Origin of the sequence: Streptomyces sp. 184, assembly GCF_045781775.1 — a bacterium.
In the GTDB taxonomy this organism is placed as follows: domain Bacteria; phylum Actinomycetota; class Actinomycetes; order Streptomycetales; family Streptomycetaceae; genus Streptomyces.
Genome location: NZ_CP123230.1, coordinates 6873609 through 6931279, shown reverse-complemented (window position 1 = coordinate 6931279; position 57671 = coordinate 6873609). Strand labels below are relative to the sequence as shown.

Below are 57671 nucleotides of genomic sequence, written 5' to 3'. Positions count from 1 at the left end.
AGCGGCAGCGAGGCCACGACGGCCGTGAACTCCGCGGAGTGGCGGGCCGCCCTGGTGGAGCAGCTCATGGGCAGCGGGCAGGGCGTGGTGTCCGTACTCGTGGTGAGCTCCAGCGTGAACAACGAGGCCACCGGCTCCTCCGACAACCCGCGCGGCTCGCTCGTCTCGGACGACACGTCGGTGGACAGCATCCCCGCCGATCTGCGGGAGAAGGTCGACCGCGGCGGCGGCTCCGGGATCTACGAGCAGTACGCGCGCGTCTGGAAGCGCGGCTCGGACGAGAGCGAGCCGTCGCTGATCATCGGCAAGCGGCTCAACGACCCGAACAACAACCCTTATCAGCTCTACTTCGTGTTCCCCTTCACGCAGGAGGACAAGACGCTGAGCCTGGTGAAGGGCACGCTGGCGACGGCGGGCGTGTTCGTGGTGGTGCTGCTCGGCGCCATCGCCTGGCTCGTCGTACGGCAGGTCGTCACGCCCGTGCGGATGGCCGCCGGGATTGCCGAGCGGCTGGCGGCGGGGCGGCTCCAGGAGCGGATGAAGGTCAGCGGCGAGGACGACATCGCCCGGCTGGGCCAGTCGTTCAACAAGATGGCGCAGAACCTCCAGGTGAAGATCCAGCAGCTTGAGGCGCTGTCGCGGATGCAGCGCCGCTTCGTCTCCGACGTGTCGCACGAGCTGCGCACCCCGCTGACGACGGTGCGGATGGCCGCGGACGTGATCCACGAGGCGCGCGAGGACTTCGATCCGGTGACCGCCCGCTCCGCGGAGCTGCTGCTCGACCAGTTGGACCGGTTCGAGTCGCTGCTGTCCGACCTGCTGGAGATCAGCCGTTTCGACGCGGGGGCCGCGGCGCTGGACGCCGAGCCCGTGGACCTGCGGGAGATCGTGCGGCGCGTCGTCGGCGGGGCACAGATGCTGTCGGACGCCAAGGGCGGGCGGCTGCTCGTACGGGGTGACGACCGGCCGGTGATCGCGGAGGTCGACGCGCGGCGCGTGGAGCGCGTGCTGCGCAACCTGGTCGTCAACGCCGTGGAGCACGGCGAGGGCCGCGACGTCGTCGTACGCCTCGGTGCGTCGGAGAGCGCGGTGGCGGTGGCGGTGCGCGACTACGGCGTGGGGCTGAAGCCCGGCGAGGCGACGCGGGTGTTCAACCGCTTCTGGCGCGCGGATCCGGCCCGTGCCCGTACGACCGGAGGCACCGGCCTGGGGCTGTCGATCTCCCTGGAGGACGCCCGGCTGCACGGCGGCTGGCTCCAGGCGTGGGGCGAGCCGGGCGGCGGGTCGCAGTTCCGGCTGACGCTGCCGCGGACGGGCGGGGAGCCGCTGCACGGTTCGCCGGTGCCGCTGGAGCCGGAGGACTCGCGGGCCCGGCGGGCGGCGCGGGCGGTGCTGGAGCCGGACGCGGTGAGTGTGACGCCGGTCGGCGGGTCGGCGGGCGGTGAGCTGCTGGGGACCGTGCCGGCGCAGGGCGGGCGCGGGAGCGCCGCTGCCGCGCGGGCGGCGGCGCCGCGGCCCGCGGCGCGGGCTGAGGCGGATCCGACGGCGCTGCCGGGCAGCGGGCGGCGGGTCAGCGGGTACGCGGGAGCCGCGGACGAGGCGACGGCGCCGGGCGGCGGCGAGGACGTGCCCGGGAGCGGGCCGGTGTCCGAGAGGGGCGAGGGCGGCGGTGAGGTCCCCAGGGAGGTCCCCAGCGAGGTCGGCAGTGAGGGGGAGCGCGGTGGCCGCGGCTAGCCGTACGGGAGTGGCGACGGCGGTACGCGGGGCCGCCCGTGCCCCCGGGGCGTATCGGCGCCGGCCTCCGGCCCGTACGCGCCGCTACGTGACCGTCGCGCTGCTCGGCGGCTTCCTGCTGCTCACCGGCTGCGCCTCGATGCCCGACAGCGGGGGCGTGCACCAGGTGCCGCTGTCGGAGCAGCGTGAGGATCCACGCGCGCGTACGTACGCGGAGCGGCCGGAGCCCGGGGCGAGCCCGCAGCGCATCGTGTCCGACTTCATGGAGGCCCTGCGCAGCGACGACTACGCGACCGTCGCCAAGGCGTATCTGACGAAGAAGGCGCGCCAGTGGACTCCCGGCGAGACGACGGTGCTCGCCGAGGCGCCCACGGTGACGGAGCGGCCGATGGCCGGGCCGAAGCCGGTGAACGGCGACAGGATGACCACCGCCGTCGTCCAACTGCGCGGCGACAAGGTCGCGTGGCTCAACGACGCGGGCACGTACACGCCGGACGAGCGCCCGTACAGCCTGAACGTGGAGCTGTCGAAGGAGTCGAAGTCGGGGCAGTGGCGGATCGTGGATCCGCCGCGGGGGCTGGTGATCAGCCGGGCGGACTTCGAGCGGACCTTCCAGTCGGCCAGCACGTACCACTTCACGGCGCGCAGCAAGGACACGCTGGTGGCCGACCCCGTGTACGTACGGCGGCGGATCGATCCCGTGACGGACGCGGTGGGCACGCTGCTCGACGGGCCGGGCGGGCTGATCGGCACGGTGACGGAGACGACGTTCCCGGAGCGCACCGTGCTGGCGAAGAACCAGCGGCTGACGGTCGACGAGGAGGGCACGCTGCGGGTGCGGCTCGCGCTGCGGACGAAGCCGGGGCTGCACACGTGCGAGCGGATGGCGGCGCAGGTGCTGCACACCGCGCAGAGCCAGGAGGGCGTGCGTGTCGACAACGTGGAGCTGCTGACGGCCCGGGAGACCAAGCTGTGCGACCTGAGCGCGGCGGCGGGGGAGCGGTACGCGCCCGACCGGCTGGCGCGCCAGCCCTCGTCGCTGTACTTCATCGACGCCAAGCACCGGCTGGTACGGACCTCCTCGGGGCCGGACACGGGGCAGGCCGGGCCGGCGACGGTGATCAGCCCGCTGGGTGACGGCAAGCCGGCGATCGGCTCGGCGGCGGTGGCCCGTTCGGAGAAGAAGGCGGCCGGTGTCACGGCCACGGGGCGGGCGCTGTACGTGTCGTCGCTGGACGAGTCGTCGGCGCTGGGGGAGCCGCTGCTGACCAGCGGCGCCACCGAGGCGCAGGCCGAGCGCGGCGACGGGCTGACGGCGCCGAGCTGGGACGGGCTCGGCGACCTGTGGGTGGCGGACCGGGCCGGCGGGGAGTCGCGGCTGTACTGGATGGCGGGTGGCGCCGGTGACCCGGTGCGCGTCGACGTCACGGGGCTGGACGGGCGGATCGAGGCGCTGCGGATGTCGGCGGAGGGGGCGCGGATCGCGCTGGTCGTCAGCAAGGGGTCGGAGAGCCGGCTGGTGCTGGGCGCGGTGTCGCTGAAGGACGGTGTGCCGGTGGTGGCGCAGTTGCGCGACACGGGAGGGCTGGAGGAGGTGCGGGCCGTGTCGTGGGCGGGCGAGAGCCGGCTGCTGGTCGTGGGCCGCGAGTCCGAGGGCGTGCAGCAGATGCGGCTGGTGTCGACGGACGGGTCGGTGCCGCCGGCGGCGGAGCTGGGGCAGGGGCTGACCGGGGTGACGGCGGTGGCGGCGTCGGAGGACGGTACGAAGCCGCTGGTGGCGGCGTCGGAGGACGGGCTCGTGCGGCTGCCGCAGAACGCGTACTGGAAGGCGGTGTCGGGCGGGGAGGGGGGCACGGCGCCGGTGTATCCGGGGTAGGGCGGCCGGGTCCCTCGGGCCCTGATGGCGGGGCCCGCGACGTGCGGTCCCGGTGCGCCCGGTTGTCCACATGCGGGGGGTTGTCCACAGGGGGGCGCCGGCTGTCGGCGGGGGCGGGCATGGTGGACGCATGCGGGGGACAGGGCGGGAACTGGCGGGGTTGATGCTGTCGGCCGGCTGCGCGGGATGCGGGGCCGGGCGGGGCGCGGGGGCGCTGTGCGCCGAGTGTGCGGCGGAGCTGACGGCGGGTGCGGTGCGGCGCGTGGTGCCCCGGCCGCGGCCGGCGGGGCTGCCCGCGGTGCATGCGGCGGTGGCGTACGCGGGCGCGGCGCGGGCGGTGCTGCTGGCGCACAAGGAACGGGGTGCGCTGCGTCTGGCCCGCCCGCTGGGCACGGCCCTGGCGGCGGGCGTACGGGCCAGCCATCCCCGGGCTCCGGCGGCGGGGCGGGCGGGGCGAGCGGCGCTGCGCGGTGGGGTGCGGGTGTGCGGGACCGGTGGCGAGCGGGTGTTCCTCGTGCCTGTGCCGTCGGCACGGGGTGCCGTGGTGCGGCGGGGGCACGATCCGGTGCGGCGTATCGCGCTCGTGGCCGCGGAGCGGCTGCGCCGGGGCGGGATACGGGCGGAGCTGCTGCCCGTGCTGCGGCAGCGGCGGGCGGTGGCGGACCAGGCGGGCCTGAGCGCCGTGGCGCGCCGGCGGAACGTCTCGGGGGCGCTGGAGGTGGTCCGGGGCGGTGCGCTGCGGTTGCGTGCGCCGGGGTGCCGGGTCGTGCTCGTCGATGACGTGCTGACCACCGGTGCGTCGCTGGCGGAGGCGGCGCGGGCCGTGCGCGCGGCATGCGGCCATGGCCCGCTCGCGGCGGCCGTGGTGGCAGCGCCGCGCGACGCGTTCGAAGCTGGTCGCGCGCCTGCGCACCCTTGACTGCAATCTTACGTTTCCGCAGGTAGAAAGGAGGTATAAGCACCTGATCGGACCACAGTCGCCCCAGGGGGTGCCGCGGCATCTCAGGCGAGCTATGTTCGATTGTGAGGAGGCTTTAGGACCGGCGGAAGGGCCGAATCCGCCGGATCCGATGGGGTGTCGATCTTGTCGGTGGGGGAGGAGGAGGTGAAGGCCGGTCCTTCCGCGGGGAGGGTCCGGCGGCAGAGAACCCCGAGGCTCCGGCACCCACCGGGGCCCGAGCGCACCAAGGGACCGGCTTCGCCCGTCAGCTCAGCGGTACGCGGAGCCGCTCCAGAACGGAGTTCTGCGTGGACATCGTCGTCAAGGGCCGCAAGACCGAGGTTCCCGAGCGGTTTCGTCGGCACGTGGCCGAGAAGCTGAAGCTGGACAAGATCCAGAAGTTCGACGGCAAGGTGATCAGCCTGGACGTCGAGGTGTCCAAGGAGCACAACCCGCGGCTGGCCGACCGCTGCGACCGGGTGGAGATCACTGTTCACTCCCGGGGGCCCGTGGTGCGCGCCGAAGCCGCCGCGGCAGACCCGTACGCAGCCCTTGACCTGGCGACGGCCAAGCTGGAGGCAAGGCTGCGCAAGCAGCACGACAAGCGCAAGACCAGGCGGCCGGGCAAGGACCGCCGCACCGCCGCGGAGGTGGGCGAGGTCGTCGCGCACGCGGCGCAGCTCACCGACGACGGGGAGCTGACGACCCCGTCCATGGAGCGGGCGGAGGTCAACGAGCCGCGGCAGAACGGCTCTCGGCCTCTTCGCCGGGGCCCGCTGGAGGTGGAGGGCGACGGCCCGCTGGTGATGCGGGAGAAAACCCACGCCGCCCCGCCGATGACGCTGGACCAGGCGCTGTACGAGATGGAACTCGTCGGGCACGACTTCTATCTCTTCGTCGACTCCGACAAGAAACTGCCCAGCGTTGTCTATCGCAGGCACGCATATGACTATGGCGTGATCCACCTCGACCCGTATCCGATCGAGGAGTCGCTGCCCGACGGTGCCGGGGGCGCCCTGGGCGGCTGAAAGGCGACGGTAGGCGGGCGGCGGGGGCGTCCCCCCGCCGCCCGGTCGTGAAATCATGTGCGCGCACGGCGGAGTCGGTGCCTGGGGGCGAGCGTGGCGGAGTTCGAGCTGAGCGGAGCTGGTGAGCCGAAGGCGACGGTCGGTCCCCGGGAGGAGCCGATCCGAGTCCTCGTCGTGGACGACCATGAGCTTTTCCGCCGCGGCTTGGAGATCGTCCTCGCGCAGGAGGAGGACATCCAGGTCGTCGGCGAGGCGGGCGACGGCGCCGAGGCCGTGGACAAGGCGGCCGACCTCCTTCCGGACATCGTGCTGATGGACATCCGTATGCCGCGGCGCAGCGGCATCGAGGCGTGCACCGCCATCAAGGAAGTCGCCCCCAGCGCGAAGATCATCATGCTGACGATCAGCGACGAGGAAGCCGACCTCTACGACGCGATCAAGGCGGGCGCGACCGGCTATCTGCTCAAGGAGATCTCCACCGACGAGGTCTCCGCCGCGATCCGCGCCGTGGCCGACGGGCAGTCGCAGATCAGCCCGTCGATGGCGTCGAAGCTGCTGACCGAGTTCAAGTCGATGATCCAGCGCACCGACGAGCGGAGGCTCGTGCCGGCGCCGCGGCTCACCGACCGGGAGCTGGAAGTGCTCAAGCTCGTGGCCACCGGCATGAACAACCGCGACATCGCCAAAGAGCTGTTCATCAGCGAGAACACGGTGAAGAACCACGTGCGCAACATCCTGGAGAAGCTTCAGCTCCACTCCCGGATGGAGGCCGTCGTCTACGCGATGCGCGAGAAGATCCTCGAAATCCGCTGACGCCTCCCGGGCGCCGCGGGCGTACCCGAGGCCCCCGCGGCGGGGGTGCGGCGCCCGGTCGTTCAGCCCGCGGCCACGGCCTTCTCCGCCGCCCGGGCGAGGGGTGTGTGCAGCTCCGGCGGGCTGACCCGCTCCACCCGCACCGTCCGCGCCCCGACCCAGCTCGCCGCCTCCGCGAGCGCCGCCGCCGTCGGCTCCACGGCCTTCGCCGGCGGGACGCCGTTCGGCCGGTCGGCACCCAGCGTCACCTGGCGGGCGACGAGCGTGCTCCCCTCGCGCCCCGGATCGACCCGGCCGACGAGCTTGCCGCCGGCGAGCACCGGCATGGCGAAATACCCGTGTATCCGCTTGGGCTTCGGCACGTACGCCTCCAGCCGGTGCGTGAGTCCGAAGATCCGCTCGGTGCGCGGGCGGTCCCAGACCAGGGAGTCGAAGGGGGAGAGCAGCGTCGTCCGGTGCCGGCCCCGCGGGGCCTCTGCCAGCGCCTCCGGGTCGGCCCACGCCGGCTTGCCCCAGCCCTCGACCTCCACCTCGACCAGGTCCGTGTCACCCACGACGGCGGCGACCTGCTCGCCCTTGAGACGGTGATAATCAGCCAGGTCCGCGCGCGTGGCCACGCCGAGGGCCCGGCCCGCCTGGGCGACGAGGCGGCGCAGGCACTCCTCGTCCGGCAGATCGTCGTGGAACAGGGCGTCGGGCACGGCGCGCTCCGCGAGGTCGTACACCCGCCTCCAGCCGCGCCGGGCCGTGACGATCACCTCGCCCGCGTCCAGCAGCGTCTCCACCGCGATCTTCGTCTCCGACCAGTCCCACCACGGGCCGCCGTTCTTCGCCCCGCCCAGGTCCGTGGAGGTCAGCGGGCCGTCCGCGCGCAGCCGGTCCACGACGGCGGCGCGGGATCCGGCCGGGTCCTGCAACCGGTGCCAGCGGTAGCCGCGCGCCCGGCGCTCCCTGCGGCGGAAGGCGAACAGCGGCCACTCCTCGATGGGCAGGATGCAGGCGGCATGCGACCAGTACTCGAAGGCGGCCGTCCCCGACCAGTACGCCTCCTCCACCGCCTCGCGGCCGATCGCGCCCAGGCGCGCGTACGGCACGAGTTCGTGCGAGCGGGCGAGCACCGAGATCGTGTCCAACTGCACCGCGCCCAGCCGCCGCAGCACACCGCGCGCCCCGGCGCGGCGGTCGGGCGCGCCCAGCAGCCCCTGGGCGCGCAGGGCGATACGGCGGGCGTCGTCGGCGGAAAGAGACACGTTCGTGGTCATGCCGGCGAGCGTAGAGCCTGCCTCTGACATCTTCAGCGCGCAGCCCGCCCCGCCCGCCGCGGGACGGCGTCGGACCGCCGTCAGGTCGCCGTGCCCGCGCCCCGGGCGGTGCGCGTCCCGTACGGCACCCGCGAGGTCAGGCCCACGTCCGAGGGCAGCAGCGACGCCACCCAGGCGTCGTGCCGCACCCCCCGGTGGATGATCCGGGAGCGCAGCACGCCCTCCATCGTGAAGCCGGCCTTGCGCGCCACCGACCGCGAGCCCTCGTTGCCCACCTGCGCGAGCCACTCCAGCCGGTCCGCGCCCAGGTCCGTGAACGCCCACCGCGCCAGCGCCGCCACCGCCTCGCCCGCGTACCCCTGCCCGCGGTGCTTGGGGGCGGTCCAGAAGCCGATCGAGCAAACGCGCTCCTCGGGCCCGGCCGTACGGCCCACGCCCGCCGAGCCCACCAGCGCCCCGCTCTCCAGATCGGTCAGGACCAGGTCGTACTGCCTGTCCTCGCGCCAGCCCGCCGGGATGATCTTCAGGACGTACTCCTCGGCGTGCTCCCGCCCGTACGGCGACGGGACCGGCAGCCAGCGCTGGATGCCGGGGTCCTGGCAGGCGGCCTGGACGGCGTCGACGTCACCGGACTCCGCGGGGCGGAGCAGCAGGCGCTCGGTGACCAGGGTGATCGGGTCCATGGGGAAGATTCTCCGCCCCGCGGGCGGGCCGCGCCAGCAGTGCAGTTGGACACCCCGTGCGCTTTCGGACACTCACCGCGACGGTCCGGGCAGGTACGGCATCCGCGACTCCAGCCCCACGTCCGAGGGCAGCAGCGACGCGACCCAGGCGTCGCGCCGCGTGCCGTGGTTGACGAACCAGGAGCGCAGCGTGCCCTCCATCGTGAACCCCGCCCGCAAGGCCACCGCCCGCGAAGGCTCGTTGCCCACCTCGGCGAACCACTCGACCCGGTCGATGCCCACCTCCGTGAACGCCCACCGCACCACGGCGGCCACCGCCTCCGCGGTGTACCCGCGCCGCCGCTGCTCAGGCGCCGTCCAGAACCCCAGCTCCGCGACGCGCTCCGCGTGCCGCGACGGCGTGAAGCCGACGAGACCCATCGAGCCCACCAGGGCGCCGCCGTCGCGGGTGAAGACGCCGAAGTTGTACAGGGTGTCCTCGCGCCAGCCCGTCGGGCCGACCTTGAGGACGAAGTCCTCGGCGTGCGCACGCTCGTACGGCGACGGTACGCGCGTCCAGCGCTGCACGTCGGGGTCCTGGCAGGCGGCCAGGACGGCGTCGATGTCGCCGGCTTCCATGGGGCGCAGCAGCAGCCGGTCGGTGTCCAGGGTGACGGGATCCATCCACGGATTCTCCGCCTGCCGCCCTCGCCCCGCCACGGCTTTTCCGGCTCTCCGCCCCCGCCCGCGCACCCCCGCCACAGCGGCCCGTCGCGCCCTTTGCGGCACTTTCCGCGGGGTTCCGGCGTTGACACGTACGGTGACGGCACCTAACGTCCCTGGGCTGGACCTCCCGGGGTGCCCGCGTCCTCGCATACGATGGCCGGTGCGGCCGTGGGCTCCGCGAGGCCCGAGAGGAGCCCCAGAGGACAGGGGCCGCACCAGCGCACCCGACCGTGCCAGGCCCGACCGGCAAGGAGCCAGCCCAAAGTGTCCGTCTTCGGAAAGATCATGCGCGCAGGTGAAGGGAAGATCCTGCGCAAGCTCAACCGCATCGCGGACCAGGTCAACTCCATCGAAGAGGACTTCGTCGACCTCTCCGATGCCGAGCTGCGCGCACTGACCGAGGAGTACAAGCAGCGCTACGAGGACGGCGAGTCCCTCGACGACATCATGCCCGAGGCGTTCGCCACCGTGCGCGAGGCGGCCCACCGCATCCTCGGCGAGCGGCACTACGACGTCCAGATCATGGGCGGCGCCGCGCTGCACGAGGGCTATGTGGCCGAGATGAAGACCGGCGAGGGCAAGACCCTGGTCGGCACCCTGCCCGCGTATCTCAACGCGATCTCCGGCAAGGGCGTGCACATCGTCACGGTCAACGACTACCTCGCCCAGCGCGACTCCGAGTGGATGGGGCGCGTACACCGCTTCCTCGGCCTGTCGGTCGGCTGCATCCTCGCCAACATGCCGCCGGCGCAGCGCCGCGAGCAGTACAAGTGCGACATCACCTACGGGACGAACAACGAGTTCGGCTTCGACTACCTGCGCGACAACATGGCGTGGTCGAAGGACGAGCTGGTGCAGCGCGGCCACTACTTCGCGATCGTCGACGAGGTCGACTCCATCCTCATCGACGAGGCCCGTACCCCGCTGATCATCTCCGGCCCCGCCGACCAGGCCACCAAGTGGTACGCGGACTTCGCCAAGCTCGTTACCCGGCTGTCGAAGGGCGAGGCGGGCGACCCGCGCCTGGGCAAGGCGGAGACCGGCGACTACGACGTGGACGAGAAGAAGCGGACCGTCGCCATCCACGAGGCGGGCGTCGCCAAGGTGGAGAACTACCTGGGCATCGACAACCTCTACGAGTCCGTGAACACCCCGCTGGTCGGCTATCTGAACAACGCCATCAAGGCCAAGGAGCTGTTCAAGAAGGACAAGGACTACGTCGTCATGAACGGCGAAGTCATGATCGTCGACGAGCACACGGGCCGTATCCTCGCCGGCCGCCGCTACAACGAGGGCATGCACCAGGCGATCGAGGCCAAAGAGGGCGTCGACATCAAGGACGAGAACCAGACGCTCGCCACGATCACCCTCCAGAACTTCTTCCGGCTCTACGACAAGCTCGGCGGCATGACCGGTACGGCCATGACCGAGGCCGCGGAGTTCCAGCAGATCTACAAGCTGGGCGTGGTGCCCATCCCGACCAACCGCCCGCTCGCGCGCATGGACCAGGCCGACCTGATCTACCGCACGGAGGAGGCGAAGTTCTCCGCCGTCGTCGACGACATCTCGGAGAAGTACGAGAAGGGCCAGCCGGTGCTGGTCGGCACGACGTCGGTGGAGAAGTCCGAGTACCTCTCGCAGCAGCTCAGCAAGCGCGGCGTGCCGCACGAGGTGCTCAACGCCAAGCAGCACGACCGCGAGGCCGTGATCGTCGCGCAGGCCGGCCGCCGCGGTGCGATCACCGTCGCCACGAACATGGCCGGCCGCGGCACCGACATCAAGCTCGGCGGCAACCCCGACGACCTCGCCGAGGCCGACCTGCGCCAGCAGGGCCTGGACCCCGTCGAGCACGCCGAGCAGTGGGCCGCGGCCCTGCCGGCCGCGCTGGAGAAGGCGGAAGAGGCCGTCAAGACCGAGTACAACGAGGTCAAGGACCTCGGCGGGCTGTACGTGCTGGGCACCGAGCGGCACGAGTCGCGGCGCATCGACAACCAGCTCCGCGGTCGCTCCGGCCGCCAGGGCGACCCGGGCGAGTCCCGCTTCTACCTCTCCCTCGGCGACGACCTGATGCGGCTGTTCAAGGCGCAGTTGGTCGAGCGGGTCATGTCGATGGCCAACGTGCCCGACGACGTGCCGATCGAGAACAAGATGGTCACGCGCGCCATCGCCTCCGCCCAGTCGCAGGTCGAGCAGCAGAACTTCGAGACACGCAAGAACGTCCTGAAGTACGACGAGGTCATGAACCGCCAGCGCGAGGTCATCTACGGCGAGCGCAAGCGGGTGCTGGAGGGCGAGGACCTGCACGAGCAGGTGCGCCACTTCATGGACGACACCATCGACGCCTACATCCAGGCGGAGACCGTCGAGGGCTTCGCCGAGGAGTGGGACCTGGAGCGGCTGTGGCGGGCCTTCAAGCAGCTCTACCCCGTCGCCGTGACGGTCGAGGAGCTGGAGGAGGCCGCGGGCGACCGCGCGGGCGTCACGCCCGAGTTCATCGAGGACATGGTCAAGGAGGACGTCCACGCGCAGTACGACAAGCGCGAGGAGCAGCTCGGCTCGGAGATCATGCGGGAGCTGGAGCGCCGGGTCGTGCTGTCGGTGCTGGACCGCAAGTGGCGTGAGCACCTCTACGAGATGGACTACCTCCAGGAGGGCATCCAACTGCGCGCGATGGCGCAGAAGGACCCGCTGGTGGAGTTCCAGCGCGAGGGCTTCGACATGTTCAACGCCATGATGGACGGCATCAAGGAGGAGTCCGTCGGCTACCTGTTCAACCTGGAGGTCCAGGTCGAGCAGCAGGTCGAGGAGGTGCCGGTGCAGGACGCGGCGCCCGCCGACGGCGCGGCTCCCCAGGACGCGGCCCCGGCCCCGGCGATCCTCGCCAAGGGCCTCGACCAGCCGCAGCGCCCCGACCGCCTGCACTTCTCCGCGCCCACCGCCGAAGGCGGCGTCGAGGAAGGCGAGCTGGCCACCGACGGCGCCAAGGCCGCCGCGGCCGGCGGCTCGGGTGACGGCCGCACCCGTGCGGAGCGCCGCCGGGCCCAGAAGGGCGGCTCGAAGGGCAAGCGGCGCAAGAAGTGATGCCGTAGTACGTCGCCGTGCGGCGGGGCCGGTCCTGCGGGACCGGCCCCGCCGTCGTCGTACGCGGCGCCGGCGCCGGCGCCGGCGCTCTGCGGGTCGGGGACTCATGCGGGGTCGCGCTGAGGGCTCGGGTCCATCTCGACCGCGGCGCAGCGCCAGCGGCGGTCGGGGCCCAGCTCCAGGCGGAAGGCCAGGGCCCGCAGCCGGTCGCCCACGGCGACGCGGGCGAACGCCTCGATGACGTCGGGCGCCGGGCGGCCGTAGCCGCACGCCCGCAGCTCCGGGCGGGGGCCGCCGCGGAGCGGCAGTTCGTCGGCGAACGCGGCGAGTTGGTCGTACGCGCGGCCGGCGGTGTGGCCGAGCAGCCAGTGCATCGGACGCTGTCCGCTGAGCGCGAGCACCAGCCGTTCGGCGAACCACTCGTGCGGGCGCAGCTCCCCGGGCGGGCGGCGCGCGGGCAGGTGCCCGGGGCGGCGGGTGTCGCGCCGGGCCGGCGGGGCGGTACGGCCGCGGAGGCGCCGGCGCGGGTGCGCCGGTGTGCGCCGCGGTTCCTTGTGCGCCGGTTCGCGGCCGGGGCCGTTCGCCGGCCCGTGCGGGGTCTCACCGGCCGGTTCGTACGCCGCGCCGGGCGCCGGCTCGTGCGGCGTGCCGTGCGGTGTCCCCTGCGGTGTCCCGAGCGGTGTCCCGGGCGGTGCTGCGTACACCGGGCCGTCCGCGGTGTCGTGGGCCGGCTCGTACGGCGTCCCGGGCGGTGTCCCGTGCTCCGGTGGCCGCGCCGGCCCGTGCCGCGGGCGCCGGGCCGGTCGGTCGGCGTTCGGCCGGGTGTCCGTGGTCGTCACGCTGTCACCCCCGTGCTGCGTGTGGTTCGCGATGCCCGAAGGTCTACCGGCGCCTCTCGCCACCCCGCAACGCCCGCCCCGGCCGGCCCCGCCGCACCAACGGATTCACCTATCAGGGTGACTCCGCCCGCCCCGGTGCCCGCACGCCGGTCCCGTCACGCCCGCGGCGGGCCTCGCACACGGTGCCGTCTCCCCGAGCCCGGCCGACCCACTCGGACGGGGGACCGCGGCCGTATAGTTCGCCCATGCGCGTGTACGTCCCCCTGACCCTGCCCGGCCTGGCACTGGCGCACGAGGCCGGTGAGCTGGGCCCGGCGCCGCTGGTGGCCTACGCCGTGACGCCGGCGCTGCGCGAGTGGTACGTCTCCGACAACCTCGAAGAGCTGGAGTACGCGGCCCTCACCCGGGCCGCCCAGGCGTCGCTGCGGCTGCTGGCGCTCACCCCCGCCCCCGGCGCCCCGCCGCGCCGGGTGGTGGTCGCGGTGGAGCTGCCCGACGGCGCCGCGACGGCCGACCCCGACCGCGGGATGGATCCGGCGGCGATCGGCGAGGTGCGGGTCGCGGCGGCCGTGCCGCTGAAGCTGGCGGCGGCGGTGCACGTGGACGCGGACGACGCGGCGGCGGACGTCGCCGCGGCGGTGGCCGCGCTCGGTGCCGCGGACGCCGGCGACGACGACGCGCGGTTCACGGTCGACGGCGCGGAGGACCACGAACTGCTCTGGTACGGCGTACAGGAGATCGAGAACCTCGTCGGCTGACGAAAAATCCCGGCCCGGTGTCACACCGGCCGGTTACCGTTCTGCTGTGCGTACTCATCTCGTCTGGGACTGGAACGGGACCCTCTTTCACGACATCCAGGCGGTGATCGAGGCGACGAACGCCTCCTTCACCGAGCTGGGCCTGCCGCCGATCACGCTGGAGCGCTACCGCGAGCTGTACTGCGTCCCGGTGCCGAAGTTCTACGAGCGGCTGATGGGCCGGCTGCCGACGCCCGAGGAGTGGGAGGTCATGGACGAGGCTTTCCACCGGCACTACTGGGTGCGGGCCGAGGCCGCCGCCCTCGCCGAGGGCGCGGCGGAGCTGCTGTCGCAGCGGCGCGACGCGGGGCAGACGCAGTCGCTGTGTTCCCTCGCGCCGCACGAGCAACTGCTGCCGATGGTGCGCGCGCACGGCATCGCGGACCACTTCGTCCGGATCGACGGCCGCATCGGCCCGTCCAACGGCGGCAAGGCGACGCACATGGTGCGCCATCTCGGCGCGCTGAAGGGCATAGACCCGGCCCGTACGGTCGTCATCGGGGACGCGGTGGACGACGCCACGGCGGCGTTGCACGCGGGCGTGCGCGCCGTGCTCTACACCGGCGGTTCGCACAGCCGGTCGAGCCTGGAGGCGGCGGGCGTTCCGGTGGTGGACAGCCTCGCGGAGGCGGTCGCGGCGGCGGAGGAACTGGCCGCGTAGCGGCGGGCGGACCGGCGGCGCGGCGGCGGAGGAACCGGCGGCGTGGCGGCGGGCGGCCGGCCCGTCCCGCACCGGCGGTGCACCCCCGGCCCGTACGTCCGTACGCCCCCGGGGGTGACGTTCGCCACCGTGCGCACCACCGCCCTCGCCCGGGTCATGCGGAAGGCTTTAGTCCAGGTGAAGGACGTTCCGCGTGCCGGAAAAGCTGTGCAGATCGGCAAAGATCTGGGGCTGTGTTTGTACACATTCGGTCGTGGACGCCGCCTGGGCCCAAGGGGATAGCCTGGTGGGCGTGATCAGCCCGATATCTCACCGGGGCGACGGAGGTGGGGCCCGAGTGGCCCCCGCCGCGCCCCTCCCGGCGTCGGTCGGCGCCGGGGACCCCGCCCCGGGGGCGGCTGATCGGCGAAACCGGTGCCGCCGCCCGATGATGGCGAGAAGCGGACCGGCGCCTTTCCCGTTCCGGCACGATGCCGCGCAAGGCCCGGAGGCATCCGGGCCGCGGTGCCGTGCCCGCTCGTCAGCAGGGCCGGGGGGCACTCCCGGCCCACAAGAACCGTCACGCAACGGCGCGCGACAGGAGCCTGAGGACCATGCAGATCAAGCTGGATGAAGCCAAGAACGAACTGCTCGCGCGCGCCGCGCGGGTGGACGGGACGGGCGAGGGGGGATTGGGCCCCGAGGCCCTCGACGCGTACCTCCAGCGCTACTACCTGCACACCGCCCCCGAGGACCTGCTCGGCCGCGACCCGGTCGACATCTTCGGCGCGGCGCTCTCCCACTACCGCCTGGCCCAGAACCGTCCGCAGGGCACCGCCAACGTGCGCGTGCACACCCCCACGGTCGAGGAGAACGGCTGGACGTCCAGCCACAGCGTCGTGGAAGTCGTTATGGACGACATGCCGTTTTTGGTGGACTCCGTCACCAATGAACTGTCTCGTCAGGATCGCGGCATTCATCTGGTGATCCACCCGCAGATCGTCGTCCGCCGGGACGTCACCGGCAAACTGCTGGAGGTGCTGGACGCCGGGCGCGACCCGAACGCCTCGCCGCCGTACGCCCGCGGCCTGGACGACCTGCCGCACGACGCCGTCATCGAGTCGTGGATCCACGTCGAGACCGACCGCGAGTCCGACCGGCAGGACCTCAAGCAGATCACCGCCGACCTGATGCGGGTGCTGTCCGACGCCCGCGAGGCGGTCGAGGACTGGCAGAAGATGCGCGACTCCGCCCTGCGCATCGCCGACGACCTCGACGAGGAGCCGCTGGCCGACGACATGCCCACGCAGGAGGTGGAGGAGGCCCGGGAGCTGCTGCGCTGGCTGGCCGCCGACCACTTCACCTTCCTGGGCTACCGCGAGTACCGCCTGACGGTCGACAGCGACGGCGAGGAGCTGACCGCCGTCCCCGGCACCGGGCTCGGCATCCTGCGCGCCGACCCCGCGCACGCCGCGTACGACAAGGACGACGGCAAGCCGCAGCCCGCCTCCGAGTCCTTCCACCGGCTGCCCGCCGACGTCCGCGCCAAAGCCCGCGAGCACCGCATGCTGGTCCTCACCAAGGCCAACAGCCGCGCCACCGTGCACCGCCCGGCCTACCTCGACTACGTCGGCGTCAAGAAGTTCGACGCCGAGGGCAACGTCGTCGGCGAGCGGCGCTTCCTCGGCCTGTTCTCCTCCGCCGCGTACACCGAGTCCGTACGCCGCGTGCCGGTCGTCCGCCGCAAGGTCGCCGAGGTCCTCAGCCGCGCCGGCTTCACGCCCAACAGCCACGACGGCCGCGACCTGCTCCAGATCCTGGAGACGTACCCGCGCGACGAGCTGTTCCAGATCCCCGTCGAGGAACTCCAGTCCATCGTCATCAGCGTCCTGTATCTCCAGGAGCGCCGCCGGCTGCGGCTCTTCCTCCGCCAGGAGGAGTACGGGCGCTACTACTCGGCGCTCGTCTACCTGCCGCGCGACCGCTACACCACCAGCGTGCGGCTGCGGCTCGTCGAGATCCTCAAGGAGGAACTGGGCGGCACCTCCGTCGACTTCACCGCCTGGAACACCGAGTCGGTCCTGTCCCGGCTGCACTTCGTCGTCCGCGTCGACCCCGGCACCGGGCTGCGCGAGCTGACCGAGAACGACGTCCACCGCATCGAGAGCCGCCTCGCCGACGCCTCCCGCTCCTGGACGGACGGCTTCACCGAGGCGCTGGTCGCCGAGTTCGGCGAGGAGCGCGCCGCCGAGCTGACCCACCGCTACGCCGGCGCCTTCCCCGAGGGCTACAAGGAGGACTTCGCGCCGCGCACCGCCGTCTCCGACCTCCAGCACTTCGAGAAGCTCAGCTCCCGCGGCGGCACCGACGAGTTCGCCCTCAGCCTGTACGAGCCGGTGGGCGCCGCGCCCAACGAGCGCCGGCTGAAGGTGTACGGGGCCGGTGCGCCGTTCTCGCTCACCCGGGTGCTGCCCGTGCTGCACAACCTCGGCGTCGAGGTCACCGAGGAGCGGCCGTACGTGCTGCGCCGCGCCGGCGTCACCGACGCCTGGGTCTCGGACTTCGGGCTCCAGTTCCCGCCGTCGCAGAACGGCGGCGGCCTGGAGGTCGGCGAGGACGCGCGCGAGCGCTTCCAGGAGACGTTCGCCGCGGTGTGGAACGGCGAGGCGGAGGACGACGGGCTCAACGCCCTCGTGCCCGTCGCCGGGCTGACGTGGCGGCAGGCGATGGTGCTGCGCGCGTACGCCCGCTACCTGCGCCAGGCCGGCTCGAAGTTCAGCCCGGCGTACATGGAGGACACCCTCCGTACCAACGTGCACACCACCCGGCTGCTCGTGAGCCTCTTCGAGGCGCGCATGGCACCCGAGCGGCAGCACGCCGGGCGGGAGCTGACCGACGGCATCCTGGAGGAGCTGAACGGCGCGCTGGACCAGGTGGCCTCCCTCGACGAGGACCGCATCCTGCGCTCGTTCCTCACCGCCATCCAGGCCACGCTGCGCACCAACTACTTCCAGACCGACCGGGACGGCGCCCGGCACTCGTACCTGTCGCTGAAGCTCGACCCGCAGGCCATCCCCGGACTGCCCGAGCCGCGCCCGGAGTACGAGATCTGGGTGTACTCACCGCGCGTCGAGGGCGTGCACCTGCGCTTCGGCAAGGTCGCGCGCGGCGGGCTGCGCTGGTCCGACCGGCGCGAGGACTTCCGCACCGAGATCCTGGGCCTGGTCAAGGCGCAGGAGGTGAAGAACACCGTCATCGTCCCGGCCGGCGCCAAGGGCGGCTTCGTCGGCAAGCGGCTGCCGGACCCGTCGGCGGACCGCGACGCCTGGCTGGCCGAGGGCATCGCCTGCTACAAGACGTTCATCTACGGCATGCTCGACATTACCGACAACCTCGTCGGCGGCGAGGTCGTGCACCCCAGGAACGTCGTCCGGCACGACGAGGACGACACGTACCTCGTCGTCGCCGCCGACAAGGGCACCGCGACCTTCTCCGACATCGCCAACGAGGTCGCCGTCTCGTACGACTTCTGGCTGGGCGACGCCTTCGCCTCCGGCGGCTCCGCCGGATACGACCACAAGGGCATGGGCATCACCGCCCGCGGCGCCTGGGAGTCGGTCAAGCGGCACTTCCGCGAGCTAGGCGTGGACTGCCAGACGGAGGACTTCACCGCCGTCGGCATCGGCGACATGTCGGGCGACGTCTTCGGCAACGGGATGCTGCTCAGCGAGCACACCAGGCTCATCGCCGCGTTCGACCACCGGCACATCATCGTCGACCCCGACCCGGACCCGGCCGTCTCCTACGCCGAGCGCCGCCGGCTCTTCGAGCTGCCGCGCTCCTCCTGGGAGGACTACGACACCGCCAAGCTCTCCGAGGGCGGCGGGGTGTTCTCCCGCAAGGCCAAGGCGATCGCGGTGAACGCCCGGATGCGCCGGGCGCTCGGCATCCCCGACGGCGCCGCGAAGATGACGCCCGCGGAGCTGATGAAGGCGATCCTCCAGGCGCCGGTCGACCTGCTGTGGAACGGCGGCATCGGTACGTACGTGAAGTCCTCGGCGGAGGCGCAGGCCGACGCCGGCGACCGGGCCAACGACGCGATCCGGGTGGACGGCGTCGACGTGCGGGCGCGGATCGTCGGCGAGGGCGGCAACCTGGGGCTGACGCAGCTCGGCCGGATCGAGTTCGCGCGCGTCGGTGGTCCCGACGGGCGGGGCGGCAAGATCAACACCGACGCGATCGACAACAGCGCGGGTGTGGACACGTCCGACCACGAGGTGAACATCAAGATCCTGCTCAACCAGGTCATCGACGACGGCGACATGACCGTCAAGCAGCGCAACCGGCTGCTGGGGGAGATGACCGACGAGGTCGCCGGCCTGGTGCTGCGCAACAACTACGCGCAGAACACCGCCCTGGCCAACGCCGTCGCACAGGCCCCCAGCCTGCTCCAGGCCCACCACCGCTACATGCGCAAGCTGAGCAAGGAGGGCGCGCTCGACCGGGATCTGGAGTTCCTGCCCGGCGAGAAGCAGATGCGCGAACGCCTCTCCGCGGGCCTCGGCCTCACCCAGCCCGAGCTGGCGGTGCTCCTCGGCTACACGAAGATCACCACCGCGGAGAACCTGGTCGCCACGGAGCTGCCCGACGACCCGTACCTGGAGCGGATGCTCTTCGCGTACTTCCCGGAGCCGCTGCGCGAGCGCTTCCCCGACCAGATCCGCGCGCACGCGCTGCGCCGCGAGATCGTCACCACGGTGCTGGTCAACGACACCGTCAACAGCGGCGGCACGACGTTCGTGCACCGGCTGAAGGAGGAGACCGGCGCGTCGACCGAGGAGATCGTACGGGCGCACACCGCGGCCCGCGCGATCTTCCACCTCGGCGACTTCTGGGACGAGGTCGACACCCTCGACAACGTCATCGCCGCCGACATCCAGACCCGCATCCGGCTGCACTCGCGCCGGCTCGTCGAGCGCGCCACCCGCTGGCTGCTCAACAACCGGCCGCAGCCGCTGCAACTGGGCGAGACGATCGACTTCTTCAGCGAGCGCATCGGACGGGTCTGGGCGGCGCTGCCGAAGCTGCTGCGCGGCGCGGACCTGGAGTGGTACGAGCGGAACCAGAACGAGCTGACCGACAACGGCGTCCCGGCGGAGCTGGCGCAGCGGGTCGCCACGTTCTCGGCGGCGTTCCCGACGCTGGACATCGTCGCCGTCGCCGACCGCACCGGGCACGAGCCGCTGGACGTCGCGGAGGTGTACTACGACCTCGGCGACCGGCTGCACATCAGCAAGCTGATGGACCGCATCGTGGAGCTGCCGCGGGCCGACCGGTGGCAGTCCATGGCCCGCGCGGCGATCCGCGAGGACCTGTACGCGGCGCACGCGCTGCTCACCGCCGCCGTGCTGTCGGCGGAGCCGGACGCGGACGGCGAGGTGATCACGCCGGAGCTGCGGTTCAAGACCTGGGAGGAGAAGAACGTGGCGATCCTGGGCCGGGCGCGCACCACGCTGGAGGAGATCCAGAGCTCGGAGTCGTTCGACCTGGCGAACCTGTCGGTGGCCATGCGGACGATGCGGACACTGCTGCGGACGAACCGGTAGGGGAGGACGGTACGGCGAGGGGCGCGCGGCGCGGCGTGCGGCGGGGATGACGCGCGCGGTGCCGGGCGACGCGGCCGGCGCCGGGCGTTGCTCGAAGTCCGGGGCGGGCGAATGACGTAGTTTGTCCCGCATGGGGCAGACAGCCACGGAAGAGCAGCCGCCGCGCGCCGGCCCCGGTACGGCGACCGTCGTCGCCGCGTACCGCCGCGCGCTGCCCCGCGCCGTCCGCCGCCACCTCGCCGCACTCGCCGCCCCGCACCACGCCGACCGGTTCCGCGCCGCCCTCCGGGCCCGCCGCGAGCAGGCCGCCGCCGAGGCGCCCGGCTGCCTCGTCGTCACCGTCGACGGCCGGCCGCGCGTCGCCCACCTCCAGCGCGGGCTCTCCCCGGTGCAGGCCCGCCGCGTCGGCGTGCTCGCCGTCACCCGGGCGCTGCGGACCGCGGGCGTCCCGTACTTCGCGGTACGGGGCCGGGCGTGCGGCCCCTCCGTCGTCGCCGTGCCGGCGGCCCAGCGCCACCGGGCGTGCCGGGCGCTGGCACGGCTGTGCCGGGTGCAGCCGGCGTACGTGACGGTGGTGGCGGCGGGCGCACACACCGGCCGGCACCGGGCTGCCGGCCCGGCGGCGGACGGTGCGGCCGGCGCGTACCCGCGGCTGGTCCCCGGCTACGAGCCGGGCGTCTGGCAGCAGTTGGAGAAGGCCGACGTGCTGCGCCTCACCTGGTTCCGCACCGAGCCGGGCCGGCGGCTGGTCATCGGCGCCGACTCCGGCTGCGAGGTCGAGTTCTGGCACGCCGACGCCACCGGCGACCGGCTCCTCGCCCCCCGCCCCGGCCGCGTCGCCGACAGCGTCCCGGCCGCCGCCACCGCGGTGAAGACGACCGACCGCGGCTCGTGGGGCTGCGGCGGCCGGCTCACGCTGCGTACCCGCGAGGAGTTCGCGCACCCGCTGCCCGACGACGTCACGTACCCGGTCGACGCCGTCTTCACCTGGACCGACGCCGAACTGCGCTACGCGCTGCGCTCCCTCGCCACGTACGCGCCCTGGATCCGCAACGTCCACCTGCTCACCGACGCCGGCGCCCCGCCGTGGCTGGACACCGCGCACCCGGGGCTGACCGTCGTCGCGCACCGCGAGGTCTTCGCCGACCCGACCGCGCTGCCGACGTTCAACCCGCGCGCCGTCGAGAGCCAACTGCACCACATCGACGGCCTCGCCGAGCACTTCCTGTACTTCGGCGACCGACTCTTCCTCGGCACCGAGACCGTCCCGGAGCACTTCTTCCTCGCCAACGGCCTCACGCGGTTCTTCGTCTCGCCAGCGCAGGTGCCGCTGCGGCACGCCCCGCACCCGCTGCGGCGCAGCGTGCTGTGCGAGATCGAGCGCGAGTTCGGGGACCGGCACGTCGCCACCGCCGCCCACCGCGTCCCCGGCCGCGACGACCTGGCGATCCCGTCGTCGCTCCACCACCACTACGCCGCCCACACCGGCCGCGCCGCCGCGGCGACCCTGCGCCACGCGGACGTGGACCTGGCGGCGAGCGGTACGGACGCCGCGCTGCGGCGGCTGCTGGCGGCGCGGGACCGGACGGTGATCCGGGTCGGGGGCACCGGGGCGCCCGGGCTGCTCGGGGCGTTCCTGGACGCGTACTTCCCGGTGCCGAGCGCGTACGAGCTGCCGGGGTGACGGCGTTGGCGGGGGGCGGGGCGGGGAGTGCGGCGGGGAGCTCGGTGGGGAGCCTGGAGGCCGAGCACCTGACGGTTCTGGACGGGCGCACGCTGAACGTGTGCGTGCCGCTGCCGGCGGGCGGGGCGGGCCGGCCGGGGGCGTGGCTGCGGGTGGGGGAGCGGGCGCTGCGGCTGGAGGTGGCCGGGGCGCGGGCGTTCGGCACGTACGTGGTCGAGCCGGTGGAGCGCGGGGGCGGCGGAGGCGGTGGGGGCCGCCGGTGGTCCGGGCCGCGGCGGCGGGCCGCGGGGGCGGGGCACGGGTTCGAGGTGATCGCGGTGGCGGCCGGGGAGCGGCGGGAGTTGGGCGTGGAGTTCTCGGTGGGCGGTCGGCGGCGGCGGAGGTCGTACGGGCTGAGGGTGCCGGGCGGCGCGGTGCCCGGGGGCGCCGCCGCGGGTCCCACCCGCCTCGATCCGCCGCACCCGGGCGGGTGGCGCGTCACGGTCACGGCGTCGGAGGACGGGGGCGGGGGCGGGGGCGCCGCGGTGCTGGGCGTGGAGCGGCTGGCGCCGCACGCGGAGGTGGACCGGGTGGAGGTGGGCTGGACGGAGTTGGCGATCCGGGGGCGGGTGGTGGGCCTGGCGGCGCCGGGACCGGCGTCGGGGTCGGCGCCGGGGCGGTGGGCGGTGGGGGTGCCTGCGCGGCGGCGTTCTGGCCGCGGGCCGGGGGCCGCGGTGCACGGGATGGCCGGGGTTGCCGGAGAGCCGGCGGGCGGCGCCGCCGCCGCAGGCCCCGGCGCGGCGGCGGGTGACGCGCCCCGGGCCGGAGTCCGGCCCCACGGCGGGGAGTTCGCGTGCGAGTTGGTGGCGCGCGGCGAGCCCGGCGCGGTGTGCGGGCTGCGGGTGGCGGAGTGCGGGGGCGGGCGGTTCGCGGCGGTGGCGGGGAGCGGGGAGCTGGCGCGGCTGGCGGAGTGGCGCGGGGAGCGGACCTGGGAGGTACGGGTACGGTCCGGCGGTTGCGCGGTGCCGGTGGGGCGGCTGCTCGGCGACCTCGCCGACCCCGGGCGCGTACACCGGCTGCCGAACCGTCTGCTCGTCGCCGACTCCGGCGACGTCGTCCGTATCGCCCCCCACTACACCGCCGCCGGGCGGCTGGTCGTCGTCACCGAGGTCGTGGGAGGCGCCCGGTGAGGATCACGTTCCTGGCGGCCTTCGCCGACGCGGCGGAGGACAGCGTCGTACGTGTCCTCGCGGCGCACCACGACGTGCGGACCGTCGCCGCGCCGGACCCCGCCGCCCTGCGCACCCTCGACGCCGACGTGCTCGTCACCGCCACCCCCGCCCTCGTACGCGACGTCTGCGACCTCGCCCCCGCCCGCATCCTCACCGTCCACCGAGAGCCCCGCCCCGGCCGGCCGCCGCCGGCCCGCGCGCCGGAGCTGGACGCGCTCGTCGTACCGACGGAGGCGGACCGGGCGTCGTACGAGGCGGAGTTGGGCCCGGCGGCGCCGCGCCTCGCCGCCATCCCCGGCGACGAGAACGCCGCCGACCGCTGGCACGCCCTGCTGACCGCACTCGCCGCGCTGCGCGACGACGAACCCCGCCGCCAGCGCGACCGCGCCGACCGCGCCGCCTTCCACCGCGCCGCGACCGCCCCCGCCCTCCCGCCCCGCCCCCGGCCGGTGCGCCCCGCGCCGGCGGCGGAGGAGCGGCGGCGGTGGGAGGAGGCGGTACGGGCCCGGGGGAGCGCCGGCGCCGCGCGACTCGTGCGCGCCGCCGGGCAGTTGGCCGAGGTACGCGACGACCTCCTCGCCGCCGACGCCTACGCCGCCAGCCTCCGCCTCGCCGCCGACGCGCTGGAGGCCGCGGACGTGCCGTACGTCCTGCTGCGCAACGCCGAGGCCACGGCCCCCGGCGGCCCCGCGGACACCGGCACCGGCACGTACACCGGCATCCACCCCGGCGACGCCGCACACGCCCCCCGGTACCGCCTTGCCGTAGACGCCGGCCTGCGCTCGCGCACCTGCCGCGCGCTGGCCGGCGCGTACCCCGGCCAGGCCGTCTACGCCACCCCCCTCCCCGTGGCCCCCTCCCCCGCCGGACCCGGCCACGGCCCCGACGCCCCCCACGCCCCCGTCCCCGCCGCCCCCGTCCCTGCCGCCCCCGTCCCCGCCGAACTGCTCACCGCCGCCGGTGAGCCGCCCGCGCTGCGCCTCTACCGCCCGTACCTCACCTCCGGTCGCACCCTCCGCTACGGCCCCGACCACGGCTGCGACATCGAGTTCTGGCACCGCCCGCAGCGAGACGGCGCGTACGCCACCCCGCGCGCCCCCACCGCCCTCGGCCGCACCCTGCCCTCCCTGACGCCGACCGCCGTGCTGTACGTCCAGGACCGCGCGTTCCCCACGCTGCGCGAGTTCGTCACCGCCCCCCGCCCGCCCATCGACGCCGTCTACACCCGCACCGGCCCGGCGCTGCGCTACTCGCTGCGCTCCCTCGCGATGTTCGCCCCCTGGATCCGCCACACCTACGTCGTCGCCGAGGACCCGCCGCCCTGGCTGGACACCGCCCGCCCCGGCCTCACCGTCGTCGGCCCGCGCCACCCGCTCGACGGCCTCTCCGCGCACGTCCTGCCCCTCGCCGACGACGTGTTCCTCGGCCGGGCCCTGTCCCCCCGGCGCTGCTCGGGCCCTCTCCCCGCCGAGGCCGCGGGCGGTCACGATCCGCGCCGGCTCGACAGACTGTTCGCCGCCCGGGACACCGACGTCTTCTGTCTCGGCCTCGACGGCAAACTTCCGCGGGGCGTACAGGCGTTCCTGGAGGGGTACTTCCCGGTGCCGTCGCCCCACGAGCGCGCGGGGGCGCGCCGGGAGGGCGTACGGGCGTGAGGATCGTCTTCCTGCTCATCCGCGCCGACGAGCCGGGCGCCGTCGCGCCCGCCGTCCTCACCCGGGCCGGCCACCTCGCCGCGCGCCACGACGTCGAGGTCGTCAGCGTCTTCCGCACCCGTGACCGGCCGCACACCGCCCCCGATCCCCGCGTCCGGCTGCGCCACCTCGTCGACCGCACCGGCCCCGGCCCCGTCCCCGTACCGCTACGGCCCACGGCCCTCACCGACCGCGTCCGGCAGCAACTCGCCGCCGCACCCGGCGAGCTGGTCGACCCTGCCGAGGAACCGGGCTTCGACGCGCTCACCGACATCGAACTCACCCTCGCCCTGCGCACCCTCGACACCGACGTCCTCGTCACCGCCTCGCCCGCGCTGCTGCCCGTCGCCGCGGACCACGCGCCGGCGGCGGTCGTACGGATCCACGAGGAGCACGGCCACGGGCAGTCCGGCCTGCCGGCGCGGGTGGGCGAGTGCGACGCGGTGGTGGTGCGGACGGAGCGTGCGCGTCGGCGGCTGGCGCTGGCGCTGGGCGCGGGGGCGCCGCGGCTGGCGGCGATTCCGTACCCGGCGCCGGACGGCTTCCGGCCACGCTCGTCGCGTACGACGCGGACGGCGGTGGTGGCGGGGCCGCTGACGCCGCACAAGCAGGTGGACCACGCGATCACGGCGTTCGCGTCGGCGTCCGCGTCGGCGGGCACGCCGCCGGATGGACCCCTGTGGCGGCTGCGGGTGTTCGGGGACGGTCCGGAGCTGCCGTGGCTGCGCCGGCAGGTGGCCGAGCTGGGGCTGTACGAGCGGGTGGAACTGCTGGGCCCGAGCCCGTACATGGCGCAGGAGTGGGCGAAGGCGAGCTTCGCGGTGCTGCCCTCGGCGAGCGGCGAAGCGTGTCCGCGGGCGCTGCTGGAGGCGTACGCGGCGGGGGTGCCCGCGGTGGCGTACGACGTGCCCGGCGGCCCGGCGGAGGTCGTACGGCACGGGGTGGACGGACTGCTGGTGCCGCCCGACGACGTGACCGCGCTGGCGGGCGCGTTGGGCCTGCTGATGGCGGAGGACGCGGAGCTGCTGCACCGGCTGGGCTCCCGCGCCCGCGCGGGGACGGAGCGGTTCGCGGCGGAGGGGGTGACGCGGGCGTGGGAGGAGCTGTGCGCGGAGTTGGTGGCGGCCCGCGCGGAGCGGGCGGAGGCCGGGTCGTACGACCGGGGCTGAGGGGCACGTATCGCCCGGTGGCCGAACGCGCGCGTGGCGCCCGGGGGTTCGCGAGGCGCACCAGGGCCCGCATGTCCGGGTACGCACCGGGGCGCGCGGCCTGGGTGGCGCATGCCCGCCGCGCTGCTACGGGACCGGGGCGCGCGGTGCCCGGCGGGGTGCCGGGGGCCGTGCGGAGGTCCGCGGGCGCGGCGCCGGCGGACGGGGCGGGCGGTGGTCGGTCAGCGCCGCGGAGAGCGGCAGCCGCTCGTGCAGCGCCGCGCACACCACGGCGACGGGCGCGAGCGCGAGCAGCCCGTAGAGCAGCGCGGGGCCCGGCTCCGCCGCCGTCGAACCGGCCGTCGCCGCCAGCGCCCCGGCCGCCGCACCGATGCCGCAGTGCACCGCGTGCGCCCGCAGCACCTCCCGTACCCGTACCAGACCGCAGCGCCCCCACCGGGCCAACTGCAACGCGTGCCCCGCGGCCGGGCCCGCCGCCGCGGCGCAGGCGAGCAGCGGCAGGGCGTGGCCGGAGCCGCGCCACGGGAGGACGAGGGCGAGCGCGGCGGCGGTGGTGAGGAGCACGACCAGGTGCGTGCCGAGGAGTTCGCGGCGCCGGCCGCGGGCGAGGTCGAGGGAGCAGCCGGCGGAGTAGACGAGTTGCAGCGCCGCCGCGGCGCAGAGCCACGGCACGAGCGCGGTCGCCGACTCCCAGCCGGGCCCGAGGAGCACCGCGAGCGCGGCGGGTCCGGCACCGGCGGCGGCGCCGAACCCGGCGAAGGCGGCGGCGGAAGCGCCGGTGAGGGCGAGCCGGGCGGCGGGCCCGTCCACGCGGCGGACGCGGCCGGTCGCATGACCGGGCCACGGGCGGTGGCCCGGTGCGAGGCGGCCCATCGGCTCCGGCCGGCGGCCGGTCGCCGTAACGGGGCCCGGCTCCGGGCCGCGGCTGGTTTCCGGACCGCGGCGCGGCTCCCGGACGCGGCTCGTCTCCGGACCGCGGCCGGCCTCACGGCCGACGCCCGGCTCCCGGCTGTGGACCATGTCCCGTGCGGAGCCGCGGCCCTGGCCCGCGTCCAGGCGCAGATCCCGGCCGAGCCCCGGGTACGTACCGAGCTTTCCGCCCCCGCCCGCCACCCTGCCGTACACCACCACCGGCACCTCGCACAGCACCGCCGCCCGCGAGTACACCCCCGCCGCGCCCGGACCCAGCAGGCGGCAGGCCGCCCACAGCGGCGCCCCCGCGGCGAGCAGCCGCAGCAGCCCGAAACCGGCCGCGAACCACGAGATGCGGAGCAGCGCCACGGCCGGAACCGGAGGGCCGTCCGGCAGCGGCGTACGGGACAGGAGCAGCGCCGCGGCGCCGAGCGTCAGCGCGGCGGCGACCGGCAGCATCGCGGCCAGCCCGAGGGGGCCGGCGCCGGCGGCGAGCAGCAGGATGCCGGTCCCGGCGCCGCCCGCCTGGCCGCCGGTGTCCGCCAGCACGGCGGCGCGGGTGCGGCCGGCGCGGTGGAGTGCGGTGACGGCGGCGTCGGCCGCGGGGTGGCAGAGGAAGGCGCAGGCCAGGAGGCGGAGGAGGGAGGTCGTGTCGGGGGCGTGGAGGAGCAGCGCGGGCAGCGGCGCGGTGAGTTGGGCGACGGCGAAGCCGACGAACCCGGTGATCCCGGCGAGCCGGAGTGCGGCGTGGGCGGTGTGCCGGGTCAGCGGCTCGGCGCGGCGCAGGGAGGCGGCGATGCCGGTGCCGGCGAGGTGGGCGAGGAGGTGGACGGCGGTGAGGGCCACGGCGTACGCGCCGAGGGCGGCGGGGGAGACGTGGCGGGCGGCGTAGGCGACGCAGCCGAGCTGGAGGGCCAGCCCGAACGCGGCGCCTCCGAACCACCAGCCGCCGGACGCGCCGTGCGCGTACGTGCCACGCGCCTCCGCAGCCCTCGCGTCACCGGCCGCGCCGCGGCGCCCCGCGCCGGAGGCGCCGGGCTCGACCCCGTACGCGGTGCGCCCGGCTGTGGATCCGCGGTGTTCCGCGCCGTCCGTCCCCCGCCGCGCGCCGGACCCGGCCTCGGCCCCCGCCGGCACCCCGCCCCGCTCCCTCCGCAGCCGCGTACCCCGACCGCGTACGTTCCGCCCCGCGCGCACCACCGCGCCCCAGACCGGCGCCACCCGTCCCGCCCACCCCGCCCCGCCCGGGGCGGCGCCCCCGGTCACCGCCCCACCGCCTGTCGCCACATCCGCGGCAGCCGTCCCTCCGGCCCCCGCCGCGGTCCCGGCGCGCGGCCCGGCAGCGGGTGCGGGGCGTTCCAGCCGCGGGGGAACGGCTCGCCCGGCGGCACCAGGACGTTCTCCTCCTTGCCGCACTCCAGCACCGCCCGCAGCCACCCGCGCTGCGTGGCGTAGAAGTCGTCCGTCAGCGGCTCCGGCGCGAACAGCCAGTCGCGGCACTGCCCCTGCACGTGCGGCCGGTAGCTCCGCGCGTCGTGCGTGCGCCACGGCGACTCCGGGTGGATGAGGTGCAGCCCGTACCCCAGGGCCGTCAGCTTCCCCAGCGCCGCCGCCATCGCGTCGGCGTCCGTGCCGGGCAGTACCTCGCACACGATCCACGGCCGGTGCTCGCGCAGCACCCGGCCCGCGCCCGCGAGGACCTCGGGCTCGTGCGTCTCCACGTCGATCTTGATCAGGAACGGCGCGTGCCCGTGCCGCTCCGCGAAGTCGTCCACCGTGCCGACCGGCACCCGCACCGACTCGGTGTGCGCGCGGTGCCCGGGGTTGAGGGAGTTGGAGCTTTCGGCCTTCAGCGACAGGTACAGCTCCGCCGTGCGGCTGTGGTCGGAGAGCGCCATCTGCCGTACGTCGAAGCCCAGTCCGTTGCCGTCGCGCAGGCTGCGGCACAGCTCCGCCGTGTGCGGGGTCGGCTCGAAGGCGACGGTCTGGAGTCGTTTGGCGCCGTGCACGAGGTCCACGAGGGCCGCGTACAGCCCGATGTGCGCCCCGATGTCGTAGACCGCCGCGTGCGGCGGCGCGTACTGCGCGAGCGTCAGCAGCGTCGCCTGCGTCAGCGGCTCGTAGCCGGCGAGGCCCGCGCGGCGCAGTTGGCGCTGGACCGCGGTCTCCTTCCGGCTGAGCACGTTGATCGCGCGGGGGTACGCGCCGGTGTCGGGCAGGGCGGCCGGGTTCACCGGCGTGCGGACGGCCAGGGGCATGGCCTGCTCACCTCTCGAACGGGCTGGGGTCGGGGAAGTACGCCTGGAGGAACGGCCGTGTCAGCGCGAGCTGTCCGGCCAGGTCGGCGGCGCCGGAGAGGGTGTCGTTGAGGCAGAAGACGTTCCGGTCGCGGCGGCGCAGCAGCCGCTGGAGGCGGTCGGCGATGTCGGGGTGGGCGAGGTCGAAGTAGTCGTACGGGATCTGCCCGGGCACCGCGCGGCCGGTGAAGGCCGCGTAGTAGTGGTGGAACGCGGACGGGATGCTCAGGTCCGTGGCGCCGCGGAAGCGGCTTGCCGCGGTCTGCCGGTGCCGCTCGGGGAAGCGCCGCTCGATCTCGGCCAGGACGCTGCGCCGCAGGGCGTGCGGCGTGTGCTTCATCTTCTGCGTGATGTACGTGCCAAACCTCTCTTCCAGCAGCGCCCTGTTGTTCTTTCCCGCGATCGACACCGGCACGTCGCCGGCGTCCGGCGGCCCGGAGGGCAGCAGCGCGCGGGACGGGAAGTAGCGGGTGATGCCGCTGGGCAGGAAGAACCGGTCGGGCAGCAGCGGGGCGCCGAGGAAGACGTCGTCGTTGAAGTAGAGGAAGTGCTCGGCCAGGCCGTCGATGTGGTGGAGCTGGCTCTCGATGGCGTGGGAGTTGAACGTGGGCAGCACGCCCGGGTCGGTGAAGATGTCGCGGTGGTCGACGACCGTGACGCGGGGGTGGGCGGTGTCGAGCCAGTCGGGGGCCTGGTCGTCGGTGACCAGATACACGTGCCGGATCCAGGGGGCGTACAGGTGCAGTGAACGGAGCGAGTAGCGAAGCTCGTCGCGGTTGAGGTAGCGGGCGTCGTTGGCGGCCTCGGCGTGGTACGGGACGCCGCCCGCGGCGGCGCGGCGGCGGCGCCAGTCGGGGTCGTCGCCGTCGACCCAGGTGTAGACGGCGTCGATGGGGAAGGGGAGGTCGTCGGGGAGCGGGACGGTCAGCTCGGGGCGTGTGCGGACGTCGGGGGCCCGGCCGAGCGAGTCGGGGAGCACGAAGCGGGTGAAGAGGTGGCCCGGGGCGGTCACGTACGCGCCGTCGTGCGGCACGGACTCGACGACGCGGTTGAACCGCGGCGCCACCAGCCGGGTGCGGCTCCGGTCGTCGGCGGTGCCGGCCGGGCGGCTCTCCTCGCCGCTCTCACCCCCGGCGGGGTCGCTCTCGCCGTACGGTTCCTCCGCCCAGAACTCCACGTCGCAGCCGTAGCCGGCGCCCAGCAGCGTGTGCCCGCGGCGGTCGGTGTAGTAGCAGGTGAACCGGACGACGGCCGTCTCGGCGAGCGCCTTCCACGCCGCGGGGTCACCGGCGGGGCGCACCCGGTGCTCGGGGCGCCTGCGGCGGTCCGGCGGGCAGACGTAGCCGGGGTGTTCGGCGCACAGGGCGGAGAGCGCGGCGACGGCGCGGGCGCGCAGCGGCGCGGGGACGGCGACGGCGGTGGAGACGTTGCCGTAGCCGCGGACGGCGAAGTGCTCGACGCCCGCGGCGTCGAGGGCGCCGGTGACCAGGAGCAGGTTCTCGTTGCGGGCGCGCAGCGGCGTGGGGGAGTCGAGGACGACGGCGAGCCGGGTGTGGCCGCGGTGGTGGACGACCTTGCGGTCGGGGCGGTGGAGTTGGCCGGTGGCGCGCAGGGCGCGCAGCGCCGACCGCTGCCCCGGGTCGGGGATCCGCCGGGAGACGGCGCCGAGCGCGCGCTGCACCTTGTGCCGGGTGGCGGGGGTGGCGACGGCGACGACGAGCCGGCGCACCCGGCGCGGCACCGCGCGCCGGTAGCGGTGGACGAGCCACGGCTGCCCGGCCTTCGTGCCGTTGGCGTCCGCGGCGTAGGCGGCGTGCGCGGGGTACGGGTCGCTCGGCGCCGGCTCGGGGCGGGGACGGCCGACTCCGGAGGCGGAGGGCGCCGGCGGCGGGGCGGCCGCCCGCTCGCTGCGGGTCTGTGTCATCCGTACCTCCGGCTTCCGTGTTTCCGGTGCTCGTGTGTCCGGTGCTCGTGATGGCGGCGTTCGTTCCGCCGGTGGCCGTGTCTCCGGCTTTCGGGCCGGGGGTGTCCGTATGTCCGGCCTCGGTGTCTGCGGTGTTCGTGTGTCCGGCTCTCCCGTGTCCGTCCCTCGCTCATTCGCCGTGCGCCACCGCGCTCCCCGCCGGTCGCGGCAGCACCCCGGGGACACCCCGCGCCACCGCCACCGCCACCGGCCCCGCCACCGGCGGGGACTCCGTCTCGCCGAGGAAGACGTGGCGGACCACGCGCTCGGCGGCGTGCCCGTCGTCGTACGGGCAGAAGCGCCGCCGGAACTCCGCGAGCAGCGCCGCGGCGGCGGGGGCGGCGTGGGCGCCGGTGGCGAAGGTGTCGGCGATCTCGTCGGCGGTGCGGCAGACGCGGCCGGGCGGCTCCGCGGTGAGGTCGAAGTAGGTGCCGCGCGCCAGTCGGTACGCCTCCCAGTCGGCGGCGTGGATCACGATGGGGCGGCCGAGCAGGGCGTAGTCGAACATCACGGACGAGTAGTCCGTGAGCAGCGCGTCGGAGGCCAGGCACAGCTCGGTGAGCGAGGGGTGCGCGGTGACGTCGAGCACGCCGGCCGGCGGGGCGCCGGCGGGCTCGGCGTCGTGGAAGTAGTGCGCGCGGGCCAGCAGGACGACGTGCGCGCCGCGTGCGCGCAGCGCGCCGGCGAGGGCGTCGAGGTCGAGCGGGGGGACGTGTCCGGGGAGGTAGTCGCGGTGGGTGGGGGCGTAGAGGACGGCGGTGGCGCCCTCGGGGATGCCGAGCCGGGCGCGCAGCTCCGCGCGCGCGGCGGCGTCGGGGGGCGGGCCGGCGAGCGCGTCGTTGCGCGGGTAGCCGTACTCCAGGGTGGTGTGGTCGGCCGGGTAGGCGCGGCTCCAGGCCAGCGTGGAGTGGCGGTTGGCGGAGAGGCTGTAGTCCCAGCGGTCGACGCGGCTCATCAGGGCCGTGAAGTCCATGCCCGCGGCGGCGGCCGGGTGGTCGGCGAGGTCCAGGCCCATCTTCTTCAGCGGCGTGCCGTGGTGGGTCTGCACGTGGATCTGGCCGGGGCGCTTGACCACGTACTGGGGGAAGTTGACGTTGTTGACGAGGTACGTGGCGCGCGCCAGGGCGCGCTGGCAGGCGCGCGAGCCGGGGTGCAGCACCCGTACGCCGGGCGGCACGGTGTGCGCGTACGCGGGGCGGGCGATCCAGGCGGTGGCGAGGCCGGGGACCAGCTCGCGGGCCTTGGCTTCGAGGGCGGCGGGGTTGCAGGAGTAGCCGCGGTACCAGTACGCGGCGAAGACCGCCAGGTGTGGATCGAGGGGCAGGCGGAGCTGGAGGCGGTAGGAGAGCCGGCTCCAGCCGGCGCGGGCGCGGCGCGCGGCGCTGCCGGCGAAATCGCGGAGCCGGGTGAGGAGGCGGCCGGCGGCGCCGAGGAGGTGGAACGCCCGCCGGGTGCCGAACCGGACGAGCAGATGCCGCGTCCGGACCCGTACGCTGCCCCCGGCCCGTACGCCCACCGCGGCCCCGGACCCCGACCCCGACCCCGGCCCCGCCGCCCCCGGCCCGTACCGCAGGTACAGCGCCCGCGTCCGGCGGAAGAACTCCGCCCGCTTGTGCCGCGGCACCCGCTCGCCCTTGTTGAAGATCGTCGTGAGATGGTCCACCATCCGCACGAACAGCACCGGCCGCCACCGCTCCAGCCGCCGCGCGTCGAGAAACGCGAACACCCGGTCGTACTGGTCGAAGACGTCGAGGTGCTGCTCACCCGGCGTGCCCAGGATGTTGCCGGACCGCCGCTGCCGGTAGTGCACGCACACCCGGTCCAGCACCGCGATCCGCTCCGCGGACAGCAGCGCGGGGTACGTCCACGGGGTGTCCTCGTAGTAGCCGGGCGGGAAGCTGAGCCCCTGCGCGGCGATGAAGTCCCGCCGGTACGCCTTGTTCCAGACCACCACCAGCAGGTGCAGCAGCTCCGGCCGCTCCGCCAGCCGGAAGACCTGCGGCTCGCGCTCGGCGAGGAAGCCGGCGCGTACGTTGCGGGTGTGGCGGCCGTGCCAGTAGGTGCGGGCGTAGTCGTAGACGAGGACGTCGGGGTCGGCGGTCGCGGCGAGCCGGTCGGCGATCGCCTGGAGCGCGCCGGGCGCGAGGGTGTCGTCGCCGTCGAGGAAGAGGACGTAGTCGCCGGTGGCGCGCTCCAGACCGGCGTTGCGGGCGCGGCCGAGGCCGACGTTGGCGCTCAGGTGGACGGCGGTCAGCCGCGGGTCGCGGGCGGCGGCGGCGTCGATGATCTCGCCGCAGAAGTCGGGGGAGCGGTCGTCGACCGCGATGACCTCCACGTCCGTGAAGGACTGCGCGAGCACGGACTCCAGGCAATCGTCGAGATATGCGTGGACCCTGTACGCGGGGACGATGACGCTGAACCGGGGCACGGACACATCCCTGGGCGGGCGGCGGCGGAAGGACAGTCCGCTGGTCGGAATGTCCTTTTTGCTGGTATCCGCCACCGTAGCCGCGGTGCCACGCACTCAGCGGTACGACGGTACGGCCGCCCGGGTGATGTCCCCGGACGGCCGTACCGCGTGACCCTTCGCGTATCTACGTACCTACTTCACGGCGCCCGCCATCACACCCGACACGAACTGCCGCTGGAAGGCGAAGAAGACGATGAGCGGGATGACCATCGAGATGAACGCGCCGGACGCGATCAGCTCGATGTTGCTGTCGAACTGCCGCGCCTGCTGCTGCACCGCCACCGTCAGCGGCGGCTTGCCCGGGTCGGCGAAGACCAGGGCCACCAGCATGTCGTTCCACACCCACAGGAACTGGAAGATGCTCAGCGCCGCGATCGCCGGCCCGCCCAGCGGCATCACGACGCGGAAGAACAGGCGCATCTCGCTCGCCCCGTCTATCCGCGCCGCCTCCAGCAGCTCCCGCGGGATCTCCGCGAAGAAGTTCCGTAGCAGGAAGATGGCGAACGGCAACCCGAACGCGACGTGGAAGAGCACCACGCCCGTGATCGTGTGGAACAGGTTCAGGTCCCGGTACAGCGACGCTATCGGGATCAGCGCCACCTGCACCGGCACCACCAGCAGGCCCACCACCGCCAGGAACACCCAGTCCCGGCCGGGGAAGTCCATCCACGCGAAGGCGTAGCCCGCCAGCGCGCCGATGACCACCACCAGCACCGTGGACGGCACGGTGATCCAGATCGTCGTGGGCAGCGCGCCCATCACGTCCTCGTTGCCGAAGAGCGCGTCGTACGTGTCCGTGGTGAGCTGCCCCGGATCGCCGAAGACCTTCCACCAGCCGGTCGTCGCGATGTCCGCCGGGTCGCGGAACGACGACAGCAGCAGCCCCACCGTCGGGGTCAGCCACAGGAACGCCACGATCACGAGGAACACCCGGACCGCGCCGCCGCCCGCGAACCGGCCGACACGGGAGGCGATCGACTCCTTCGCCGGCGCCTCGCTCTTCGCCTCCCGCGGTTCCGGCTTCGGTGCGGTCTCCGCCGCTGCTGCGGTGGTCATCGGCCGGACTCCTTTCGCAGACGGCGGATATTGAAGATCATCACGGGGACGACCAGGAGCAGCAGGACGACGGAGATCGCGCTGCCCACGCCCAGGTCGGGTTCGGTGCCGGCGAACGCCTGCTGGAACAGCTCGACGGCCAGCACGTTGCCGTCCTCCAGCCGGGCGCTCGGCACGATGATGTAGACGAGGTCGAAGATCTTCAGCACGTTGATCATCAGCGTGACGAGCACGACGGCGAGCACGGGCGCCAGCACCGGCACCGTGATGCGCCGGAACACCTGCCACTCGTTCGCGCCGTCCACCCGCGCCGCCTCCATCAGCTCGCGCGGCACCGACGCCAGACCCGCGGCGATCAGCACCATCGCGAAGCCGGCCCACATCCACACGTACGCCGCGATCACCGCCGGCGTCACCAGCGACGGGCCGAGCCAGTCGACGCCGCCGTACGCCTCCGCGAAGTTCGAGGCGGGCAGCCGCAACTGGGCGCCGTCGGCCGCGGCCGGCAGCGTGAACGTACCGTCGGACGCCGTCGTGGCCGAGGCGACGACCTTGCCGTCCTTGACCGCCTCGACCTTGATGTCCTTCAGCGCCTTCTCACCGCTGTCGACGACGTCCGGCTCGCCGCCGCCGGGCTTGAAGTCCAGCCACACCGTGCCGCTGACGCCGTCGCCGGCGGCCTGCGGCTTCGCCGCCGGCTGCTCGCCCGCCACGTCCTGCGGCTTCACCGCGACCAGCGGCAGCAGCGCCGTCTGGCCGGCGCTGACCGTGGCGCCGGCGGTGAACGGGCCCTTGTCCGGGCCCTTCAGATCGCTGTTGGGCCGCGGCCGGGCGCCCGGCCAGGGCGCGGGGTCGCTGAACGTGTCGTGGATCGTCGTCCACGCCGCGTTCGCGGCTCCGCGCTCCGGCTCGTTCTGGTAGACGAGGCTGAAGATGACGCCCGCCGCCAGCATCGAGATCGCCATCGGCATGAAGACGACCATCTTGAACGCCGTACCCCACCGCACCTTCTCGGTGAGGACGGCGAAGATCAGCCCCAGCGCCGTGCAGACCGCGGGCGCCACGAGCACCCAGATCAGGTTGTTGCGCAGCGCGGTGCGGATCCGGTCGTCCCGGAACAGCTCCGTGTAGTTGTCCAGGCCGATGAATTCGTCGCCGGAGACGTCGAAGAGGCTGCGGTAGACCGAGTACCCGATCGGATACAGCACCAGGACGCCGAGCAGGACCAGGGCCGGCAGCAGGAACGCCACCGTGATCCAGCTCTTCGTCCGCACCACCGACCTCGGCGGCTTGCTCTGCTTCCGCTCTTCCGACTTCTTCTCTTGTGCCTTGCTGCCCGGCGGGGCGAGGGGGGCGGGTGCGGCGGAGTCCGCCGCACCCCCCGCCGACGAGGTCGACATCAGAGTCCCCTGCTCCGTCCGTCAGCTCTTGTACGCCGCGGCCGCGGCCTTTTCGAGGTCCTGCTGCGCGCCCTCGACGTCCTTCGGGTTCGCCAGGAAGTCCTGAAGCGCCTTCCACTCGCCCTTGCCCGCGGTGCCGCCGAAGTCGGCGGGCGCCTGGTCGGACATGTCGAAGCGGAAGTCGTCCCCGGCGTCGACGAGCGCCTGCGCGATCTCACGCTGCACGTCGTTCGGGTACGCGGCCATGTCCATGTTCTTGTTCGGCGAGATGAACCCGCCCGCCTCCGCCCACGCCTGCGCCGCCTCGGTGGAGGACAGGTACGTCAGCAGCGCCTGCGCGCCCTTGGAGCCGGTCAGCGACACGGCCGCGTCGCCGCCGGTGACCACCGGCTTCTCCGGGCCGACCGCCGGGAACGGGAAGACCTTCGCGTTCTCGCCGACCTTGGCGTCCGTCTCGTTGACGAACGCGCCGACGAAGTCGCCCTCGAAGACCATGGCGGCCTTCGGGTTGTCCAGGTCGGCGAACGGGGCGGTCGCCGAGTCCGGGAACGCCATCTTCGTCGCCTTCTTCGTGCCGCCCGCGACCAGCGTCTCGTCGCCGAACAGCTCGCCGAGCGTGGTCAGCGCGTCCTTCACGGACGGGTCGGTCCACGGGATCTCGTGCGCCGCGAGCTGGTCGTACTTCTCCGGGCCCGCCTGGGAGAGGTAGATGTTCTCGAACCAGTCGGTGAGCGTCCAGCCGTCCGCACCGGCGACCGCCACCGGCGGCACGCCGGAGTCGGAGACGAGCTGCGCGGTGTCCATGAAGCCCTGCCAGTCCTCCGGCTCCTGGGCGCCCGCGTTCTCGAAGGCCGTGGTGTTGTACCAGACCAGGGACTTGTTGGCGGCCTTGCAGTACACGCCGTACTGCTTGCCGTCCACCGCGCCCAGATCCTGCCAGCCCTGCGAGAAGTTCTTGCTCAGCTCCTTCTGCGCGGCGGCGTCGAGCGGCTTCGCCCAGCCCTCCTTGACGAACTCCTGCAACACGCCCACCTGCGGCGCGAACACGACGTCCGGCGGCTTCCCGCCGGCGACCTGGGTGCGGACGAAGGACGCGACGTTGTCGCCGGTCGGCACGTACTCCACCGTGGCGCCGGTCTTCTCCTCGAAGCCGTCGAGAACCTTCTCGAAGTTCTCCTGCTCCGGGCCCGTCCACACGGCGCCGACGCGCAGCGACTCACCGTCGAGCTTCGGCAGCGTGACGCCGGAGCCGGACTTGTCCGTCTTCCCGCCGCCGCCGTTGTCGTCGTCGCCGTCGTCGCCGCACCCGGCGGCGGTCACGGCGAGCGCGCCCGCGGCGATGATCGCCACCGTGGCCCGCACGACCTTCACGTGCTGCACTGTTCGCAGCGCACTGCGCATCCCAGCCTCCCCAGGAACGCGGGGCAGATGGGGTTGTCCCGTGCCGACGCAGACCTGCCCCGCAAGGTCTGTGCCGTGTACCGGTGCGAATTGCTGTGGAGTATGTCCTACGCCCCGACCGGCGGGCCCGCAATAGCGCCTTCTGCGTAAACCCCGACGACTGCCGATTCGTGACCGGTCCGTGACTGGAGAGCGTCGGAGTGTGAGGGCGGGCGGTGCCGAGCCGGGGCCGGCCGGGGAGGAAGAACCGCTGGTCGCCGGGGGGTTGTGGGGCGACGGCCGGAGGGGCGTGCGGCGGGCGGGGAGGGGGTCGGCCGGGGGAGGGAGGGGAGGGGCGGAGGGTTGACGGCGGCGACGGGGGTGGAGGGAATGGCACTTTGTTGCTGTGGGGACGGGTGGGACAGGTGGGACGGATCGTGCGAGTGGGGCGTTGAGGGCGGTGGTTCGGGCCGGCCGCGGGCGGGGCGGCGGGCCGGTCCTGAACGGCGCGTTCGCGGGTGCGGAGGGTCGTTGCGGGGTCGTTGCGGGTGCGTGCGGTCGTTGCGGGTGGTGCTGCGGGCGGGCCGCGCCCGGTGCGTACGGGCGGGCGGGGCCCGGTTGTTGCTACGGCCTGTTGCTACGGCTGATTGCTACGGGGACGTGGAGCGGGTGTCGCCGGTGGGGGCCGCGGCGGTGCCGGCGGCGCGTTGCAGGGCGCTGGCGAGGAGCGCCAGGTCCGTGGGCCCGTTGCCGAGTTCACGCAGGGGGCGGCTCGTCGGCGGTGAGCCCATGCGGGCCCACTCCAGCGGGACGACGGTGGGCCGCGCGGTCGCCGTACGGGGGATCCGGCCGGTGACCCGGGCCGCCTGGAACGGCACCGGCTCCGCCCCGGCGCCGCACAGCAGCCCGCGCCCGGGCGGCACGTCGTCGCCGCCGAGCACGACGTGGTGCGCGGCGCCGGAGACGGCGGCGGTCGCGGCGGTCGCCTCGGGCTGCGCGGAGGCGGTGACCAGGTGTATGCCGAGCGGGCCGCCGTCGCGGGCGATGGCCTCCACCACGCGGACGACCGACCCGGCGGCCGGCCGCGCGGGGCTGCCGAGGGCGGGGGCCACGAGGGCGTCGTAGTCGTCGACGAGCACCACGACGGCCGGCGGGGCGGAACGCCGCCCGGCGGGCGCGGCGGCGGAGCGCGCCGGGGAGGCGGCGCCGCCGGGCGCGGGGGTGCCGTGCGGCGGGGTGCTGCCGCGCCGCGGGGCGGGGTTGCCGTGGGCCGGGGTGGCGCCGGGGCGCTCGGTTGCCGTGCCGTGGGCCGGAGTGCCGTGCGGGGGTGTGGTGCCGGGGCGCGGGGGGTGGGACGTACCGCGGCTCGCAGCGTCCGTACCCGGAACGGCTCCCGCTGCTGCTCCCGCTCCGGGGCCCGGCGCCTCGCCGGAGCCGGCTCGCGGGCGCAGCCGCAGCGTGTTGCTCTGCGGCGCCTGCACGTCCGCCGCGCCCCCCGGCCGCGGCTCGCCGCCGGAGCGCGGACCCGGGATCGCCGGGCCCTGCGGCGCCGCCTCGCCCTCCGGGGCGTACAGCGCGGCCCGCCGCTTGAACTCCGCACCCAACTCCTGCGCGAAGTCCCGCATCCGCACCGGGTCGGCCGCCACCAGATACCCCGAGACGTGCGGCAGGTCCGCCGCCGCGCCCAGCGCGTCGCCCCGCTCCCGCCCCGCGCCGTCGACCAGCACCAACTGAAGCCGCTCCGGCGGCTCCCCGGCGGCCAGCGCCGCGGCGAACGAGCGCAGCAGCTCCGACTTGCCGCCGCCCGCCGCGCCTTCGACGGCCAGCGGCCCGGCCGCCAGGTCGGCCACGAGCCGCCCGGCGGGGCCCGCGCCGAGCACGGCGCCGACGCGCGGGGCGCCGGAGCGGGACTCCAGCCAGCGGGCGGTCAGCGCGGTGGGGGTGGCGCGGGCGAGGTCGAGTTCGTCCAGGAGGCGCACGGCCCCGGGGAGCACGCCGCCGCGGCGGGCGGGGTGGGTGCCGTCGCCGTCGTCGCGTTCGCCGTACGGGGCGAGGGCGCGGGCCAGCCGCTCCGCCCACGCGGCCGACACGGCGTCGACCGTTCCGGCCGGCCCCGCGGAGCCCTGCCCGGAGGCGGCGACCTCGAACCAGCCGCCGGCCGCGGCGGGTTCGGCCGGCGCCGCGATGCCGTCGCCGCGCAGGCGGGCGCGGCCGGTGCCGTAGGCGGTCGCGGGGGAGGAGCCGTCGCCGGGGTCGGCGGCGTCGTACGGACCGGCCGCGGGCGGTTCGGCCCGCCCGGGGGCCGCCGCGGACCCGGGGGCGCCCGGTTCCGTAGCGACGGGTGCGGCGTCCGGTGCCGCCGCCGGCGGGCGCTGGAGGAGCCGCAGGCCCGTGGCCACGTCGCCGCTGAGCAGCCCCACCGCCCCGCACGCGGCGAAGCCGGGCGCCGCCTCGCGGGCGGCGTCGTACGTCGCGGTCAACGGCGAGGCGGGGGTGGCGGGCGCGGTCTCGGCGAGGCAGACCACGTGCACGCCGGCGGCGGGGCCGCGCTCGGCGAGCCGGGCGACGGCGTCGCGGACGGCGGCCGTACCCGGATCGCCGTCGACGACGACCACGCTGCGCGCCCCCGGCACCGGCTGCTCCAGCCGCCGCTGCAACTCGCCCACGCGGGCGGCGGCCTGCTCCCGGTCGTACGCGAGCAGCAGCCGGCAGTCCTGCCCCTGCCGCGGGCGTACGTGGGGGAGCCAGCCGGCCCACGACCAGTCCTCGACGCGGGACTCGTGCGCGCGGGTCGGGTCGGCGGCGATCAGGACGAGTTCGAGGGCGTCGGGCCCGTGCAGGGCGGCGAGTTGGGCGACGACCGAACGCGCGAGGCCGGCGAGCCGGGGCCGCGGCCCGGCGAGCGCGAGCGACCCGGCGCGGCGCAGGTCGACGGTCACCGGCACGGTGCTACCGCCGGGGCGGAACTCGGTGCCGAGCCGCACCACGAGCGCGTCGGCGTCGGCGGCCCCGCGCCGGAAGACGAGTCCTTGCCCACCGGGGTCGCCCGGGGACGTACCGCGCGCGCCGGATCGAGCGGTGGCACCGGAAGAGGAGGGCGCACCGGTCCCCGGCGGCACGGGAGCGTGGGCCGCGGCACCGGGATAGGGGTGTGCGGGGCCGGCCGGGGTGGCACCGGGCGGGATTTTGCCCGCGGGTGCGCCGGGGCCCGGGGTGCCCGGTTGCGCGGGGATGCCCGCGGGTGCGCCGGGATCCGTCCGCCCGCCCGCGGCGCCGGGGCGCCCGCCGGGCTCGGGGTGCGCGGTGTGGTGCGGTCGCGTGTCGCCGGGGCGGTCGTCGGGGGAGTAGAGGAAACCCGGCCGGTACGCCGCCTCGTTGGACAGGGCCGCGAGGAGGATGGCGGCGGCGTCCGGGTAGCGGTCGTGCAGGTCGGTCGCCTCGATGCGTTCGGGCACGGTACGGGCCGCGGCCGGGGCGGCGACCGCCGGCGCCGCGCCGTCCTCCCGGCCGCCGAGCCGCCGGGCCCACGCGCGGATCCCGCGCCGCGGCGGCTGCGGTACGGAGGCCGCGGGCGCGGGCCGGGCCGCACCGGCGGCATCGCCGCGCGGTCGCAACTCCGGCGGCACGACGGTGCCCCGCGTAGGCGTACCCCTGCGCACCGCAGAGTTGTCCGGCCCGGATCCCCCCTCGGCACCGGCACGCCCCCGCGCCCGCCCGGCACCGGTCCCCGCGCCACGCGCGCCCCCGGCACCCGGCGCGCCCCGGCCGGCACCCGCGCCGCCGTCGTGCCCGGGGCCCGGCCCCGCAGGGGGTCCGCTCCGGTCGGGGGCGCTGTGCCCGTCGCCGTGCCCGGGGTCCGCCCCGGTACGGGCTCTGCCCCGGTCGCGGGCGGGGCGTCCGTCGCCGTGTGCCGGGCCCGCTCCGGTCGAGGGGCCGCCCCGGTCCGAAGCGCCGTGTCCGGGGGCCGCGCCCGGTCCGTTTCTGTCGTGCCCGGCGTTCGTTCCCGAGGGGTCGTTCCGGTCGGCGGCGCGGTGTCCGTCGCCGCGCCCGGACTCCGCTCCCGTGCCCCGCCCGTCGTGTCCCTCGCCGTACCCGGAGCCGCGTGCGCCCCGCGCGTGGCCGTCTCCGTCTCCCAGCACCGCCCCGCCGCCGTGCGTAGGGTCAGCTCCCCCGGGGCCGTTCCCGGTGCCCGTGTCGGTGCCCTGGCGCCCGGCTCCGCGCCGGCCCGGGCGTCCGCTGCCGGGCTCAGCGCCGGGGCCCTGGCCCGTGCCCGCGCCGCTCGGCGACTTGCCGGACCGCGCGCCCCCGGCCCCGCCCGGGCGTCCGGCGCGCTCGCGGCCGTGGTCGAAGCCCGCCTCCGCGCCGCCCCGGCCGGCGTCCTCCGCACCTTCGTCCGCGGCGTACGCGCCCCCGCCTCCGTACTCCGGGCCGCCGCCCGCCGGCCAGCCGCCGCCGAGCCCGGTCGTCGTCGCGCCCCGCTCCTGCGGCAGGCGCTGCTCCGGCACCCGGCTGTGCTCCGCCGAGGACGACCCCGACCCGGCCCCCGGCCCCGGCCCACCGCCGTACTCCGCCGCACCCGCGCCCGTACGCCCGGACCCGGCACCGCCCGCCCCCGCCGGCGAGGCGATCCGCAGGGCCGACTCCCCCACCCGCAGCACCGCGTCGGCCGGGAGCGGCACCGGGGTGCGGCCCACCGTCCTGCCGTCGACCGTCGTGCCGTTCGTGGAACCCAGGTCCTCGACCGTGACGCGGCCGTCGGACGTGACCGTCAGCGCGCAGTGGAGCCGCGAGACGTCCGGATCGTCCAGCGGGACGTCGGCGTCCGCGGACCTGCCGATCCGGATCTGCCCGCCGTGCAGCAGGTGGACCCCGCCGGCGTCGGGCCCGGCGACCACCCGCAGGCTCGTGACCGCCGCGGCGTCCGCCTCCGGCGGCTGGCCGTGGCCCGGGTCCGCGGGCCCGCCGAGGCTCAGCACGGCGCCGTCCACCAGCGGGGGTTCGCCGAGGAGGATGCGGTCCGGGTCGAGGAGCCGCTGTCCCGCGTACACCGCGACGCCCGCGCCGCCCGTGCCGCTCGCCGTGCCCCCGCCGCCGCTTGCGGCTGCCGCCGCGGCGTCGAGCAGGCCGCCGGCCACGGCGCCCAGTGTCGTGCCGGCAGGTGCGGTGACGATCACGTCGCGGCCACGGGCGGCAGCACCGCCGCGCGTCGCCTGGACGGTCAGCCGGATCTGCATGCCGGTCACCGCTCCCTTCCCTGGGCAGGGCCCGCTACGAGGGCCGCCGTCATATTCCCATCTCCCACCGACAGCCCGCTGCGGGACCGGTGTTGGTGGATCTTGTATGGCCGCTTACCGACCCAACTCCGACTCAAAATTTGCCGTTGGCGACCGCTGTTGACGCCTTCGTCGTCCCTACGGGGCAACCAACGACCGGGACGCTGACGTCCTCTCTTCGAACAGGCGTCACGAAACGGCTGCGGACGGGCGATACGGAAGTACGGCACCGGTGAGAGGGCGCCGTAAACGGGTACCGCGTCCGCAAAGGGGCACACGTACGGGCACGGCATGCGGGCGCCGGACGGGGCCCGCGGGACAGCAGAAAACAGGAGGCGGCGTCCGGAAAACCGGTGGCCAGGGGCGGACCCGGGTCAGCCGCCGGCGGCCCGGCCCCGGTACGGGCGTACCCCGGCCGGAGCCCGGCGGGCGCCGCCGCGCCGCCACTAGAGTGGTGCAGATGGCACCCGGACCGACCGGTCCGCGGGCCGTAGGGACGATCACGACCAGGGAGCGCATGACGTGCGGCCGGTAGGCAGCAAGTACCTCCTCGAAGCGCCGCTCGGGCGCGGCGCCACGGGCACCGTGTGGCGTGGCCGCCAGCGCGAGACCGCGGGGGCGGAAGCCGCCGTGGCGGGCAGCCCGGGCGAGGTTGTCGCCATCAAGGTCCTCAAGGAGGAGCTGGCAGGCGACCCCGACGTGGTGATGCGGTTCCTGCGCGAGCGCTCCGCGCTCCTGCGCCTCACCCACCCGAACATCGTCCGCACCCGCGACCTCGTGGTCGAGGGCGATCTGCTGGCCCTGGTCATGGACCTCGTCGACGGTCCCGACCTGCACCACTACCTCCGGGACAACGGCCCCTTCACGCCCGTCGGCGCCGCCCTGCTCACCGCCCAGATCGCGGACGCGCTGGCCGCCAGCCACGCCGACGGCATCGTCCACCGCGACCTCAAGCCCGCGAACGTGCTGCTCGCCGGCAGCCCGGGCCCCGACGGGGTCGGCCGGATGCAGCCGATGCTCACCGACTTCGGCATCGCCCGGCTCGCGGACTCCCCGGGCCTCACGCGCGCCCACGAGTTCGTGGGCACGCCCGCGTACGTGGCGCCCGAGTCCGCCGAAGGCCGCCCGCAGACCTCCGCCGTGGACGTCTACGGCGCCGGCATCCTGCTGTACGAACTGCTGACCGGCCGGCCGCCCTTCGGCGGCAGCTCCGCCCTGGAGGTGCTCCACCAGCACCTCAACCAGGAGGCGCAGCGCCCGCCCGGCCTGCCGGACCCGATGTGGACCGTCGTCCAGTCCTGCCTGCGCAAGAACCCCGACGAGCGACCCAGCGCCGAGAACCTGGCCCGCGGGCTGCGCACCGTGGCCGCCGGCATCGGCGCCGGCGCCAGCCCGGCGCAGGCGACCGCCGCCCTCGGCGTCGCCGCGCTGCTCGCCGCCGACCCGCACCCGGCGCAGGTGCCGGGCACGGGCGTGGGCGCGTCGGACCCCACGCAGATCCTCCCGTCCGGCAGCGGCGCCCCCGGGCAGGGCGCGTACGACCCGAACGCCGCCACCAGCGTGCTGCCCGCGGGCGCCGCGGGCGCCGCGGGGGCCGCAGCCGCGCACGGCCAGCAGGGGCACGGCGGCCAGGGCGGCCCCGGGTCCGAGGACGGCACCCGCGTCATGCCCGTCACCGACGGGCAGTCGCAGCAGGAGGGCCCGCACCCCTGGGAGAACCAGATGCGCGCCGCCCGCGACCGCGGCGAGCAGACCCAGCAGATCGGCTACCTGGACCCCAGCGAGGACCCGCTCCGGCGCCGCCCGCCGCGGCGCGTCCAGCGCCGGCAGCCGCCGCCCGAGGCGTACGCCGCCCCGCCGCCCCGCCGCGAGCCGCCGCCCCAGCGCTACGAGCCCCGCCCGCAGCCGCCCGCGCCCCCGCCGCAGCAGCCGCGGGAGCGGCGGCGCAGCGCGAACCCGATGCGCATCCCCGGCCTCGGCTGCCTCAAGGGCTGTCTGTTCACGGTCCTCATCCTGGTCGTCGGCTCGTGGCTGATCTGGGAGCTGACCCCCGTCCAGGACTGGATCGCGGACGGCAAGGGCTTCTGGGACCAGATCACCGACTGGGCCACCGACCTGAAGAACTGGATCTCCGACTTCAACGACGCCGCCGACGACGCCGAGAAGACGAAGGACAACATCGACGAGGGCGTCAACGACCTGAAGGACGTCCAGGACGGAATCGACGACCTCCAGGACAGCACGGGACAGTAACTACTGCGGGCAACTACACCGGCAGCCAACGCGGTCCGCCCGGCCCGCAAACCCCCGTCCGGCCTGTGAGCATGCCGACAAGTCGACACCCACGAGGGGTTTCCCGGGCGGTCCGGCACCCAACGTCCGCGTCGCCGCGTAGCTTTGTGGTCATGGCACGCAGAATCGGCAGCCGATACGCCGCCCATCAGGTGATCGGACGCGGCAGCGCGGGCACGGTGTGGCTCGGCGAGGGCCCGGACGGACCGGTCGCCATCAAGCTGCTCCGGGAGGACCTGGCCGAGGACCGGGAGCTGGTCGAGCGCTTCCTCCAGGAGCGCACCGCCCTGATGAGCCTGGACCATGCGCGCGTCGTAGGCGTCCGCGACCTCGTCGTCGACGGCCGCGACCTGGCGCTCGTCATGGACCTCGTCCGCGGTACGGACCTGCGCACCCGGCTGGAGCGCGACCGCCGGCTCCTGCCCCAGGCCGCCGTCGCCATCGCCGCCGACGTGGCCGAGGCGCTCGCCGCCGCGCACGCCGCGCAGCTCGTACACCGCGACGTCAAGCCCGAGAACGTCCTGCTGGACTCCGACGCCCCCGCCGGCCCCGGCGACGCACCCCCCGCGCTGCTCACCGACTTCGGCGTCGCCAAGCTCATCGACGCCCCCAGCCGCGCCCCGCAGCCCCCGCCCGCGCCCCGCGGACGCGGCGGCACCGCGGCGGGCACCCGGGTGCCGACCCAGCGCCGCGTCATCGGCACCCCCGACTACGTCGCCCCCGAGATCGTCGAGGGCCTGCCCGCGCGCGCGGCCGTCGACATCTACGCCCTGGCCACGGTGCTGTACGAGCTGCTGGCCGGCTTCACCCCCTTCGGCGGCGGCCACCCCGGCGCCGTGCTGCGCCGGCACGTGACGGAGACCGTCGCGCCGCTGCCCGGCATCCCCGACGAGCTGTGGGAGCTGCTGCTCCAGTGCCTCGCCAAGGCGCCGGCGTCGCGGCTGCGCGCGGTGGAGCTGGCCGCCCGGCTGCGCGAGATCCTGCCGGACCTGGACGGGCTGCCGCCGCTGGACGTCGAGGAGTCGGCGGACGGCGCGGACGACGACCCGGCCGCCGCGCAGTCGCCGCACACGATGCGGCTCGGCTCCGACCGGGCGACGGCCCCGGCCCTCGCGGGCGCGGGCGAGCCCGGCGTGACCGGCGCCGGGGGACAGCCCCTGCGCGGCTCGGTGCCGCTGGTGCGCTCCGCGGCGCCGGACTCCAACCGGGACACCCACACGAGCATGCGGATGCCCAGCGCCGAGGAGCTGGCCGGCGGCGCCCGCGGCACCGCGCGCGTACCAAGGCTGGCGGGCCAGCCGCGGCCGGGCTCGGCCCGCGCCGCCCGCGCGGGCACGACGCGGGCGAAGCGGCTGAAGCTGACGGTGGCGGCGGCGGTCATCGCGATCGCGGGCGTCGGCGGCTGGCTGGTCGCGGCGGGCGGCGGCGACGGCGGGGACGGCGGTGGCGGCGGCGACCGCTCCACCACCTCGGAACCCTGACCCGGGCCCGGCCCCCATCTGCCCGCATCCGCCACCCCGCGAGACCCGCCTCCCGCGAGGCCGCCTTCCCATGAGCCCTGCCCCCCGCCAGCCGCAGGCCCGCCCCGCCCGCGCCCTCCGACCCGGCCCCGACCCGCCGCGCGTCCCGCGGATACCGCATCCCCGCCCACGCGCCACGGGTGACCGGCGTATGCAGCGGTACTCTGGTGGGGTGGCAGCACCTGATGTATCCGAATCGCTCAAGGCCCTCAGCTCCACCATGGACTCCATCGAGGCCGTGCTCGACCTCGACAAGATGAGGGCCGACATCGCCGCGCTCGAAGAGGAGGCCGCCGCCCCCGCGCTCTGGGACGACCCGGAGAACGCGCAGCGGGTCACGAGTCGGCTCTCCCTCCTCCAGGGCCAGTTGCGCAAGACGGAGGAGCTGCGCGGGCGGATCGACGACCTCGAAGTCCTCTTCGAGCTGGCCGAGAGCGAGGGCGACGCCGACGCGCAGCGCGAGGCGGAGGGCGAGCTGTCCGCCGTCCGGCGCGCGGTCGAGGAGCTGGAGGTGCGCACGCTGCTGTCCGGCGAGTACGACCAGCGCGAGGCGATGGTCAACATCCGCGCGGAGGCGGGCGGCGTGGACGCCGCGGACTTCGCCGAGCAGTTGCAGCGCATGTATCTGCGCTGGGCCGAGCACAAGGGCTATCCGACCGAGGTGCTGGACACCTCGTACGCGGAGGAGGCCGGCATCAAGTCGACGACCTTCGCCGTCAAGGCGCCGTACGCGTACGGCACTCTCTCCGTCGAGCAGGGGACGCACCGCATGGTGCGCATCTCGCCGTACGACAACCAGGGCCGCCGCCAGACGTCCTTCGCCGGTGTCGAGGTGCTGCCCGTGGTGGAGCAGACCGACCACATCGACATCCCGGAGAACGAGATCCGGATCGATGTCTTCCGCTCCTCCGGGCCGGGCGGTCAGTCCGTGAACACCACGGACTCCGCGATCCGCATCACGCACCTGCCGACCGGCATCGTCGTCTCCTGCCAGAACGAGAAGTCGCAGATCCAGAACCGCGCCGCCGCCATGCGCGTGCTCCAGGCCCGCCTGCTCGCCAAGCGCAAGGAGGAGGAGCAGGCGAAGATGAACGCGCTCAAGGGCGACAGCGCCGGCTCCTGGGGCAACCAGATGCGGTCGTACGTGCTCCAGCCGTACCAGATGGTCAAGGACCTGCGCACGACGCACGAGGTGGGCAACCCGCACGCCGTGCTCGACGGCGAGATCGACGGCTTCCTGGAGGCGGGCATCCGCTGGCGCAAGCAGCAGGAGCAGGCGACCGGCGAGAGCTGAGTTCCACCCGCCGCCGGGCCGTGCCGCGGACCCGGTTCGTCCGCTTCAATTGCACGGCTGACCGCCGACACTGCGAGTGTCACAGTCGTGCACCACTTACCCAGGACAATGGCCGGAAAAAGGTACAACCCCGTCTCAACTCGCTTGACGCTGTACCGAATACCGGAGAGGCTGGCCGCCGAGCTTTGTAGGTGTGTGGGGTTCGTGTGACTCAGGGGGGTAAACCCGCCGCGAACAAGCCCCGTACCGACGCCAACCCACTGACGAGTACGGCTACTGGGGGTAGCGAGCAATGACGAACAAGGTGCGTGTACGGGTGGCGCGAGTCGCCGCCAGCGCGCTTATCGCCGGCGGGGCTTCCCTTGCCGCCGCCGGTGCGGCGCAGGCCACCGGCGACGACGGTGGCGAAAGCGGTCGCCAGGGCATCGGGCTTGAGATCAACGCCATCGGCGGTGGCGGCGAGGACGACGGCGGCCTCACCGACGGCGGCGAGATCGCCGGTCCGGGCGGAGCCGATGACGGTGGCACCCAGGACGGTGGTACCGACGACGGTGGTACCGATGACGGTGGCACCGACGACGGCGGTACGGACGACGGCGGCACCGACGATGGCGGTACCGATGACGGTGGCACCGATGACGGTGGCACGGACGACGGTGGCACGGACGATGGCGGTACCGACGACGGTGGCACCGACGACGGCGGCGTCGACGGTGGTGTCGATGACGGTGGCACCGACGACGGCGGTGCCGACGACGGTGGCTCCGGCGACGGCGGCGCGGACGACGGCGGTCAGCAGACCACCGGTCAGCAGACCACCGGCGGTACCGGCGGCGGCGACGACTGCGAGCTGGACGGCGACAGCGTGATCTGCGAGGCCGAGTCGACCTCCGGCGGCAGCGAGCCCTCCCCGGCCGGCGACAGCGAGCCCCAGGAGCAGCTTGCCGACACCGGCTCCAGCGGCACCACGTACCTGCTCGTGGGTGCGGCCAGCATCATCGCCGGCGGCGTCGGCTTCCGGCTGCTGCCGCGGCTGATGACCCGCAACGAGAGCGCTGCCTGACCCGCGGCGCCCGCCGTACAGGCGACACGAAGGGCCCGGAGCGATTCGCTCCGGGCCCTTCCGCGTGCTGCCGGGTTGCCGTGCTGCCGGGTTGCCGTGTGCCCGTGCTGCGTAGCGCTGTGGCGCGCTTCGTCACGCCGAAGAGCGCTTCGTCGGTCAAGGTGATGTGATGCGGATCACACTCGCGGGTTCCATGCGCGTCGTACGCGCCCGGACCCCCGCGGACTTCGCGGTTACGCCGTCCGCTGCTGGAGGAACAGCACCGCCGCGACGGCCGCCAGCAGCGCCAGCAGTATCCACACCGTCGTCGGCGTCACGCCGCGCCAGCCGTTCTCCTGGCGCATGCGCTCCCTGCTCGCCCGGCAGACGGCACAGCGGCCCTCGCTCACGGGCCCCGCACAGTTCGCGCAGACCAGCCAGTCGCGAGTCATGTGCCTCCTCCTCCCGCTACGCCTCATCCGCCCCGCAGAATCCACTCCCCCACCTACCACTGTGCCAGGTCCGGCCCGAATCGGCGCGCGCCACCGGATCCCCGCCTGCACAGAGGGCGGTTTGTCCGTGACGAAACGCACCAACCGCCCACGGCGACTGCGCGGCCCCTCCGCATTCGCGTAAGGTCACCTGCGACCGCGACAGGGAGCCCAGCGTGATCCGATTCGACAACGTCACCAAGCTGTACCCCAAGCAGAACCGACCCGCGCTCCAGGACGTCTCGCTGGAGATCGAGCGCGGCGAGTTCGTGTTCCTCGTGGGGTCCTCCGGCTCCGGCAAGTCCACCTTCCTGCGGCTCATCCTGCGCGAGGAGCGGACCACCCACGGCCAGGTGCACGTGCTCGGCAAGGATCTCGCCCGGCTCTCCAACTGGAAGGTGCCGCAGATGCGGCGTCAGTTGGGCACCGTTTTCCAGGACTTCCGGCTGCTGCCGAACAAGACCGTCGAGGAGAACGTCGCGTTCGCGCTCGAAGTGATCGGCAAGCCCCGCGGCCAGATCCGCAAGACCGTCCCCGAGGTGCTCGACCTCGTGGGCCTGGCCGGCAAGGGCGACCGCATGCCCGGTGAGCTGTCCGGCGGTGAGCAGCAGCGCGTCGCCGTCGCGCGCGCGTTCGTCAACCGGCCGATGCTGCTCATCGCGGACGAGCCGACGGGCAACCTCGACCCCCAGACCTCGGTCGGCATCATGAAGCTGCTCGACCGCATCAACAGGACCGGTACCACAGTGATCATGGCCACGCATGATCAACAGATCGTCGACCAGATGCGCCGGCGCGTCATCGAACTCGAGTTGGGGCGGCTGGTACGCGACCAGTCGCGCGGTGTGTACGGATACCAGCACTGAGCTGCTGCCCCCGGAGCTGAAAGGACGGGCATGCGCGCCCAGTTCGTCTTCTCGGAGATCGGCGTCGGTCTCCGGCGCAACCTGACGATGACCTTCGCGGTGATCGTCTCCGTGGCCCTGTCGCTGGCCCTGTTCGGAGCCTCCTGGCTCATGGGCAAGCAGGTCGACACCATGAAGGGCTACTGGTACGACAAGGTCAACGTCTCCATCTTCTTCTGCAACGAAGTGGACGCCGAAACCTCGCCCAACTGCGAGAAGGGTGCGGTCACGGCGGAGCAGAAGAAGGAGATCCAGAACGATCTGAACGCCCTCGACGTCGTCGACAGCGTCCAGTACGAGTCCAGCCAAGAGGCGTACAAGCACTACAAGGAGCAGTTCGGCGACTCCCCGCTGGCCTCCTCCCTCACGCCGGACCAGATGCAGGAGTCCTTCCGGGTCAAGCTCAAGGACCCCGAACGGTACGAGGTCATCACCAGCGCCTTCGCCGACAGGCCGGGCGTGCAGGAGGTGCAGGACCAGCGCAACGTGCTGGAGAGCCTGTTCAACCTGCTCAACGGCATGACCTACGCGGCGATCGGGGTGATGGCGCTGATGCTCGTCGTGGCGATCATGCTGATCGTCAACACCGTACGGGTGTCGGCGTTCAGCAGACGCCGCGAGACCGGCATCATGCGGCTGGTGGGCGCGTCCAGCGTCTACATCCAGTTGCCGTTCATCGTCGAGGCCGCCGTCGCCGGGCTGATCGGCGCGAGCTTCGCGGCGGTGCTGCTGGTCGGCGGCAAGCACTTCCTGATCGACAACTGGCTGGCGGACAAGATCCTGTTGATCAACTTCATCGGCTGGGACGAAGTGATCCGGGTGCTGCCGCTCGTCGTCGCGATCGGCCTGCTCATGCCGGGCATCGCCGCGTTCTTCGCCCTGCGCAAGTACCTCAAGGTCTGACAATCGGGGCGGGTGTGGCGTAGGCCACGTGCGTGCCGTGGCGCGGTCAACTCCCCATACGGCACCCGCCGCTGTCCTACACTCAGCGGCATGTCGGGCTCGTCTGACAGCGCCAGGCCCCGCAGCGCCTTCCGCCGCGGGGCCTCCCTGACGTTGGTTTTCGTCAGCGTGCTGGCCACCGGCGCCGCCACCGGGTCCTGGCCCGGCGAAGCCGAGCGCCCCCCCAAGGTACTCACCGGCCATGTCGCCGGCGAGCAGGTCTACGAGCCGCGGGCCGGCGAGAGCGGCACCGCCGACTCCGCGGGCGAGCTGGTCAGCCGCAGCGGAGACCGCTGGTCGACGGCGTACAGCGCGCGCGAGTACGAGTCGCTCCAGCAGATGCTGGCGGGCAAGTACGTCGGCGTCGGGCTGTGGATCAAGACCGACGGGGCCGGCCGGATGGAGATCGCCCAGGTCGGCGAGGGCAGCCCCGCCGACGAGGCCGGCATCCGCCCCGGCGACCTGCTCCGCGCCGTCGACGGCACGCCCGTCGCGGGCCGGCCCGTCACCGAGGTCGTCGCCCTGCTGCGCGGCGAGGAGCTGGGCGAGGGGGCGCGCGGAAGCACGGTGGTGCTCGCGCTCCAGCGCGGCGAGCGGCGCTGGGCGCGCCCCGTGCGCCGGGTGGAGCTGCGGACCGAGCCCGTGACCGTACGGCAGGACGGGCCGAAGGGCGACGGCGCCACCGCCCCCGTGATCCGGGTCGAGAGCTTCACCCGCGGCAGCGGCGCCGACGTGCGCCGGGCGGCGGCCGAGGCCCGCGGCAGCGACGGCCTCATCCTCGACCTGCGCGGCAACTCCGGCGGCCTGGTCGTGGAGGCCGTCGAGGCGGCGTCGGGCTTCCTGGACGACGGTGTGGTCGCGACGTACGACCTGGAAGGCAGCCAGCAGGCGCTGTACGCGAAGCCCGGCGGCAACACCCGGACGCCGCTGGTCGTCCTCGTCGACAGCGGCACGATGAGCAGCGCCGAGCTGCTGGCCGGGGCGCTCCAGGACCGGGGCCGCGCCGTCGTCGTCGGCACCCGCACCTTCGGCAAGGGCTCGGTGCAGATGCCGAAGGCCCTGCCGGACGGCTCGGTCGCCGAGCTGACGGTCGGCGAGTACCGCACCCCGGCGGGCCGCAGCCTGGAGGGCGTCGGCGTCACCCCGGACCTCGACCTGGCCGTCACCGGCAACCGGGACGCCGAGGAGGAGGCCCGCACGGTTTTGAGTGGCCTCGGGAGCGGCGTCTAGGCGACAATGGCCCGGCTATGGGTAAAGACACGGGTCGCAAGCTGATTGCGCAGAACAAGAAGGCGCGGCACGACTACCTCATCCTCGACACGTACGAGGCGGGGCTCGTGCTCACCGGCACCGAGGTCAAGTCGCTCCGGCAGGGGCGGGCCTCGCTGGCCGACGGCTTCGCGCACCTCGACGGCGGCGAGATCTGGCTGCACAACGTGCACATTCCGGAGTATTCGCAGGGTACGTGGACGAACCACACCGCGCGCCGCAAGCGCAAGCTGCTCCTGCACCGGGCCGAGATCGACAAGCTGATCGGCAAGACACAGGAGACCGGCCTGACGATCGTGCCGCTGGCGCTGTACTTCAAGGACGGCCGGGCCAAGGTCGAGATCGCGCTGGCGCGCGGCAAGCGGGAGTACGACAAGCGGCAGACGCTGCGCGAGAAGCAGGACAACCGCGAGGCGCAGAAGGCGATCTCCGCGGCCCGCCGCAAGTTCCGCGGCTGACCTGCGCCGACGCGCTCGTACGCGGAGGGAATACGGTGGCACGCCGCGGCGTTGTTGCACTACGATGGCGTCAGCGGCTCCTTGGCGGGCTGCGCACCTTGAAAACACCACATGGGGATGATCGGTTTCGACAGCGGCTGTCGGAGCAGGAGAAGCGAGCCGAGGAAGCGGCCATGATCTCGTAAACCACAGGCCGAAAAAAATAATCGCCAATACCAAGCGCGATTCCTTCGCCCTCGCTGCCTAAGTAGCGACTTGCGAAGTGTCAGCCCGGGGGTGTTCCCGACCCGGATCCTGGCATCAGCTAGGGAACTCCACTGCTAGACCCGGTCACGGGGTGTAGCAGGACAAACCACAGTGACTGAGCCCGTCGGAGACTTGTCCGCGTGATCTCCGGGGCCGAGAAAAACGTAGCGGACTGCGCTCGGAGAAGTCCTGTCCCTGCACCGTTGGACGCGGGTTCGATTCCCGCCATCTCCACCAAGACGTCAGGCGACCCATGCCCGCGCACTGCGCGGGCCGGGTCGCCTTCGTCGTTTCTGCACGGCTTCGCCGGGCGGGGGCTCCGCCACGCGCACGTCAGGCTGCGCGGATGCGGTCTGCGAGGTGGGTGAGCAGGCCCTTTGCCACCGGGGTGTGGCGGTACACGAGCACCGGCGGGGAGGCGAACCCGCCGAGCACGTGGCCGTCGGGGCGGTGCTTCGGCGACATCCGCGCCAGCGTGACGCAGAACCCCGACGTCTCCACCCGGCTCTCGTGAAAGCGGGCCGGCGGCACCGCGTAGAAGCTGCCCGTGCCGAACGACCGGTCCTCCGCTTCGTCCAACTCCGCGATGTCCTCGGTGCGCTTGAGCGCCGACTGCCGGCCGACCCCCTCCGCCCGGTACAGCGGCCCGCGCAGCGCCGCCCGTCCGGCGGCGGCGCCGCCGAACCGGCGGTCGCGTATCTCGCCCTCGACGACGAGGCTTTCGAGCGCGAACGCGTGCCGGTGGACGGCCCAGGCCGGCTCCCGCGTGCGCCGTTCGCCGCGCGGCCAGCAGTGCAGCACGTACCGCCGGCGCAGGTGATCCCTGGCCAGTTCGAGCCGGAAGAAGCCCAGCGGATGCCACAGGGCCGGCCGGCGGGCGAGGTCCGCCGGTTCGGCCAGTGCGCCCAGCGCGCAGAAGACCTTGCCGGCGTCCCGGTCGTCGTAGGCCGTGGCGAGCGCGGAAATGACGGACTCGTCGCCGGACATCGGGGTCTCCAGAGGCGTGGGGGGAGGCGGACCGCGGGTCTGGGGGCGTATTCAATATGCAAGCGGCCCTCCTCCCCGGGCAACGGCGCGCCGCCGGAAACCGGCTGCTTTCGGACGGCCGGCCCGCGGCGGGCGCAGGTGGTGGACGCCGTCCGGGCCGCCTCAGAGCGGGGGCGGGGTGTCGGGGAGGCGTTCGATGGCCAGCAGCGCGGCGTCGTCGGCCAACTGCCGGCCGGCGTGCCGGAGCAGGTCCGCGCGCAGCCCCGCGACGAGGCCGTCCAGGTCGCTGCCGGCGTGGCGGGCGGCGCTGAGGGCGAGGGGGAAGTAGTCGCCGTGCCCGTCGCGGGCCTCGACGAACCCGTCGGTGTAGAGCAGCAGCCGGTCGCCCGGGCGGAAGCCGATGGTCTGGGGGACCGGCAGCGTGCCCACGAGACCGCCGAGCCCGATCGGGACACCGGGCCGGTCGGGCATGTGGCTGGTGACGGCGCCGTCGCCGATGAGCAGCGGCTCGGGGTGGCCCAGGTGCACGATGCGGGCGACGGGCTCGTCCGGCGGGATCTCCACCAGCAGGGCGGTGGTGAAGCGTTCGCTGAACGCCTCCGCCGGGTCGTCCCGGTCGATCTCCCGCCGCGCCGTCTCCTCCATCCGCCCCGCGACCTCGCCGATCGTGGGCTCCCGGTACGCGGCCTCGCGGAAACACCCGGTCAGCACGGCCGAGACCCCGACGGCGGGCAGTCCCTTGCCCCGTACGTCGCCGATGAGCACGCGGGCGCCGTACGGGGTCTGGAGGGCCTCGTACATGTCCCCGCCGATCTGCGCCTCCGCCTCCGCCGCGAGATAGACGCTGCGCACGGCGAGCCGGTCGATACGCGGCGGCGGCGGGCGCAGCAGCGCCCGCTGCGCGGCCTCGGCCACCGACCGGATCTGCTTCAGCTCGGACTCGCGCCGCTGGCGGATGACGGCCGCCACGATGCTGGCCAGGCACACGGCGGCGGCGGACGCGAGGGTCATGTCGGAGCTGAGGTCGCCCCAGACGCCGTGGTAGACGTTCATCCACACGGTCAGCCCGACGACGGTGACGGAGATCGCGGCGGTGACCCGTACGGAGAGGGTGGCCGCGGCCACCACGGGCGCGGCGACCAGGAGCGGCGCGACCTGGGTCGAGGAGGGCGCGGAGATGTCGATGATCACGGCGACGAGGATGATCAGCAGGGGGAACAGGACACGGGGGATCCGGGACACGCCGTGTGCGGCCGGGGTCGCGGCGCCTCCGACATCGCGGCGGTGGCCGCCGCGCGGCAGGAGTCGCATGGGGGATGGCGTCCTTAGCTGAGGTTGTTTGTCCTTTATGTTCCGATTTTTCGAGGATAGGTCACGGCAGGGGAGGGGACGTCACCACGCCACCCGATCGGGGGTGGGGTGCCGGTCCGCAGGCCACGGGGGTGCGGGCGGCGGGGGCGCCGGGGCGCCCGGGCCCGGGCGGCACCGGTGACGCGGCGCTGGGTGACAGTGCGCTGCCGATGCCGTCAGCGCGGCGGGGGCGTGGCGCGGAGCGCCAGGGTCTCGGGGGCGGTGATCTCCACCTCGCCGCGGGCGTACGTCAGCACGCCCTCGCGGCGCAGGGCGGACAGCGCGCGGTTGAGCGTGACGCGGGTGACGCCGAGGTGGTCCGCCAGGGGCTGCTGGCCGCCGGGCAGGGGGACGCGGCGCGAGCGGAGCCGGGCGGCCTCGGCCAGCAGCCAGGCCGAGAGCCGGGCCGAAGCGGGCAGGGTCGCCGTCGCGGTGAAGCGGGTCTGCTGGTCCCGGGCCTGGGCGGCGAGGATCCGCAGCACGTGGGCGCGTACGGCGGAGGCGTCGTCGACGAGGGCGAGGAAGTCGGCCCGGGGCAGGCTGCGTACCGCACAGGGGGTGAGGGCGGTGAACGTCGCGGTGTGGCCGCGGTCGTCGATCACCGCGACCTTGTCCAGCGCACACGGCCCCGACCACGCCCCGACCCGTACCACCCGCCCGGCCGCGGACACGACGGTCGCGGCGACCCGGCCGTCGAGCAGCAGGAGCAGCCGCCCGGCGGGCTCACCGGCGGCGCGCAGGACCTCCCCGGGGGCGTAGCGCCGCGGGACGGAGCCGCGCCAGAGGGCGCGTAGCCGGGGGGCGGGGAGGTCGCGGAGCAGCGGCACGGCCCGGAGGGCGTCGGCGGACGCGGTGCGGCCGGGCGGTGCGGGGTCTGCGTTCGGCGGCGTCGGGGAGGGGGGTGGAGCGGGGGGTCCGGTTGTCGGTGGGGCGGGGTGGGGTGTGGGCGGCGTGGGCAGGGCGTGATGCTCGGCGGGTGAGGCGTGGCGTTCCGTGGGCCCGGTGTCGTGCTCCGAGGGTCCGGCGTCGCGTTCCGGGGGGCCCGCGTCCCGCTTCGCGGGCTCCGCGCCCCCGGCCGCCGGGCGCGGGTGTGCGGCCGGCGGCTTCGCGTTGCGTGTATCGGGCGATACAGATCCCCTCACACCCCCGACCGTACCGTCACCCCCATGCTCGTACTCGAACTCCGCTTCACCCCCGACCCCGCCCGCCTCGCCGCCCGGCCCGCGCACCGCGACCGGCTCGTCCGCCTGCACAGCGACGACATCCTCCTCGCCGCCGGCCCCTGGGCCGACGACTCCGGCGCCCTGCTCGTCTTCGACACCACCCGCGACCGGCTCGACGCGATCATGGCCGACGACCCCTACTACCGCACCCCCGGCGTCGAGGTCGTCGGCGTCCGCGAGTGGACCCCCGTCGTCGCCCCCCGAGCCCCCTGACGCCGCGAAGACCCTTGACCTCGACCTTGGTTCACCCGGCACGCTGTCGACGTGATCCGCCCCGTCCTCGCGCGCGCCGTCCCGCGCGCCTACCGGCCCGTGCTCGCGCACCCGCGGCTGCGCCGGCTGCTGCCCGCGTTCGTGGCCTCGGACTTCGGCGGCGGCATGAGCATGGTGGCCGTGGCGTGGCTGGCCATCGTCATCGCCCCGGACGGCCGCGAGGGCCTGCTCGTCGGGGCCGCGCTCGCCGCGTACGCGCTGCCAGGAGCGGCCGGCGTGCTGCTGCTCGGGCGGTGGCTGCGGAAGCTGCCCGCGCGCCGGCTGCTCATGGCCAACTGCGCGCTGCGCGGCACCCTGTTGGGCTGCGTGCCGCTGGCCTGGGGAATCGGAGTCCTGGACCCCGTGACGTACGTCGTGCTGCTCGGCTGCTCCTCCGTGCTGACCGCCTGGGGCAACGCGGGGAAGTTCACGCTCGTCAGCGAACTGCTCCCGGAGCAGCACCGGCTGGCCGCCAACTCCCTCCTCGGCGCCAGCATGTCCACGAGCATCGTCGCCGGCCCGGCCGTCGCCGGGTTCCTCGCCACGGCCGTCAGCCCGGCGTGGGTCATCGGCCTGGACGCGCTGACGTACGCGGTGCTCGCCGTGCAGACCGCGCGGCTGGCGCCGGGGGCCGAGGAGGAGGCCCCGGACGCGGCGCGCAAGCCCCCCGCAGGCCGCGGGCTGCGGCTGCTGGCCACACAGCGCGAACTGCTCGCGATCCTCATCCTGACCTGGCTGTTCTTCGCGCTCTACGGCCCTGTCGAGGTCGCCCTGCCGCTTCAGGTCACCGGCGAGTTCGGCGGCGACTCCGGGCTCCTCGGCCTGTTCTGGACGGCCTTCGGCGTCGGCGCGGTCGTCGGCGGGCTGACGGTCGGCGCGCTGCGGCG

At 74.4% G+C, this 57671-nt stretch carries 39 protein-coding genes and 1 other RNA gene (2 of these 40 cut by a window edge); 24 read left to right on the top strand and 16 right to left on the bottom strand.

Annotated features, from left to right (window positions below; translation table 11 throughout):
- The 5 genes from mtrB to QBL21_RS29345 all read left to right on the top strand — a co-directional run.
- Nucleotides 1-1734 carry the 3' portion of an MtrAB system histidine kinase MtrB gene (mtrB, locus tag QBL21_RS29365; RefSeq protein ID WP_407565253.1) on the top strand. Its footprint begins 303 nt before the window's first position, so the window shows 1734 of its 2037 coding nt (coding positions 304-2037); the start codon falls outside the window, past its left edge; its stop codon occupies nucleotides 1732-1734.
- Between the two features lie 88 nt (nucleotides 1735-1822).
- Complete coding sequence (locus tag QBL21_RS29360; protein WP_407565252.1) at nucleotides 1823-3610, top strand: LpqB family beta-propeller domain-containing protein; 1788 nt, start codon at nucleotides 1823-1825, stop codon at nucleotides 3608-3610.
- A gap of 253 nt (nucleotides 3611-3863) precedes the next feature.
- Nucleotides 3864-4529 carry a ComF family protein gene (locus QBL21_RS29355; protein WP_407566604.1) on the top strand — a complete coding sequence of 222 codons (666 nt, stop codon included), beginning with the start codon at nucleotides 3864-3866 and terminating at the stop codon, nucleotides 4527-4529.
- A 329-nt stretch (nucleotides 4530-4858) separates the two neighbouring features.
- Nucleotides 4859-5578 carry a ribosome hibernation-promoting factor, HPF/YfiA family gene (gene hpf, locus QBL21_RS29350; protein ID WP_407565251.1) on the top strand — a complete coding sequence of 240 codons (720 nt, stop codon included), beginning with the start codon at nucleotides 4859-4861 and terminating at the stop codon, nucleotides 5576-5578.
- A 93-nt stretch (nucleotides 5579-5671) separates the two neighbouring features.
- Nucleotides 5672-6391, top strand: coding sequence for a response regulator (locus QBL21_RS29345; RefSeq protein WP_407565250.1), 720 nt, complete (start codon nucleotides 5672-5674; stop codon nucleotides 6389-6391).
- Nucleotides 6392-6453: 62 nt separating this feature from the next.
- On the opposite strand, the gene QBL21_RS29340 is transcribed toward QBL21_RS29345, so the two are convergent.
- The 3 genes from QBL21_RS29340 to QBL21_RS29330 all read right to left on the bottom strand — a co-directional run bounded on the left by QBL21_RS29340 (nucleotide 6454) and on the right by QBL21_RS29330 (nucleotide 8999).
- Nucleotides 6454-7653, bottom strand: coding sequence for a winged helix-turn-helix domain-containing protein (locus QBL21_RS29340; RefSeq protein ID WP_407565249.1), 1200 nt, complete (start codon nucleotides 7651-7653; stop codon nucleotides 6454-6456).
- 80 nt (nucleotides 7654-7733) lie between these two features.
- Nucleotides 7734-8336 (bottom strand): GNAT family N-acetyltransferase, encoded by a 603-nt coding sequence (locus tag QBL21_RS29335; protein WP_407565248.1) that lies wholly within the window; start codon nucleotides 8334-8336, stop codon nucleotides 7734-7736.
- A 72-nt stretch (nucleotides 8337-8408) separates the two neighbouring features.
- A complete protein-coding gene (locus QBL21_RS29330; RefSeq protein WP_407565247.1) occupies nucleotides 8409-8999 on the bottom strand; it encodes a GNAT family N-acetyltransferase in 591 nt (196 codons plus the stop codon).
- 306 nt (nucleotides 9000-9305) lie between these two features.
- On the opposite strand from QBL21_RS29330, the gene secA reads away from it, so the two are divergent.
- A complete protein-coding gene (secA, locus tag QBL21_RS29325; RefSeq protein ID WP_407565246.1) occupies nucleotides 9306-12122 on the top strand; it encodes a preprotein translocase subunit SecA in 2817 nt (938 codons plus the stop codon).
- A gap of 104 nt (nucleotides 12123-12226) precedes the next feature.
- Here the strand turns inward: secA and QBL21_RS29320 are convergent, their stop codons facing one another.
- Nucleotides 12227-12961 (bottom strand): Rv3235 family protein, encoded by a 735-nt coding sequence (locus QBL21_RS29320; protein ID WP_407565245.1) that lies wholly within the window; start codon nucleotides 12959-12961, stop codon nucleotides 12227-12229.
- Between the two features lie 245 nt (nucleotides 12962-13206).
- On the opposite strand from QBL21_RS29320, the gene QBL21_RS29315 reads away from it, so the two are divergent.
- The 7 genes from QBL21_RS29315 (at nucleotide 13207) to QBL21_RS29285 (ending at nucleotide 25762) form a co-directional block, all read left to right on the top strand.
- A complete protein-coding gene (locus QBL21_RS29315) occupies nucleotides 13207-13719 on the top strand; it encodes a DUF6912 family protein (RefSeq protein WP_407565244.1) in 513 nt (170 codons plus the stop codon).
- 46 nt (nucleotides 13720-13765) lie between these two features.
- Entirely contained in the window at nucleotides 13766-14419 is a 654-nt protein-coding gene (locus QBL21_RS29310; RefSeq protein WP_407565243.1) for an HAD family hydrolase, read from the top strand.
- 593 nt (nucleotides 14420-15012) lie between these two features.
- The gene (locus QBL21_RS29305) at nucleotides 15013-20004 is read left to right on the top strand and encodes an NAD-glutamate dehydrogenase (protein ID WP_407565242.1); all 4992 of its coding nucleotides are present in this window, start codon (nucleotides 15013-15015) and stop codon (nucleotides 20002-20004) included.
- Nucleotides 20005-20134: 130 nt separating this feature from the next.
- The gene (locus QBL21_RS29300; protein ID WP_407565241.1) at nucleotides 20135-21688 is read left to right on the top strand and encodes a stealth conserved region 3 domain-containing protein; all 1554 of its coding nucleotides are present in this window, start codon (nucleotides 20135-20137) and stop codon (nucleotides 21686-21688) included.
- 44 nt (nucleotides 21689-21732) lie between these two features.
- On the top strand, nucleotides 21733-22857 hold the full coding sequence (locus QBL21_RS29295; protein ID WP_407565240.1) for a hypothetical protein: 1125 nt from the start codon (nucleotides 21733-21735) through the stop codon (nucleotides 22855-22857).
- Complete coding sequence (locus QBL21_RS29290) at nucleotides 22854-24554, top strand: hypothetical protein (protein WP_407565239.1); 1701 nt, start codon at nucleotides 22854-22856, stop codon at nucleotides 24552-24554. The genes QBL21_RS29295 and QBL21_RS29290 overlap by 4 nt, the downstream gene beginning before the upstream one ends.
- A complete protein-coding gene (locus QBL21_RS29285; RefSeq protein ID WP_407565238.1) occupies nucleotides 24551-25762 on the top strand; it encodes a glycosyltransferase in 1212 nt (403 codons plus the stop codon). Before QBL21_RS29290 ends, QBL21_RS29285 begins: the two co-directional genes overlap by 4 nt.
- Before the next feature lie 126 nt (nucleotides 25763-25888).
- Here the strand turns inward: QBL21_RS29285 and QBL21_RS29280 are convergent, their stop codons facing one another.
- The 8 genes from QBL21_RS29280 to QBL21_RS29245 form a co-directional block, all read right to left on the bottom strand.
- Nucleotides 25889-27811 carry an oligosaccharide flippase family protein gene (locus QBL21_RS29280; RefSeq protein ID WP_407565237.1) on the bottom strand — a complete coding sequence of 641 codons (1923 nt, stop codon included), beginning with the start codon at nucleotides 27809-27811 and terminating at the stop codon, nucleotides 25889-25891.
- A gap of 125 nt (nucleotides 27812-27936) precedes the next feature.
- Nucleotides 27937-28932 carry an FkbM family methyltransferase gene (locus QBL21_RS29275; protein ID WP_407565236.1) on the bottom strand — a complete coding sequence of 332 codons (996 nt, stop codon included), beginning with the start codon at nucleotides 28930-28932 and terminating at the stop codon, nucleotides 27937-27939.
- A 7-nt stretch (nucleotides 28933-28939) separates the two neighbouring features.
- A complete protein-coding gene (locus tag QBL21_RS29270) occupies nucleotides 28940-30895 on the bottom strand; it encodes a stealth family protein (RefSeq protein ID WP_407565235.1) in 1956 nt (651 codons plus the stop codon).
- Between the two features lie 169 nt (nucleotides 30896-31064).
- Entirely contained in the window at nucleotides 31065-33368 is a 2304-nt protein-coding gene (locus QBL21_RS29265) for a CDP-glycerol glycerophosphotransferase family protein (protein ID WP_407565234.1), read from the bottom strand.
- A 168-nt stretch (nucleotides 33369-33536) separates the two neighbouring features.
- Nucleotides 33537-34460: a carbohydrate ABC transporter permease gene (locus tag QBL21_RS29260; RefSeq protein ID WP_407565233.1), complete on the bottom strand. Its 924-nt coding sequence runs from the start codon at nucleotides 34458-34460 to the stop codon at nucleotides 33537-33539.
- Nucleotides 34457-35860: a carbohydrate ABC transporter permease gene (locus QBL21_RS29255; protein WP_407565232.1), complete on the bottom strand. Its 1404-nt coding sequence runs from the start codon at nucleotides 35858-35860 to the stop codon at nucleotides 34457-34459. Before QBL21_RS29255 ends, QBL21_RS29260 begins: the two co-directional genes overlap by 4 nt.
- Before the next feature lie 21 nt (nucleotides 35861-35881).
- Entirely contained in the window at nucleotides 35882-37261 is a 1380-nt protein-coding gene (locus tag QBL21_RS29250; protein ID WP_407565231.1) for an ABC transporter substrate-binding protein, read from the bottom strand.
- A gap of 629 nt (nucleotides 37262-37890) precedes the next feature.
- Complete coding sequence (locus tag QBL21_RS29245) at nucleotides 37891-42474, bottom strand: FHA domain-containing protein (protein ID WP_407566603.1); 4584 nt, start codon at nucleotides 42472-42474, stop codon at nucleotides 37891-37893.
- A 561-nt stretch (nucleotides 42475-43035) separates the two neighbouring features.
- Here QBL21_RS29245 and QBL21_RS29240 point away from each other — a divergent pair.
- The 4 genes from QBL21_RS29240 to QBL21_RS29225 all read left to right on the top strand — a co-directional run bounded on the left by QBL21_RS29240 (nucleotide 43036) and on the right by QBL21_RS29225 (nucleotide 48682).
- Entirely contained in the window at nucleotides 43036-44766 is a 1731-nt protein-coding gene (locus tag QBL21_RS29240) for a serine/threonine-protein kinase (protein WP_407565230.1), read from the top strand.
- A 152-nt stretch (nucleotides 44767-44918) separates the two neighbouring features.
- A complete protein-coding gene (locus QBL21_RS29235; protein ID WP_407565229.1) occupies nucleotides 44919-46286 on the top strand; it encodes a serine/threonine-protein kinase in 1368 nt (455 codons plus the stop codon).
- Between the two features lie 211 nt (nucleotides 46287-46497).
- Complete coding sequence (gene prfB, locus QBL21_RS29230; protein ID WP_407565228.1) at nucleotides 46498-47619, top strand: peptide chain release factor 2; 1122 nt, start codon at nucleotides 46498-46500, stop codon at nucleotides 47617-47619.
- A 292-nt stretch (nucleotides 47620-47911) separates the two neighbouring features.
- Nucleotides 47912-48682, top strand: a complete 771-nt coding sequence (locus tag QBL21_RS29225; RefSeq protein WP_407565227.1) for a hypothetical protein — start codon at nucleotides 47912-47914, stop codon at nucleotides 48680-48682.
- Between the two features lie 233 nt (nucleotides 48683-48915).
- On the opposite strand, the gene QBL21_RS29220 is transcribed toward QBL21_RS29225, so the two are convergent.
- A complete protein-coding gene (locus QBL21_RS29220) occupies nucleotides 48916-49113 on the bottom strand; it encodes a hypothetical protein (RefSeq protein ID WP_407565226.1) in 198 nt (65 codons plus the stop codon).
- Between the two features lie 215 nt (nucleotides 49114-49328).
- Between QBL21_RS29220 and ftsE the strand changes: the two genes are divergently transcribed.
- The 5 genes from ftsE to ssrA all read left to right on the top strand — a co-directional run bounded on the left by ftsE (nucleotide 49329) and on the right by ssrA (nucleotide 53209).
- Nucleotides 49329-50018 carry a cell division ATP-binding protein FtsE gene (gene ftsE, locus QBL21_RS29215; RefSeq protein WP_407565225.1) on the top strand — a complete coding sequence of 230 codons (690 nt, stop codon included), beginning with the start codon at nucleotides 49329-49331 and terminating at the stop codon, nucleotides 50016-50018.
- A 30-nt stretch (nucleotides 50019-50048) separates the two neighbouring features.
- Entirely contained in the window at nucleotides 50049-50960 is a 912-nt protein-coding gene (gene ftsX, locus QBL21_RS29210; RefSeq protein WP_407565224.1) for a permease-like cell division protein FtsX, read from the top strand.
- A gap of 153 nt (nucleotides 50961-51113) precedes the next feature.
- Nucleotides 51114-52229: a S41 family peptidase gene (locus QBL21_RS29205; RefSeq protein WP_407566602.1), complete on the top strand. Its 1116-nt coding sequence runs from the start codon at nucleotides 51114-51116 to the stop codon at nucleotides 52227-52229.
- A 17-nt stretch (nucleotides 52230-52246) separates the two neighbouring features.
- On the top strand, nucleotides 52247-52726 hold the full coding sequence (gene smpB, locus QBL21_RS29200) for an SsrA-binding protein SmpB (protein WP_388898197.1): 480 nt from the start codon (nucleotides 52247-52249) through the stop codon (nucleotides 52724-52726).
- A gap of 113 nt (nucleotides 52727-52839) precedes the next feature.
- Nucleotides 52840-53209, top strand: a transfer-messenger RNA (tmRNA) gene (gene ssrA / locus QBL21_RS29195).
- Between the two features lie 96 nt (nucleotides 53210-53305).
- Here the strand turns inward: ssrA and QBL21_RS29190 are convergent.
- The 3 genes from QBL21_RS29190 to QBL21_RS29180 form a co-directional block, all read right to left on the bottom strand.
- Nucleotides 53306-53959: a hypothetical protein gene (locus tag QBL21_RS29190; protein WP_407565223.1), complete on the bottom strand. Its 654-nt coding sequence runs from the start codon at nucleotides 53957-53959 to the stop codon at nucleotides 53306-53308.
- A gap of 162 nt (nucleotides 53960-54121) precedes the next feature.
- Nucleotides 54122-55270, bottom strand: coding sequence for a PP2C family protein-serine/threonine phosphatase (locus QBL21_RS29185; protein ID WP_407565222.1), 1149 nt, complete (start codon nucleotides 55268-55270; stop codon nucleotides 54122-54124).
- A 215-nt stretch (nucleotides 55271-55485) separates the two neighbouring features.
- Entirely contained in the window at nucleotides 55486-56136 is a 651-nt protein-coding gene (locus QBL21_RS29180; protein ID WP_407565221.1) for a Crp/Fnr family transcriptional regulator, read from the bottom strand.
- A gap of 339 nt (nucleotides 56137-56475) precedes the next feature.
- Here QBL21_RS29180 and QBL21_RS29175 point away from each other — a divergent pair, with 339 nt between their 5' ends.
- Nucleotides 56476-56745 carry a YciI family protein gene (locus tag QBL21_RS29175; RefSeq protein WP_407565220.1) on the top strand — a complete coding sequence of 90 codons (270 nt, stop codon included), beginning with the start codon at nucleotides 56476-56478 and terminating at the stop codon, nucleotides 56743-56745.
- 51 nt (nucleotides 56746-56796) lie between these two features.
- Nucleotides 56797-57671, top strand: partial view of an MFS transporter gene (locus QBL21_RS29170; protein WP_407565219.1) — the 5' portion only. The gene runs 517 nt beyond the window's last position; the window shows 875 of its 1392 coding nt (coding positions 1-875); the start codon lies at nucleotides 56797-56799; the stop codon falls past the right edge of the window.

Excerpts from the sequence above, each read along its gene's own strand:
- QBL21_RS29185 (WP_407565222.1), bottom strand. The coding sequence starts at position 55,270 with ATGCGACTCCTGCCGCGCGGCGGCCACCGCCGCGATGTCGGAGGCGCC.
- QBL21_RS29190 (WP_407565223.1), bottom strand. The coding sequence starts at position 53,959 with ATGTCCGGCGACGAGTCCGTCATTTCCGCGCTCGCCACGGCCTACGAC.
- QBL21_RS29340 (WP_407565249.1), bottom strand. The coding sequence starts at position 7,653 with ATGACCACGAACGTGTCTCTTTCCGCCGACGACGCCCGCCGTATCGCC.
- QBL21_RS29245 (WP_407566603.1), bottom strand. The coding sequence starts at position 42,474 with ATGCAGATCCGGCTGACCGTCCAGGCGACGCGCGGCGGTGCTGCCGCC.
- QBL21_RS29255 (WP_407565232.1), bottom strand. The coding sequence starts at position 35,860 with ATGTCGACCTCGTCGGCGGGGGGTGCGGCGGACTCCGCCGCACCCGCC.
- QBL21_RS29225 (WP_407565227.1), top strand. The coding sequence starts at position 47,912 with ATGACGAACAAGGTGCGTGTACGGGTGGCGCGAGTCGCCGCCAGCGCG.
- QBL21_RS29335 (WP_407565248.1), bottom strand. The coding sequence starts at position 8,336 with ATGGACCCGATCACCCTGGTCACCGAGCGCCTGCTGCTCCGCCCCGCG.
- QBL21_RS29275 (WP_407565236.1), bottom strand. The coding sequence starts at position 28,932 with ATGCCCCTGGCCGTCCGCACGCCGGTGAACCCGGCCGCCCTGCCCGAC.
- QBL21_RS29250 (WP_407565231.1), bottom strand. The coding sequence starts at position 37,261 with ATGCGCAGTGCGCTGCGAACAGTGCAGCACGTGAAGGTCGTGCGGGCC.
- QBL21_RS29300 (WP_407565241.1), top strand. The coding sequence starts at position 20,135 with ATGGGGCAGACAGCCACGGAAGAGCAGCCGCCGCGCGCCGGCCCCGGT.
- QBL21_RS29260 (WP_407565233.1), bottom strand. The coding sequence starts at position 34,460 with ATGACCACCGCAGCAGCGGCGGAGACCGCACCGAAGCCGGAACCGCGG.
- QBL21_RS29315 (WP_407565244.1), top strand. The coding sequence starts at position 13,207 with ATGCGCGTGTACGTCCCCCTGACCCTGCCCGGCCTGGCACTGGCGCAC.
- smpB (WP_388898197.1), top strand. The coding sequence starts at position 52,247 with ATGGGTAAAGACACGGGTCGCAAGCTGATTGCGCAGAACAAGAAGGCG.
- QBL21_RS29270 (WP_407565235.1), bottom strand. The coding sequence starts at position 30,895 with ATGACACAGACCCGCAGCGAGCGGGCGGCCGCCCCGCCGCCGGCGCCC.
- ftsX (WP_407565224.1), top strand. The coding sequence starts at position 50,049 with ATGCGCGCCCAGTTCGTCTTCTCGGAGATCGGCGTCGGTCTCCGGCGC.
- QBL21_RS29220 (WP_407565226.1), bottom strand. The coding sequence starts at position 49,113 with ATGACTCGCGACTGGCTGGTCTGCGCGAACTGTGCGGGGCCCGTGAGC.
- QBL21_RS29175 (WP_407565220.1), top strand. The coding sequence starts at position 56,476 with ATGCTCGTACTCGAACTCCGCTTCACCCCCGACCCCGCCCGCCTCGCC.
- QBL21_RS29330 (WP_407565247.1), bottom strand. The coding sequence starts at position 8,999 with ATGGATCCCGTCACCCTGGACACCGACCGGCTGCTGCTGCGCCCCATG.
- QBL21_RS29235 (WP_407565229.1), top strand. The coding sequence starts at position 44,919 with ATGGCACGCAGAATCGGCAGCCGATACGCCGCCCATCAGGTGATCGGA.
- QBL21_RS29305 (WP_407565242.1), top strand. The coding sequence starts at position 15,013 with ATGCAGATCAAGCTGGATGAAGCCAAGAACGAACTGCTCGCGCGCGCC.